Source organism: Hydrogenimonas urashimensis (assembly GCF_016593255.1).
GTDB lineage: Bacteria > Campylobacterota > Campylobacteria > Campylobacterales > Hydrogenimonadaceae > Hydrogenimonas > Hydrogenimonas urashimensis.
Window position 1 is genome coordinate 2,187,895 of the sequence record NZ_AP023212.1, and the last position, 57,671, is coordinate 2,245,565.

47 protein-coding genes and 5 tRNA genes (2 of these 52 only partly in view) are annotated in these 57,671 nt (G+C 53.6%); 40 read left to right on the plus strand and 12 right to left on the minus strand.

From position 1 onward, the window contains the following. The 5 genes in view from fbaA to JMG82_RS11170 are tightly spaced (at most 22 nt apart) and all read left to right on the plus strand, a layout consistent with a single transcriptional unit that may run on beyond the window. Window positions 1-971 carry the 3' portion of a class II fructose-bisphosphate aldolase gene (fbaA, locus tag JMG82_RS11150; protein ID WP_201352809.1) on the plus strand. It extends 100 nt beyond the left edge of the window, so 971 of the gene's 1,071 nt are visible here — the last part of the coding sequence; its start codon lies beyond the left edge, outside the window; the stop codon is at window positions 969-971. Between the two features lie 22 nt (window positions 972-993). Beyond that, complete coding sequence (locus tag JMG82_RS11155) at window positions 994-1,866, plus strand: pyridoxal-phosphate dependent enzyme (RefSeq protein WP_201352810.1); 873 nt, start codon at window positions 994-996, stop codon at window positions 1,864-1,866. After that, on the plus strand, window positions 1,859-2,605 hold the full coding sequence (locus JMG82_RS11160; RefSeq protein WP_201352811.1) for a (Fe-S)-binding protein: 747 nt from the start codon (window positions 1,859-1,861) through the stop codon (window positions 2,603-2,605). Before JMG82_RS11155 ends, JMG82_RS11160 begins: the two co-directional genes overlap by 8 nt. Continuing rightward, on the plus strand, window positions 2,605-3,972 hold the full coding sequence (locus JMG82_RS11165; protein ID WP_201352812.1) for a lactate utilization protein B: 1,368 nt from the start codon (window positions 2,605-2,607) through the stop codon (window positions 3,970-3,972). Before JMG82_RS11160 ends, JMG82_RS11165 begins: the two co-directional genes overlap by 1 nt. Then, window positions 3,957-4,505 (plus strand): LutC/YkgG family protein, encoded by a 549-nt coding sequence (locus tag JMG82_RS11170; RefSeq protein ID WP_201352813.1) that lies wholly within the window; start codon window positions 3,957-3,959, stop codon window positions 4,503-4,505. The genes JMG82_RS11165 and JMG82_RS11170 overlap by 16 nt, the downstream gene beginning before the upstream one ends. 1 nt (window position 4,506) lies before the next feature. On the opposite strand, the gene lhgO is transcribed toward JMG82_RS11170, so the two are convergent. After that, window positions 4,507-5,721 (minus strand): L-2-hydroxyglutarate oxidase, encoded by a 1,215-nt coding sequence (gene lhgO / locus JMG82_RS11175; protein ID WP_201352814.1) that lies wholly within the window; start codon window positions 5,719-5,721, stop codon window positions 4,507-4,509. Window positions 5,722-5,987: 266 nt separating this feature from the next. Between lhgO and JMG82_RS11180 the strand changes: the two genes are divergently transcribed. Next, window positions 5,988-6,203, plus strand: coding sequence for a dodecin family protein (locus JMG82_RS11180; protein ID WP_201352815.1), 216 nt, complete (start codon window positions 5,988-5,990; stop codon window positions 6,201-6,203). A gap of 345 nt (window positions 6,204-6,548) precedes the next feature. Here the strand turns inward: JMG82_RS11180 and JMG82_RS11185 are convergent, their stop codons facing one another. Then, a complete protein-coding gene (locus JMG82_RS11185; RefSeq protein ID WP_201352816.1) occupies window positions 6,549-7,850 on the minus strand; it encodes a malic enzyme-like NAD(P)-binding protein in 1,302 nt (433 codons plus the stop codon). A 202-nt stretch (window positions 7,851-8,052) separates the two neighbouring features. Between JMG82_RS11185 and JMG82_RS11190 the strand changes: the two genes are divergently transcribed. From JMG82_RS11190 to JMG82_RS11210, 5 genes are read left to right on the plus strand one after another with little or no spacing between them, the layout of a single operon-like run. Then, window positions 8,053-8,310, plus strand: coding sequence for an OadG family transporter subunit (locus JMG82_RS11190; RefSeq protein ID WP_201352817.1), 258 nt, complete (start codon window positions 8,053-8,055; stop codon window positions 8,308-8,310). A 17-nt stretch (window positions 8,311-8,327) separates the two neighbouring features. Continuing rightward, window positions 8,328-10,181 carry a biotin/lipoyl-containing protein gene (locus JMG82_RS11195; protein ID WP_201354428.1) on the plus strand — a complete coding sequence of 618 codons (1,854 nt, stop codon included), beginning with the start codon at window positions 8,328-8,330 and terminating at the stop codon, window positions 10,179-10,181. A 9-nt stretch (window positions 10,182-10,190) separates the two neighbouring features. Further along, window positions 10,191-11,525, plus strand: coding sequence for a sodium ion-translocating decarboxylase subunit beta (locus tag JMG82_RS11200; protein WP_236579139.1), 1,335 nt, complete (start codon window positions 10,191-10,193; stop codon window positions 11,523-11,525). A 33-nt stretch (window positions 11,526-11,558) separates the two neighbouring features. Then, window positions 11,559-12,590, plus strand: a complete 1,032-nt coding sequence (locus JMG82_RS11205) for an AI-2E family transporter (protein WP_201352818.1) — start codon at window positions 11,559-11,561, stop codon at window positions 12,588-12,590. Next, window positions 12,587-13,408 (plus strand): tetratricopeptide repeat protein, encoded by an 822-nt coding sequence (locus tag JMG82_RS11210; RefSeq protein ID WP_201352819.1) that lies wholly within the window; start codon window positions 12,587-12,589, stop codon window positions 13,406-13,408. The genes JMG82_RS11205 and JMG82_RS11210 overlap by 4 nt, the downstream gene beginning before the upstream one ends. 91 nt (window positions 13,409-13,499) lie before the next feature. Here JMG82_RS11210 and JMG82_RS11215 read toward each other — a convergent pair. Further along, a tRNA-Leu gene (locus JMG82_RS11215) sits at window positions 13,500-13,586 on the minus strand. An 86-nt stretch (window positions 13,587-13,672) separates the two neighbouring features. Between JMG82_RS11215 and hisD the strand changes: the two genes are divergently transcribed. Next, window positions 13,673-14,962 carry a histidinol dehydrogenase gene (gene hisD / locus JMG82_RS11220; RefSeq protein ID WP_201352820.1) on the plus strand — a complete coding sequence of 430 codons (1,290 nt, stop codon included), beginning with the start codon at window positions 13,673-13,675 and terminating at the stop codon, window positions 14,960-14,962. A 23-nt stretch (window positions 14,963-14,985) separates the two neighbouring features. On the opposite strand, the gene JMG82_RS11225 is transcribed toward hisD, so the two are convergent. After that, the gene (locus tag JMG82_RS11225) at window positions 14,986-15,936 is read right to left on the minus strand and encodes an A/G-specific adenine glycosylase (RefSeq protein ID WP_201352821.1); all 951 of its coding nucleotides are present in this window, start codon (window positions 15,934-15,936) and stop codon (window positions 14,986-14,988) included. A 53-nt stretch (window positions 15,937-15,989) separates the two neighbouring features. On the opposite strand from JMG82_RS11225, the gene JMG82_RS11230 reads away from it, so the two are divergent. Both JMG82_RS11230 and JMG82_RS11235 read left to right on the plus strand, forming a co-directional pair. After that, window positions 15,990-18,050, plus strand: coding sequence for an FIST N-terminal domain-containing protein (locus JMG82_RS11230; protein ID WP_201352822.1), 2,061 nt, complete (start codon window positions 15,990-15,992; stop codon window positions 18,048-18,050). Beyond that, the gene (locus tag JMG82_RS11235; RefSeq protein ID WP_201352823.1) at window positions 18,047-20,098 is read left to right on the plus strand and encodes an FIST N-terminal domain-containing protein; all 2,052 of its coding nucleotides are present in this window, start codon (window positions 18,047-18,049) and stop codon (window positions 20,096-20,098) included. Before JMG82_RS11230 ends, JMG82_RS11235 begins: the two co-directional genes overlap by 4 nt. Here the strand turns inward: JMG82_RS11235 and JMG82_RS11240 are convergent. The 6 genes from JMG82_RS11240 to JMG82_RS11265 form a co-directional block, all read right to left on the minus strand. Further along, complete coding sequence (locus JMG82_RS11240) at window positions 20,088-20,642, minus strand: response regulator (protein WP_201352824.1); 555 nt, start codon at window positions 20,640-20,642, stop codon at window positions 20,088-20,090. The genes JMG82_RS11235 and JMG82_RS11240 overlap by 11 nt on opposite strands. Before the next feature lie 238 nt (window positions 20,643-20,880). After that, window positions 20,881-20,957, minus strand: a tRNA-Asp gene (locus tag JMG82_RS11245). A gap of 28 nt (window positions 20,958-20,985) precedes the next feature. Continuing rightward, window positions 20,986-21,061, minus strand: a tRNA-Val gene (locus JMG82_RS11250). Between the two features lie 10 nt (window positions 21,062-21,071). Beyond that, window positions 21,072-21,147, minus strand: a tRNA-Glu gene (locus JMG82_RS11255). Between the two features lie 22 nt (window positions 21,148-21,169). Further along, window positions 21,170-21,245: transfer RNA gene (locus tag JMG82_RS11260), tRNA-Lys, on the minus strand. 75 nt (window positions 21,246-21,320) lie between these two features. Beyond that, a complete protein-coding gene (locus tag JMG82_RS11265) occupies window positions 21,321-22,412 on the minus strand; it encodes a CinA family protein (RefSeq protein ID WP_201352825.1) in 1,092 nt (363 codons plus the stop codon). A 108-nt stretch (window positions 22,413-22,520) separates the two neighbouring features. Here JMG82_RS11265 and ileS point away from each other — a divergent pair, with 108 nt between their 5' ends. The 9 genes from ileS (at window position 22,521) to JMG82_RS11310 (ending at window position 33,635) form a co-directional block, all read left to right on the plus strand. Beyond that, window positions 22,521-25,277, plus strand: coding sequence for an isoleucine--tRNA ligase (gene ileS / locus JMG82_RS11270; protein ID WP_201352826.1), 2,757 nt, complete (start codon window positions 22,521-22,523; stop codon window positions 25,275-25,277). Window positions 25,278-25,414: 137 nt separating this feature from the next. After that, window positions 25,415-26,779 carry an Asp-tRNA(Asn)/Glu-tRNA(Gln) amidotransferase subunit GatA gene (gene gatA / locus JMG82_RS11275; RefSeq protein WP_201352827.1) on the plus strand — a complete coding sequence of 455 codons (1,365 nt, stop codon included), beginning with the start codon at window positions 25,415-25,417 and terminating at the stop codon, window positions 26,777-26,779. Continuing rightward, window positions 26,779-28,224, plus strand: a complete 1,446-nt coding sequence (gene guaB, locus JMG82_RS11280; RefSeq protein WP_201352828.1) for an IMP dehydrogenase — start codon at window positions 26,779-26,781, stop codon at window positions 28,222-28,224. The genes gatA and guaB overlap by 1 nt, the downstream gene beginning before the upstream one ends. Window positions 28,225-28,369: 145 nt before the next feature. Further along, entirely contained in the window at window positions 28,370-29,632 is a 1,263-nt protein-coding gene (locus JMG82_RS11285; protein WP_201352829.1) for an O-acetylhomoserine aminocarboxypropyltransferase/cysteine synthase family protein, read from the plus strand. Window positions 29,633-29,694: 62 nt separating this feature from the next. Continuing rightward, window positions 29,695-30,801 (plus strand): homoserine O-acetyltransferase MetX, encoded by a 1,107-nt coding sequence (gene metX, locus JMG82_RS11290; RefSeq protein WP_201352830.1) that lies wholly within the window; start codon window positions 29,695-29,697, stop codon window positions 30,799-30,801. A 74-nt stretch (window positions 30,802-30,875) separates the two neighbouring features. Beyond that, on the plus strand, window positions 30,876-31,088 hold the full coding sequence (gene xseB / locus JMG82_RS11295) for an exodeoxyribonuclease VII small subunit (protein WP_201352831.1): 213 nt from the start codon (window positions 30,876-30,878) through the stop codon (window positions 31,086-31,088). Further along, window positions 31,085-31,894 carry a carbon-nitrogen hydrolase family protein gene (locus JMG82_RS11300; RefSeq protein WP_201352832.1) on the plus strand — a complete coding sequence of 270 codons (810 nt, stop codon included), beginning with the start codon at window positions 31,085-31,087 and terminating at the stop codon, window positions 31,892-31,894. Before xseB ends, JMG82_RS11300 begins: the two co-directional genes overlap by 4 nt. Beyond that, entirely contained in the window at window positions 31,894-32,568 is a 675-nt protein-coding gene (locus JMG82_RS11305; protein WP_201352833.1) for a HesA/MoeB/ThiF family protein, read from the plus strand. The genes JMG82_RS11300 and JMG82_RS11305 overlap by 1 nt, the downstream gene beginning before the upstream one ends. A gap of 32 nt (window positions 32,569-32,600) precedes the next feature. Continuing rightward, window positions 32,601-33,635, plus strand: coding sequence for a phosphagen kinase (locus tag JMG82_RS11310; RefSeq protein WP_201352834.1), 1,035 nt, complete (start codon window positions 32,601-32,603; stop codon window positions 33,633-33,635). A gap of 15 nt (window positions 33,636-33,650) precedes the next feature. Here JMG82_RS11310 and JMG82_RS11315 read toward each other — a convergent pair whose 3' ends face one another. Together JMG82_RS11315 and JMG82_RS11320 are read right to left on the minus strand one after the other, a co-directional pair. Next, entirely contained in the window at window positions 33,651-35,234 is a 1,584-nt protein-coding gene (locus tag JMG82_RS11315) for an inorganic phosphate transporter (RefSeq protein ID WP_201352835.1), read from the minus strand. Between the two features lie 82 nt (window positions 35,235-35,316). Continuing rightward, window positions 35,317-36,483, minus strand: coding sequence for a hypothetical protein (locus JMG82_RS11320; RefSeq protein WP_201352836.1), 1,167 nt, complete (start codon window positions 36,481-36,483; stop codon window positions 35,317-35,319). A gap of 119 nt (window positions 36,484-36,602) precedes the next feature. Between JMG82_RS11320 and JMG82_RS11325 the strand changes: the two genes are divergently transcribed. The 17 genes from JMG82_RS11325 to JMG82_RS11405 form a co-directional block, all read left to right on the plus strand. Next, window positions 36,603-37,271 carry a response regulator transcription factor gene (locus JMG82_RS11325; protein ID WP_346727041.1) on the plus strand — a complete coding sequence of 223 codons (669 nt, stop codon included), beginning with the start codon at window positions 36,603-36,605 and terminating at the stop codon, window positions 37,269-37,271. Continuing rightward, window positions 37,265-38,707 (plus strand): sensor histidine kinase, encoded by a 1,443-nt coding sequence (locus tag JMG82_RS11330; RefSeq protein ID WP_201352837.1) that lies wholly within the window; start codon window positions 37,265-37,267, stop codon window positions 38,705-38,707. The genes JMG82_RS11325 and JMG82_RS11330 overlap by 7 nt, the downstream gene beginning before the upstream one ends. Window positions 38,708-38,889: 182 nt before the next feature. Continuing rightward, on the plus strand, window positions 38,890-39,528 hold the full coding sequence (locus tag JMG82_RS11335) for a 4Fe-4S dicluster domain-containing protein (RefSeq protein WP_201352838.1): 639 nt from the start codon (window positions 38,890-38,892) through the stop codon (window positions 39,526-39,528). A 1-nt stretch (window position 39,529) separates the two neighbouring features. Further along, a complete protein-coding gene (nrfD, locus tag JMG82_RS11340) occupies window positions 39,530-40,429 on the plus strand; it encodes an NrfD/PsrC family molybdoenzyme membrane anchor subunit (RefSeq protein ID WP_201352839.1) in 900 nt (299 codons plus the stop codon). A 14-nt stretch (window positions 40,430-40,443) separates the two neighbouring features. Then, window positions 40,444-43,737, plus strand: coding sequence for a molybdopterin-dependent oxidoreductase (locus JMG82_RS11345; RefSeq protein ID WP_201352840.1), 3,294 nt, complete (start codon window positions 40,444-40,446; stop codon window positions 43,735-43,737). A 143-nt stretch (window positions 43,738-43,880) separates the two neighbouring features. Beyond that, entirely contained in the window at window positions 43,881-44,531 is a 651-nt protein-coding gene (locus JMG82_RS11350) for a TorD/DmsD family molecular chaperone (RefSeq protein WP_236579140.1), read from the plus strand. Beyond that, window positions 44,528-45,697: a 4Fe-4S binding protein gene (locus JMG82_RS11355; RefSeq protein WP_201352841.1), complete on the plus strand. Its 1,170-nt coding sequence runs from the start codon at window positions 44,528-44,530 to the stop codon at window positions 45,695-45,697. The genes JMG82_RS11350 and JMG82_RS11355 overlap by 4 nt, the downstream gene beginning before the upstream one ends. After that, a complete protein-coding gene (locus tag JMG82_RS11360; RefSeq protein WP_201352842.1) occupies window positions 45,694-46,527 on the plus strand; it encodes a hypothetical protein in 834 nt (277 codons plus the stop codon). The genes JMG82_RS11355 and JMG82_RS11360 overlap by 4 nt, the downstream gene beginning before the upstream one ends. 101 nt (window positions 46,528-46,628) lie before the next feature. Next, window positions 46,629-47,075 carry a hypothetical protein gene (locus JMG82_RS11365; RefSeq protein ID WP_201352843.1) on the plus strand — a complete coding sequence of 149 codons (447 nt, stop codon included), beginning with the start codon at window positions 46,629-46,631 and terminating at the stop codon, window positions 47,073-47,075. Between the two features lie 238 nt (window positions 47,076-47,313). Then, window positions 47,314-48,441, plus strand: a complete 1,128-nt coding sequence (locus JMG82_RS11370) for an efflux RND transporter periplasmic adaptor subunit (RefSeq protein WP_201352844.1) — start codon at window positions 47,314-47,316, stop codon at window positions 48,439-48,441. Window positions 48,442-48,444: 3 nt separating this feature from the next. Further along, the gene (locus tag JMG82_RS11375; RefSeq protein ID WP_201352845.1) at window positions 48,445-51,570 is read left to right on the plus strand and encodes an efflux RND transporter permease subunit; all 3,126 of its coding nucleotides are present in this window, start codon (window positions 48,445-48,447) and stop codon (window positions 51,568-51,570) included. Then, entirely contained in the window at window positions 51,567-52,859 is a 1,293-nt protein-coding gene (locus JMG82_RS11380) for a TolC family protein (RefSeq protein ID WP_201352846.1), read from the plus strand. Before JMG82_RS11375 ends, JMG82_RS11380 begins: the two co-directional genes overlap by 4 nt. A gap of 131 nt (window positions 52,860-52,990) precedes the next feature. Then, a complete protein-coding gene (locus JMG82_RS11385; protein WP_236579141.1) occupies window positions 52,991-53,848 on the plus strand; it encodes a VWA domain-containing protein in 858 nt (285 codons plus the stop codon). Next, window positions 53,845-55,437: a vWA domain-containing protein gene (locus JMG82_RS11390; RefSeq protein ID WP_201352847.1), complete on the plus strand. Its 1,593-nt coding sequence runs from the start codon at window positions 53,845-53,847 to the stop codon at window positions 55,435-55,437. The genes JMG82_RS11385 and JMG82_RS11390 overlap by 4 nt, the downstream gene beginning before the upstream one ends. Window positions 55,438-55,523: 86 nt before the next feature. Continuing rightward, window positions 55,524-56,645: a BatD family protein gene (locus JMG82_RS11395; protein ID WP_201352848.1), complete on the plus strand. Its 1,122-nt coding sequence runs from the start codon at window positions 55,524-55,526 to the stop codon at window positions 56,643-56,645. Next, a complete protein-coding gene (locus JMG82_RS11400; RefSeq protein WP_201352849.1) occupies window positions 56,642-57,613 on the plus strand; it encodes a BatD family protein in 972 nt (323 codons plus the stop codon). Before JMG82_RS11395 ends, JMG82_RS11400 begins: the two co-directional genes overlap by 4 nt. Next, on the plus strand, window positions 57,603-57,671 hold the 5' portion of the coding sequence (locus JMG82_RS11405; protein ID WP_201352850.1) for a c-type cytochrome. 294 nt of this gene lie beyond the right edge of the window; 69 of the gene's 363 nt are visible here — the first part of the coding sequence; the start codon lies at window positions 57,603-57,605; its stop codon lies beyond the right edge, outside the window. The genes JMG82_RS11400 and JMG82_RS11405 overlap by 11 nt, the downstream gene beginning before the upstream one ends.

Consider the following 57,671-nt stretch of genomic DNA (forward strand, 5'->3'; position numbering starts at 1 on the left):
CTGTCAATGTCGTCGGAAGCAATTCGATGAACGCGGCGCTGGAAGCGGCGAAGAGTGTCAACTCTCCCATCATCGTGCAGTTCAGCCACGGCGGCGCTTCGTTTCTGGGAGGCAAAGGTCTCGACAGTGACAAAGCGGCGGTTCTCGGTGCGATCAGCGGGGCTCAGCACATCCATACCGTCGCCGAAGCCTACGCCGTACCGGTGATTTTGCATACCGACCATGCAGCCCGCAAGCTTCTTCCGTGGATCGATGCGCTGCTGGAGGCGAGCGAACAGCATTTCGCCAAAACGGGTCGGCCGCTTTTTAGCTCCCACATGATCGATTTGAGCGAGGAGCCCCTCGAACAGAATATCGAGACGTGCAAGGTCTATCTCGAACGCATGGACAAGATGGGCATGACGCTGGAGATCGAGCTTGGCATCACCGGCGGGGAAGAGGACGGCGTCGACAACACCGATGTGGACAACAAACTCCTCTACACCCAGCCCGAAGAGGTCGCCTACGCCTACGAAGAGCTCAGCAAAATCAGCGACCGTTTCACGATCGCAGCCTCCTTCGGCAACGTCCACGGTGTCTACAAACCGGGCAACGTCGTGCTTCGACCGGAGATTCTCGACAACTCCCAGAAATATATCGAAGAGAAGTACAAAACCGGGAAAAAACCTGTCAGTTTCGTCTTCCACGGCGGCAGCGGTTCCGAGCTGAAGGATATCCGCGACGCCATCAGCTACGGGGTGGTCAAGATGAACATCGACACCGATACCCAGTGGGCCTTCTGGGACGGCGTCAGGCAGTATGTCGCGACGTATCACGACTATCTGCAGGGACAGATCGGCAACCCGGAAGGGGAAGAGAAGCCGAACAAGAAATACTACGATCCCCGCAAATGGCTGCGCGAAGGCGAAAAATCGATGGCTGCGCGCCTCAAAACAGCATTCGAAGATCTCAATTGCATTGACCGCTTCTAAAAGGGCCTATCCGCCCTCCCGGGTGGATAGATTGACAATCGACGGCCGGCTCTTTTATGTCAAGCGCGACGATCTGACCGATCCGCGCTACAGCGGAAACAAACTCCGAAAACTCTCCGCTTTGTTGACACTCTCCCCCAAACGCTACACCACCATCGTCAGTTACGGCGGCGCCCAGAGCAACGCCATGCTCTCGATCGCCTATCTGGCACAGGCGAAGGGCTGGGATTTCCATTATTACTGCAAGATGCTGCCATCCTGGCTGAGGTCCCGTCCCACCGGCAATCTGGCGGCGGCACTGGCCCTTGGTATGCAACTGCACGAAGTGCAGACACAGCGGTTTTACCCCCTCGTTTCGGATGTGGCGAGAGCCTGCGGCGAAGATGCGCTCTTCATCCCCCAGGGCGGCGCCGATCCGATCGCAGAAGAGGGGATCGCGACACTCGCCCGGGAGATACGGGCATGGAAGGATGAGACGAAACTGCCGCGGCTGACCGTGGCGACACCCAGCGGTACGGGAACGACGGCACTCTATCTGCGCAAAAACCTCCCTCCCGACATCGATGTGGTGACGGTTCCGGTGGTGGGGGATGCAGAGGTCCTTCGGGCGCAGTGGAGAGAGCTCGAACCGGATATGAGCGCCTATCCCTCCGTATTGGACAGGAGGGGCAAGTGGCCTTTCGCGAAGCCGAACAGAGCGTACTATGCGATATGGCAACGACTCGGCAAAGCGGGTGTGGAATTCGATCTGATCTATGCCCCGAAAACATGGCTCGAACTGCTTGATGCCTACGAAAACCTGACGCAGCCGATTCTCTATATCCACAGCGGAGGAGTCAGCGGCAATGTGAGCCAGCTCGAAAACTACCGGCACAAGGGGATGCTGGATGGGTAAGAGGGTCGGACTTTTCGTTCCATGCTATGTCAACGACTTCTATCCCGAGGCGGCGTTTTCGACGTTGGAGGTGCTGGAGTCGCTGGGGTTTGACGTGGTATATCCCGAAAACCAGAGCTGCTGCGGCCAGCCCTTTTTGAACAACGGCATGGTTTATGATGCCCGGAAACTGGCGGAGAGATTCGTCGATATTTTTGCCGACTTCGATTTTGTCGTCGCACCGAGCAGCAGCTGTATCGGAGCGGTCAAACATCGCTACGACGGGATCGTGAAAGATGCCCGCTACCCTCTTCTTAGGCAAAGGGTCTACGAGCTCTGCGAATTTCTCCACGACGTGGTCGGAATCGAAAATCTCCGGTTTCAAACCCCTTTTCGGGGGCGTGTGGGTCTGCACAACAGTTGCCACGCCCTTCGGGAGCTGGGTCTGGCCGCTCCGAGCGAACTGCATATTCCTCCCTTCAGCAAGGTCAGAGCGGTACTGTCGAAAATCGAGGGGCTGGAGGTGGTGGAGCCCTCCCGGGACGAGTGCTGCGGTTTCGGCGGAACGTTCAGTATCCAGGAGAGTGCGGTATCGGCGATGATGGGACGTGACCGCATTGCCGACCACCGGACCAACGGGGTCGATATCGTGGCAGGGGTCGATATGTCGTGCCTTATGCACATGGAGGGACTTGCGAAGCGGGACGGCATACCGGTGCGTTTTGTGCATGTGGCCCAACTCATGACCGGGAGGGTGTGATGGTCGATCATGCAAGAAACGCCGCCGCGTTCGTATCCGATATCGAAAGAACCCGCTGGCACGACCAAGCACTCTGGTTCGTCCGTCAAAAGCGTGATCGCGCCGCCCGTTCGGTGCCGGAATGGGAGAAGCTGAGGGAGAGTGCACAAAAGGTGAAATCCCACACGCTTGCCCATCTGGGTCATTATCTCGAGCGGTTCGAGGCCAACGCCCGGGCCAACGGTATCGACGTACGCTGGGCAGCAGACGGTGCGGCACTCCGCCGTATCGTGGCGGAGATTCTAAAAGAACACGGCGCGGTACGGGTGGTCAAAAGCAAGTCGATGTTGACGGAAGAGTGTGGTCTCAACCCCCATCTGCAGAGCCTGGGCATCGAAGTGACCGACACCGATCTGGGGGAACGGATCGTGCAGTTGGCCGGCGACCATCCCAGTCACATCGTCCTTCCGGCGATCCACATGAAAAAAGAGGATGTGGCCGCACTCTTTTCGAAGCATCTGCATACCGACCCCGGCAACGCCGATGCCCACTATCTCACACGCGCGGCACGCGAGCATCTGCGGCAGAAATTTCTGGAAGCCGACGCCGCGATCACGGGTGTCAATTTCGCCCTGGCGGAAGAGGGCGGTTTCGTCGTCTGTACCAATGAAGGCAATGCCGACCTCGGCACCGCGCTTCCTAATCTGCATATCGCCTGCATGGGACTGGAAAAAGTGATTCCTTCAGCCAAGCAACTGGGTGTTTTCACCCGTCTTCTCGCACGCAGTGCCACGGGGCAGGCGATCACCACCTATACCTCCCACTTCATGCGCCCCAAACCGGGCGGACGCCTTGTGGTAGTCATTGTCGACAACGGACGGAGTCGACTCTTAAAAGGCCGGCAGGCCGGGGCGCTTTCGTGCATCCGGTGCGGTGCCTGCATGAACACCTGTCCTGTTTACCGGCGCAGCGGTGGCCACAGCTACGGCACCGTGGTTCCCGGGCCCATCGGTTCGGTACTGGCGGGAGCGTCGGATGTGGAAAAATTTGCTTCGCTCCCCTTTGCCTGCTCGCTTTGCGCTTCCTGTGACAATGTCTGTCCCGTGCGCATCGATCTGCACGCCCGACTTTGTGACGAGAGAGAAGAGGCGATTGCGGTACCCGACTACGCCGGCAAAAGAGCGGGCCTGAAAATGGCGGCCTTCCTGCTTCGTCATCCGAAACTCTACGAGATGCTTATGGGGCTGGCAAGAGCGGTGCTTCCGAGACTTCCAAGAGGTCTGCTTTATAACCGCTTCAACCTCTGGGGAAGGGAGCGGGAGATGCCGATACCCGCCAAAAAGGCGTTCAGAGAACTCTACAGGGAGAGACGATGTCGGAGAAGATGAAAATTTTCGCGAATCTGAAAGATCGCTGCGACGAGCCCGAAGCCCCACCCGCTTTTGACTTTGCGGCAATGCGTTTTGACGACCCCATAGAGGCTTTCAAAAACGCGCTGAAAGCGGCCGGTGGTGATGCGACGGAAGTTCGTGGCGATTTGAAAGAGGCGATTTCAGCCGCTTTTGCCGATGCGACGATTGCAGTGGATACACGCCTCGATCCGGTGGTTGTTCCTGAAAAGCTCTCAACGGTCGGGCTCGCCATAGTGGAAGCTTCGTTTGGCGTGGCGGAAAACGGGGCGGTCTGGATCGATCCTCGGGACCGCTATCCCAGAGAGCTTCTGACGCTGGCTGAAAATCTGGCCGTCCTGCTTCCGGCCGAGCGCATCGTCGCCACGATGCACGAAGCCTATGAGCGGATCGATCTGAGCGAGACCGGATACGCTCTTTTTCTCTGCGGCCCCTCCAAAACCGCCGACATCGAACAGGCTCTTGTTATCGGCGCCCACGGCGCCATAGCGCTCAGGGTGTTTTTAACCTGAGTCAAAGACTCCTCGCCGCTTCTTTTTCTGCGACATACTTTTCAACGACCCATTCGGCGAAGGGAAGGCTGCAGGTAAAGGCGGGTGAGACGGCGTTGAGGATGTGGATGGAGTTTTCGTCTCCCTCCACGACGAAATCCTGAACCAGTTCCAGAGTTTCGGTATCGAGCAGCTGGGCACGAATGCCGGGGACACTCCATGTGTCGAATTTTTTCTCATCGATCGATTTGACCATGTCGCGGGCGAGGGCGGCGAGATGCTTTTTGGAGTATTTTTTGAACTCCTCGAACGCAAGGGAGCGGAAATTGAAGCGGTTGGTGACGAAAAGCTTCGTTTCGTACCACAGAATCTCCATCATCTCGTCGAAGCTGAAGCGGCTGAAGCCTTCGTAGTTTTCTCGCCAGAAGGCGGGGATGGCCGTGGGTCCTATTTTGATCGTGCCGTCGACGGTGACAGTGTAGTGCACGCCCAGAAAGGGGTTTTTCAGATTCGGGACGGGGTAGATATTGGTAACGATGGGAGTGTCGCCACCGCTGTATTTGAGGTAGATGCCTTTGAAGGGAACAATGGTGAATCTGTCGCCGAAACCGAACTGTTTGGCGATCCTGTCGGCATAGAGCCCGGCGCAATTGATGATGACGTCCGCTTCGAAAGCGCTCCGATCGGTTTTGATCCGGTTGAGCCCGGTGCGGTAGAGGTAGCGGGTATTGAGATGGAGTTTGGCCCCGTTTTCGATAACGACATCCCTCAGTTTTCTGACGACCGCTTTCGGATTGACGGTAGCGGTGGTAGGGCTGTAGAGGGCGTAACCGAATGTATTGGCGTTGGGATCGATCTTTTCGAGCTCTTTTTCGTCGATGATGCGTACGTCAACCCCGTTGGCGCGCCCCCGGTTTTCCAGCTCATGGAGCGTCTGTACCTCCGCTTCGTTCCGGGCGATCACCACTTTTTTGCAGGCGTTTATCGGCAGACCGTAATCTTGGCAGAAGGCTTTGAGGCGGGCATTGCCCTCGCGAGTGAAGCGCGCTTTGAGCGAATCGGCGGTGTAGTAGAAACCGGCGTGAAGTACACCGCTGTTGCGGCCGCTCGCATGCATTGCCACATCTCTTTCTTTCTCGATGATGCTGATCGATTTTGTGGGAAATCTCTCCTGCAGCGCCCTGGCGACACTCAATCCGACGATACCGGCACCGATAATGAGAAAATCCGTTTTCAAAGCAGACCCTCCGAGCGTTTGGGGTTTTCAATTATAACTAATATTACGCCGTCGTAACTCCCTATGTTCCAACCAGCACGCACATAATGCGAGGCGCAGCCAAAGCTACGCCGATGCCTTCGCAACGCAAAGACGGTACGGCGATGGTGCCTTGGATGATGGTGACTGCTGCGTTGCATTCGGTTATAACAAATGGGCAACGAGAGAATGGGCATGAAGCCGATATGCGGTATAATGACACATATTCCGTTTGAAAAGGAGAGAAAATGTCGAGTGTTGTCAAAGTGATCGAAGTGATCGCGCAGTCCAAAAAAAGCTGGGAAGACGCCGCCGCCAACGCGGTCAAAGAGGCTGCAAAAAGTGTCGAAAACATCAAATCCATCTATATCAAAGATATGAGTGCAAAAGTGGAGAAAGGCAAGATCGTTCTGTATCGGGTGAACGCCAACATTTCATTCGTAGTCGGCAAAAAGAAAAAATGATTTTTCAAAGCGTGCCTTCGCCTGTGTGGAAAGGCGCTTTATCTTTGCAGCGCGGTGGGAAAGAGAAGAGCAGGACTTTTTAATTTTGTGGAAACGACTGTTTTGCGGCTCTGTGCGAAAATTTCTACCGTGCGTGAATAGGTGACTTCTTCCTTTTACCCTTCCGAAGATCTTCACGTTCGCACCGCATCATAGATTCCAATGACTGTTTCATTGTTTTGAAAAACAAAAAGATCGTATCTTTTTTTTGAGGATTTTACCCGGTTGTAGGATGGGTTATGCAATGGCACAGAAGGGCGGGAAGAAACGGAAGCCGGGGCGCAAGGCCCCGAGTGGAAAGAGGTATCAGATCTTGCCGTCGAGGTGATCGGCAAGGCGCTGAAGTTTCGTTTTGTACTCTTCGACATTGAAGGAAGCCGGATCGATGCGTGCGACACCGTCTTCGATCGCGGCCTGAGCGACAGCGGAAGCGACCCATACGAGAACGCGGCGATCGAACGGAGAAGGAATGATGTATTCGGGCCCGAACTCCATGTTTTCTCGGCCATGCGCTTTTTTGACATGCTCGGGAACCGGCTCTTTCGCCAGGGCTGCGAGCGCTTTGGCTGCCGCCATTTTCATCCCTTCGGTGATTTTCGTGGCACGAACGTCGAGCGCTCCGCGGAAAATCTGCGGGAATCCCAGAACGTTGTTGACCTGGTTCGGGAAGTCGCTTCGGCCTGTACCCATGATGACGTCGGGGCGTGCCTCTTTCGCCACCGGCGGCATAATTTCGGGAATCGGGTTGGCACAGGCGAAGATGATGGGACTCTCCGCCATTGTCTTGACCTGTTCCGCGCTGATGAGGTCGGGGCCGCTGAGGCCAAGAACCATATCGGCACCCTTGATTGCGTCGTCAAGCGTTCTGTCCGGCGTATCGAAGGCGAATTCCTGCTTGTATTTGTTGAGGTCGGTGCGTCCGCTGTGGATGACACCTTTGGAGTCGAGCATCGTGATGTTTTTGACACCGAGCTGCTTGTACATTTTGGCACAGGCAATACCGGAGGCACCGGCACCGATAACGACGACTTTGAGATCCTCGACCGGCTTGCCTGTCATCTCCAGAACGTTGATGAGACCCGCCGTGGTGATGACCGCCGTACCGTGCTGGTCGTCGTGGAAGACAGGAACGTCACAGATCTCTTTGAGTTTTTCTTCGATTTCGAAACATTTGGGTGCTTTGATGTCTTCGAGGTTGATTCCGCCGAAAGTATCCGCGATCGCCGCAACCGTTTCGATGATTTTCTCCGGCTCTTTGACATTGAGCTCGATATCGACGGCATCGACGTTGGCGAAGGTTTTGAAAAGGACCGCTTTTCCCTCCATAACGGGCTTGCCGGCGAGGTGACCGATATCTCCGAGCCCCAGAACCGCCGTGCCGTCGCTGATGACAGCGACCAGATTGCCTTTGTTGGTGTAGTCGTAGGCGGTATTGATATCCTTCTCGATTTCGAGACAGGGGTATGCGACACCCGGGCTGTAGGCCATCGAAAGCTCTTTTTCCGTATCGCACGGTTTGGTGATGAGTGTTCCGATTTTACCATTGGTGTCGAATTCGTTGCGTGCTCTGTGGTACTGCAGTGACTCTTCTTTGAAATTGTCGCTCATGTTACTCTCCTGTAGGAATTAAAAGGTATTACCATTCTACACTCTTTTTGCTGTAAGGGTGGATGGTTCGCACGTTTTGCTATCTTTTGAAGAAACAAATGTAACATTTTTCTACATTTGGTAAGAAAAGAGCGATTTACACTTTCGGAAGTATTTTTAGGTTAAAATGGTTTCAAATTTAAACATTGCGGGGAAATGCCTTATGGAAGATATGGTCGCGGAGTCGACGAAATATACGGTTCTTGGAATGGGGATCGTCTTTTTGTTCCTCTATGTTCTTGTGCTCGTCTTAAGGCTGCAGAAAAATCTGATCACCCGCTACTTTATCGAAAACGAAAGCGCACCGGTGCCGCTTCGGCAGCCCGAAACGGTCCATGAGGATGAACGGGGGCGCAAACGAAAAGTGGCCGCGATGATTGCGGCCATTCACCACTACAAAAGAAGTAAGGAAACAACGTGAAAAAGTTTATCGACATTATGGATACGACCTTCAGGGACGGCTTCCAGTCGGTTTTCGGCGGCCGGGTACTGATGGAGGATTTTCTTCCCGCCGTCGAAGCGGCAAGGGAGGCGGGTATCAGCCATTTCGAATTCGGCGGCGGCGCCCGTTTCCAAAGTCTATTCTTCTATCTGAGAGAGAACGCTTTCGAGATGATGGACAGGTTTCGTGAAAAAGCGGGGCCCGATGCCAATCTCCAGACGCTTGCGCGTGGCATCAACACCGTCATGCTCGATACCGGCAGCCGCGAACTGATCGACCTTCATGCCAAACTCTTCAAAAAACACTCCACGACGACGATCCGCAACTTCGACGCTCTCAACGATGTGGACAATCTGGCCTTCAGCGCCAAATGCATCCACAATCACGGATTGCGCCACGAAGTGGTCATCACGATTATGGATCTTCCTCCAGGATGCACCGGCGCCCACGATGCCGATTTTTACGAAAAGGTGCTGCGAAAGATTCTCGATTCGGACCTTCCTTTCGACAGTCTCTGTTTCAAAGACGCCAGCGGTACCTCCAACCCCAACAAGGTCTACGAAACCATCAGCCGGGCCAGGAAGCTGCTTCCCGAACACACCCACATCCGCCTGCATACCCACGAGACGGCGGGGGTGAGTGTCGCCTGCTATCTCGCGGCCCTCGAAGCGGGTGTCGACGGCATCGACCTGGCGGTCGCGCCGGTGAGCGGCGGAACGAGCCAGCCCGACATTCTCACTCTTTTGCACGCGGTCAAAGGGGGCGAATACGATCTTGGCGGACTCGAACTCGAGAAGGTGCTGCAGTATGAGGAGGTTCTCAACGACTGCCTGAGCGACTATTTCATCCCGCCGGAAGCGACGCAGGTTTCGCCCCTGATTCCCTTCTCTCCGATGCCGGGCGGCGCTTTGACGGCAAACACGCAGATGATGCGGGACAATGGCATTCTCGACAAATACTCCCTCGTGATCCGTGCCATGCGCGAAGTGGTCGAAAAGGGTGGATACGGCACGTCGGTGACGCCGGTTTCGCAGTTTTATTGGCAGCAGGCTTTCAACAATGTGATGTTCGGTCCCTGGAAAAAGATCGCGCCGGGGTACGGCCGTATGGTGCTTGGCTACTTCGGCAAAACGCCGGTCGAGCCCGATCCGGAGATCGTCAAAATAGCGGCCGAGCAGCTGGAGCTCGAGCCGACGACGGAGAATCCGCTCGATATCGCCGACCGGGACGAAAAGAAATCGATCGCCTACTGGAGAGGGGTTCTGGAAAAAGAAGGGATCGAGGCGACGGAAGAGAATATCTTCATCGCCGCATCCTGCCAGGAGAAGGGAATCGCCTTCCTCAAGGGCGAAAGCCCCCTGATGGTCCGCAAAAAGAGCATGACGACAGAACACAAAGAGGAACCTGCCGTCGCCAGCGAGCCCCGAACGCCGACCCCGGCACCCGCTCAGTCGGAATCTGCAGGCGGAATCTACACCGTCGTTGTGGACGGAGAGAAGTTCAATGTCGAAGTCATCGAAGGAGAGGGCGAAATCTCCGTCAAACGAATCGAGAGCGCTGCATTGGCACCTGAAACTTCCAAGCCTCCGAGACCAGCACAGACAACGACACCGGGCCATGAGAAAGTCGACCACAATATGGTGGAAGTGATCGCGCAGATTCCGGGAACGGTCCTGCGGATTTTGAAAAAACCGGGGGAGAAGGTCCAGGAGGAGGAGGTCATCATGATCATTGAGGCGATGAAGATGGAGATCGAGATTCCGTCACCCAAAACCGGTGTTCTTGTCAAGGTCGATGTCCAGACGGGCGAGACGGTGAAGGAAGGGCAGGTGCTGGCGCATGTTCAGTAGAGGTGTCTCATGAAAAAGGCTTTCGGTGCGATTTTGTTTCTGATGCTGTTTCTCGCCGGTACCCTGACGGCATCGCAACATACGGATCCTGCATACGTGACCAAGGGTGCGGATGATACATCTCCTGTCACAACACACGACAAATCGATCATCGATCTTCTCAAGTCATTTTACGAAACTACCGGTATCTATGCGCTGACCACACCTAAAAAGGGTGTCAAAGAGGGCAACGGGGAGAAGATCGGCAGTTTTCACCAGACATGGGGACGCATCATCATGATCGGTGTGTCGATGATTCTGTTCTACCTTGCCATCGCCAAAGGGTTCGAACCGCTTCTTCTTCTGCCCATCGGTTTCGGGGGTCTGCTGGCGAATGTTCCGGTGGCCGACATGACAGGTCCCGACGGATTTTTGGGAATCATCTACAATGCCGGTATCGCCAACGAGTTTTTCCCGCTTCTCATTTTCATGGGCGTGGGGGCGATGACCGATTTCGGACCGCTGCTGGCCAATCCCAAGACAGCGCTGTTGGGCGGCGCGGCGCAGTTTGGCATTTTCGCGACACTGATCGGTGCGGCGGCGCTTTCGCAGTATACGCCGCTCTTTGGTTTTTCGCTGCAAGACTGTGCCGCCATCTCGATCATCGGGGGGGCCGACGGACCCACCTCCATTTTCATCGCCGCCAAGCTCGCACCCGACCTGCTGGGGGCGATCGCCGTGGCCGCCTACTCCTACATGGCGCTGGTTCCGGTTATACAGCCGCCGATCATGCGGGCATTGACGACGAAAGAGGAGCGGGCGATCGTCATGAAACAGCAGCGCAGAGTGCATCGTCTCGAAAAGCTTTTTCTGCCGCTGATCATCCTCGTTTTGAGTATTCTCATCCTACCCCAATCGACGCCGCTGATCGGGGCTTTCACCTTCGGAAACTTCGCCAAAGAGTCGGGCGTGGTCAACCGTCTAAGCGACACGATGCAAAACTCCCTGATCAATATCGTAACCATTCTTCTTGGCCTGGGTGTCGGCTCCAAGCTGGCGGCGGAGAAGTTTCTGGTTCCCGATACGCTGGGTATCCTCTTTCTCGGCCTGATCGCTTTCGCCATCGGTACGGCAGCCGGTGTACTGATGGGAAAACTGATGAACCTGATTTACAAAGAACCGATCAATCCGCTGATCGGTGCGGCCGGTGTTTCGGCCGTCCCGATGGCGGCGAGGGTCGTCAACAAAGTGGGACTTGAAGAGAATCACAGCAACATTCTAGTCATGCACGCAATGGGTCCGAACGTGGCGGGGGTTATCGGTTCGGCCGTGACGGCCGGTATACTTATCTCGATTTTTACATGACGGGGGCATGAGATTTTGGCCGATTCCTCACCAGTGAACCGCATCGTCGTGACACTGGCTGCGCTTGTTGTCATCATCGCCGGATTGAAGGCGGCGGCATCCTTGGTGGTCCCTTTCATTCTTTCGCTCTTCATCACGATGCTGCTCTCGCCGCTGCTGCAGTGGCTGATGCGTCAAGGTGTGCCGAAAGTTCTTGCGTTTATCCTGGTCATCTTTTTCGTTTTTGTGCTCTTCGTCTCTCTGACCGGTCTTGTCACCTCCCATGTGGCCGACCTTTTCACCCATGCGGAGGATTGGCAGGCGGCCATGACGGAAAATCTTCACCAGTGGATGCTCTACCTCGACAAGCGGGGATTCCACGTCGATCAGGAACTCTTCTTCTCCATGCTGCAGCCCCAGAAACTCTTTGTGTTCACTCTTTCGCTGGTAAAAAACACCTCCATGATGCTCTCCAACTCTCTGCTGATCTTTTTTACCGTCGTCTTCATGCTCATCGAGTCTTTCACGATCAAAAAGAAGATCCGCTATATCGAGACGTTCGGTGTGTCGGGGTTTTCGAAGAGGATCGATGCCTTTAGCGAACGGATCAACCACTATTTTACGCTTAAAGCACTGACCAGCGCGGTGACAGGGATTTGGATCGTCGCGGTGCTCTACTGGTTCGATATTCCCTATCCGCTTTTATGGGGCATCGGAGGTTTTATCCTGAACTTCATACCGGTCATCGGATCGATCATCGCGGCGATTCCACCTGTTTTGCTGGCGCTGGCGACCCACGGTTTTTCCGATGCTTTCTGGGTCGCGGGGTGGTTTCTTGTCATCAACATCGCCATCGGCAATCTGCTCGAGCCCCGCATCATGGGAAAAGGGCTCGAACTTTCGGAACTGGTCGTTTTTCTTTCGCTGGTCTTCTGGGGATGGGTTTTCGGAAAAGTGGGTATGCTGCTGGCCGTTCCGCTTACGATGGTGGTCAAATTCGCCCTTGAGACGAACGAATCGACACGATGGATCGCGATCATGCTCTCGGACACCGCGACAACTGCCGGTAAAAGGATGGTGAAATGAAAAAAATCCTTGGTATGGTTTTGGTATGTGCAGTGCTCCTGGCCTCGAATCTGCGGGAGGGGATTGAACGGTTCGAAAAAGGAGATTTCGCCCAAGCCCAGAAGATTTTCATTCCGTTGGCGAAAGCGGGCGATACCGAAGCGGCGTTTTACGTGGGGATGCTCTATTTTACCGGCGAAGGGGGAGAAAAGAACCTGCAAGAGGCCGGCAACTGGTTCGAACGTGTCATGAGAGAGCGCGATCCCAATGTGAAAGAGAAGGTTTTCAAAGGCATCAGCAAAGAGTATGACAGGGCGCTCTACTGGTTCAGGAAAATTGCCCAAAGCGGCCATGTCAAGGCGCAATTCTACCTTGGCGTCATGTACGCGGCGGGACGGGATATCGATGTGGATTACAAAGAGTCGGCCCACTGGTTCAAAAAAGCGGCCCTGCAGGGGGACGAACTGGCACAGCTCAATATCGCAATGGACTACATCAACGGCCTAGGTGTCGGCAAAGATGTGAAAAAAGGGATGGCCTGGCTCGAAAAAGCGGCAAGGCAGGGGAATGTCAAAGCCCAGAACTATCTGGGGTATCTTTTTGCAAGCGGTGAATCGGTGTCCCAGAATTACGAAAAAGCGCGATACTGGTATCTGAAAGCGGCCAAACAGAACTATGCGACCGCCCAGTACAACCTCGCTCTGATGTACTGTCTTGCCAAAGGTGTCCAGAGAGATCTGAAGCAGTGTGCCTACTGGACGAAGCAAGCCTATGAAAACGGGTTAAAAAAAGAGTCATCGCTGCTTTGGGAGAAATATCGGCTCTGGAAGTACCAATAGGGCGGATTCTTTTTGTATCAGCGTCGATGCCGGTTGAGGGAGAAAACAGGTAGCAGATAACGTGTAGATGATGAATCGAAGCCTGAGAGAATGGTGCGGCTGAGAGGACTTGAACCTCCACGGGCTAATGCCCACTAGAACCTGAATCTAGCGCGTCTACCAATTCCGCCACAGCCGCGTCGAATTGGAATGCAAGTATACAAAAGCATACTTAAATAAAAGTTTAAATAAAATAATCACATTGAATATCTGCAAGGAATGAGCATGCTTTTGATTCGTACAACCGATAAAAATTTTGACGAGAAATTCGAAGAACTGCTGGGCAGGGGAGCGATGGATATGGAGCATGTTGCCTCCATCGTCTCCGGCATCATCCGAGAGATTCGTACCGAAGGCAATGAAGCCCTGAAGCGGCACATTGAAAAATTCGACCGCTGGCAAGTGAAAAAAGAATCCGATCTGATGGTCGACCCGCTGGCGATGAAAAAGGCTTACGAAGCTCTGGATGACGAACTTCGCGATGCTCTTCATCTGGCTTTTGAGCGTATCAGAAGCTATCATGAGAAGCAGATGCCCAAAAGTTGGATCGATTTCGACGAGGCGGGCAACACCCTGGGGCAGAAGGTGACACCGGTGGATAGGGCGGGACTATATATTCCCGGCGGCAAAGCGGCGTATCCGAGTTCGCTTTTGATGAATGCCATTCCCGCCATCGTGGCGGGAGTCGGAGAGATTGTCGTGGCGACACCGACACCGGAGAATGAGATCAACCACCTGGTTCTGGCCGCCGCCCATCTGTGCGGTATAAAGAAGATGTTCAAAATGGGCGGGGCGAGTGCGATCGCGGCGATGGCCTACGGAACCGAAACCGTTCCGAAAGTCGATGTCATCACGGGCCCCGGCAACATATTCGTCGCGACGGCGAAGAAGCTGGTGTACGGGGATGTCAACATCGATATGATTGCCGGACCCAGCGAAATCGGCATTCTTGCCGACGGCACGGCGATTCCCGAGTATCTGGCGATCGATCTGCTCTCCCAGGCGGAGCACGACGAAATGGCCAGTTCCATTCTCGTTACCCCCGATGCCGAGCTGGCCGAAACGGTTAGAGAAACCCTCTATCTGGAACTGGGAAAACTGGAACGGGAGCTTATCGCCAGAAAATCGATCGAGGAGCGGGGTGCCATCATCGTAACCGAAACGATGGAAGAGGCGATCGGGCTGATGAACCGCATCGCCCCCGAACATCTGGAGGTGATGACGGCCAACCCGTTCGACATTCTGCCGAAAATAAGACATGCGGGTGCCATCTTCATGGGACATTTTACGCCCGAACCGATCGGAGACTACATCGCAGGTCCCAACCATACCCTGCCCACCGGCGGCACCGCGAAATTCTACTCGCCACTCAATGTCGAGAATTTCCTGAAAAAATCCTCGATCATCGCCATGAGCGAGGAGGGAATCAACGCCATTGGCGAAGCGTGCGCACTGCTGGCCCGAACCGAAGGACTCACGGCCCATGAGAAATCGGTTCTTGTGCGCTTGAAGTAGAAAACGGTCAACGAGACTGAGTGCTACTGTTTGAGTTTTTTGAAGATTTTTCTTTCAAGGCTCGAAATGGCGATGTTCTCCAGTTCGCCGTAATCGAGCCATTCTCCTTCGATCTGTTCCGTGTCTGCCGATATGTAAATCTCCGCGATGCGGCGAAAATGGGAGTAGTCGTGCACAATTTCCGCTATTTTTTCACTTTTGGGTGGTGGGGATTCGACGGAAGGAAGTTCCCACAGGCCGCCTAGCATATCCCCTTCGCGTTTTCGCATCAGTATCTTTCCCTCTTTTTCTATCCAGAGATAGGCCTGATGGTGCAAAGGTCTCGTTTTTTTTCTTGCCGGTTGCGGGTAATGGAGGGGCTTTTCCCTGCCCAGGCATCGGGAAGCCAGTGGGCAGAGGTCGCATCGGGGAGCTTTGGGGAGGCAGACCGTGGCGCCGATATCCATCATCGCCTGATTGTAAATGTAAGGGTTTTCGCAATCGAGCAGCTTTTCGGCAAGCGTCCACAGCCTCTTCTCTTTTCGCTCTTTTTCGGCGAAAAAACGGTGCAGAACACGCTTGACATTGGCATCGAGAACGGCGACGGGGAGGTGGGTGCTGAAGGCAGCGATGGCATGGGCCGTGCTTTTGCCGATACCCGGAAGTTTCACGAGCTCAGCAGGATCGGTGGGCAATCGGGGAGCCGAGACCTGCGCCGTCTGATGAATGTAGCGTGCGCGCCGGTAGTACCCCAGTCCCTGCCAGGCAAGAAGAAGATCGTCGACAGAGGCTTCCTTGATGCTCTGCAGCGTGGGAAAACGCTCAATAAAAGGGAAGAAAAAACGCTTCAAAACCGTTTTGACCTGCGTCTGCTGAAGCATCATTTCACTGATATAGATGAGATAGGGATCGTCGGTCTGCCGCCATGGAAGATCGTGTCGGCCGTGGATGCCGTACCATTTTCCTATTGCGGCGTGAATATCGCTATAATTCATGAAGCGATTATACCATCCGAATCGATTATCGGTCGCAGGAAAGGAACGGTTGTTTGAAACAGTGGAATTACAGATACACAGACAGAGAGTCGTTTGAGGCCTACATCAAAGAAAAAGGAGTTGAAAAAAGCGATTCTTTGCTGATTCAAATCACCACGGGAGAAGCGGATGCCGAACGCGTCGATACGATTCGCGACGAGATCCTGCGGGTGCTCCCCTTTGCGGTTATCATCGGCATGGGAAGCGCATTGCAGCTATGCGAGGGCGATTTTTCCCTCAAAGAAACGGTGCTGACGCTGACTCTGTTTGAAAAGAGCCATCTGTCCGAATGGAGTTTTGTGCTCCCTCCCGATGAAGAGTGTGATGCCGACAGAGTGGCACAATTGCTCGCTTCGCATGTCACCGATGATACGAAGGGGATTCTTCTTTTTACCAACGCGGTCTCTGCGGATATCGAAAGCCTTTTCATCGCGTGCCGCTCCTATATCTCCATACCTGTTTTCGGCGGTCTCGCCAGCTCCTTTGATCCGGACAACCCCTCCCCGTTCGTCATCTCCACGGAGAAGGTCTTTTGTGAAGATGCGGCGGTTGCCGTTCTTTTGAAAGGGGAGGCACTTTCTATCCATTTCAGTCGACTCTTCGCATGGGAGTCCATTGGAAAAGAGTTTACGGTGACACGGGCAGAAGGGCGCAGACTCTACGAACTTGATGGCAAGAACATCATGGATGTCTATTCGAAATATTTCGGCCCTCTGACGAGAGAGAGGCTTCTGTATCTCTCTTTGGCCCACCCCTTTATCCGCCATTCGAAGGAGTTCGGCGAAGTTTCCAGGGTTTTGCTCCAGTATGACGGTGAGTGCGGCATCTATACGGGCAGGTTCGAAGAGGGGGAGAAGGTTCAAATCGGTTTTGGCAACTACAAAAAGATGGTCGACTGCACGGATCGAAGCCGGGAGCTTTTCAGCCAGATACCCATGGAAGCTTTCTGGGGATTTGCCTGTATCTCCTATATGCGGGGTTATACCGATCTTCTGAAAAAATCTCTGCTTCCCTACCGAAAAAATTTCCCGTCGATCCACTTTGCCATCACTTTCGGGGAGTTTGGATGGATCGATGGGATCAATTCGTTCATGAACAATACCATCGTCAGGGTCTCACTCAGCGAAGATCCCGAAGCACGCTTCGTCATTGAGGATGTGGATATTGACCTGGATGAAAAGGACAGGCTGCTTGAGACGCTCTCTACGCTGGTGACATCGAGCAGCCGTGAAATCATCGAATTGAACCGCTATCTGGAAGAGGAGGTAAAAAAACGGACACAGGAACTGGCGGATCTCAACGCTTCGCTGGCTAGGCGCATTGAACAGGAGGTTCAGCGAAACCGTGAGAAGGACAAGATGCTCTATCACCAGTCCAAACTGGCGGCGATGGGGGAGATGATCAACAATATCGCCCACCAGTGGCGCCAGCCTCTCAATATCATCGCGCTGGTGATGCAGGATCTTTCACTCAAATCGAAGTTGGGAAATCTCACGCCGGAGATGGTTGTACTGGCGGAAAAAAAGATCAACGACACACTCAAGTATCTCTCCGATACGATTGACGATTTTCGAAGTTTCGCTTCGGAAAGAGAAGAGTCCTCGCGACCGGGACGGTTTGAAGCGGGAAAGATGATAAAAGATGCCATACGGCTTATTTCGGTCGTTTTGGAGGATGTCCATATCCGGCTCAGGTTGGAACTTCCCGAAATCGATTGCGAAGTGAACGGTCGGGCAAACGATCTCAAGCAGGTGATTTTGAATCTTGTCTACAACGCCATCGATATTCTAAAAGAGAGAGAAATCGAAAATCCGGAAATCACCATCGGCATGCGGTGTGACGGAAAAGTGATCCTTTATGTCCATGACAACGGGGGAGGCATCGAAAAAGAGTTGCTCGACAAGATTTTCGAACCCTATTTCACGACGAAATACCAATCAAGAGGGAGCGGACTGGGTCTTTATATGTCCAAAATGATCGTCGAAAAACGCTTTAAAGGAGAGATCGAAGTGAAAAACTGTCCTGAAGGCGCCTGTTTCGAGATCAAAATACCGGTAGCGGCGGTCGTCGCATGAAACAGTGGGCCCACGATTATGTCGACAAAGCGGGATTGGCGAAATTTGTCGCCGAGGAGGGCATCGGTTCTTACGATGTTCTGCTCGTGCAGGTCAACACGAGCGCGGTCGATCCCCAGCACATTGAAGAGGTCCGTTCTGCCATTACCCAGGTTCTGCCCAATGCCGTGATCGCCGGGGCGAGCAGCATGCTGCAGTTTGCCAGATCGAAACTGATGAAGCATCATATCGTTCTGGGTATCACGGCGTTTGAAAAAAGCAGACTGACACTTTTTGAATATATTTTCCCCACCCGGAAAGAGTGTGACTACACGGCTGTTGTTAGGAATCTGGAGGGGCTGCTGCAGGAGGATACCAAAGGGATACTGCTGCTGACCAATACCATCCATTTCGATATCGAAGCGCTGATAAAAGAGAGCAACAGATTTTTTCCGCACATTCCCATATTCGGGGGGATCTCATCAAGCGATGAACCCTTCGACAATTTCATCATTTTCACACAGAACCGGATTTTTTCGGAAGAGGGGATTGTTGCCGTTTTGATGCACGGAAGCGCCCTTGATGTCTCGTGCAACTATTTTTTCGACTGGGAACCGATTGGACGGGAGTTTACGGTTACCCGTGCGGATGGACGGTATCTTTATGAACTGGACGGAGAGCGCATCATCGATGTCTATGAAAAATATTTCGGTCCGTTGGATACGAAAAAGCTCCTCAAGCTCGCTTTGGCCCATCCTCTTATCAAATACTCCAAAGAGTTCGGTCCCGTAGCCAGGGCACTTCTGGAAATCGACAACGAAAAAGGTCTCTTTACGGGCAAGTTTGTCGAAGGCGAAAAGGTTCAGATAGGCTTTGGCCATTACAAACGGATGATGAGCCGGTACGAAATCATTCCGGAAGTCTATCGGGATGTTCCTTCCCAGGCGCTCTGGTTTTATATATGCATCTCCTATCAGTACGGATATCTCGGGATTTTGAATGCATCCTCAACGTTCTACAAAGAGTGGGAAAAGATCTATGCGCTTTTGACTTTCGGGGAGTTCAGCCACAAAGCGGAACGGAACCGTTTTCTCAATTTCACGCTGACTAGAGTGGCATTGAGCGAGGAGAGCGACGCGAGAATCAAACTCAATCTGACGGAGGTCAAACACGATCCGAGGGATGAACTTCTAGCGACACTCTCGACACTGGTCGCTTCGAGCAGCAGTGAGATCATGGATCTCAACAGACATCTGGAAAAGGAGGTGGAAAAGCGGACAAAGGAGCTGGCCGAACTCAACGCCTCTTTGGAGAAGCGCATCGAACAGGAGGTTCAGCGAAACCGCGAGAAGGACAAGATGCTCTATCACCAGTCCAAACTGGCGGCGATGGGAGAGATGATCAACAATATCGCCCACCAGTGGCGCCAGCCTCTCAATATCATCGCGCTGGTGATGCAGGATCTCTCCCTGAAGGCGCACATCGGCCATCTCTCCCCGTCGGCAATTGCCGTCGCCGAAAAGAAGATCAACGACACACTCAAATATCTCTCCGATACGATCGACGATTTTCGAAGTTTCGCTTCCGGCGGAGAGGCCTATACCCACCCGGGGACACTGGAGGTGTGCAAAACGGTGCGCGAAACCGTGCGACTGGTTTCGATCGTTCTCGAGGATGAAAAGATCGGTCTCAAACTCTCCCTGCAGGAAAAAGAGGTTGTCGTGAAGGGAAACCCCAACGATCTGAAACAGGTGCTTTTGAATCTCGTCTACAATGCCATCGACGTTCTCAAAGAACGACAGATAGAGGAGCCGGTCATCAAAATCGAGGTGAAAACCATCAAAAACAGGGTGGCGATCGTCGTGCGTGACAATGGCGGGGGGATCGATCCCCGGATCATCGACAAGATTTTCGAACCCTATTTCACGACAAAATACAAAGCTCGGGGCACGGGACTGGGGCTTTACATGTCAAAAATGATCGTTGAAAAACGTCTGGGAGGAAAAATCAGCGCCCGCAACACACGAAGCGGGGCTGCATTCTGGATGGAGTTGCCGATCAGGGCTTGATGTTGTAGAACGATTTCAGCGCGCGGATGATCATCGCGTTTTTGGAGATGCGCTCGGTTTTCGCATCGCTGTGGACGCGATCGTAAAGGTCCATCGGAAGCGTGATCGAGAAGGTCTTCGTTTCGATCTTTTTGCGTTTGGCGATTGTTTGGTTGATGTTTTTAAGCAGATCGATGATCTTGTTGGAGTCGATCGGCTTTTGTATGAAACTGTCGACGCCGATCTTGATCGCTTCGGAGATCTTGCTCATATCGTTGCTGGCCGAAATGATCACGATGATCTGATCCGGATTGATTTCACGGATTTTCCTCGCAAGTTCCAACCCGTCCATGCCAGGCAGTATAATGTCGATGAAAATGACGTCGGGTTTTTTCTTTTTGTAAATTTCCAGAGCCTCTTCCGCGTTCATTGCGGAATCGACCGAATTGAAGAAATTTCCGAAGGTTGAAACCATCAATTCGTTCGCCTCTTTCTCGTCTTCTACCACCAATGCATTCAGTTTTTTGGTTTCGTTGGCGATTTTGATAATGTCGTTGTCGATCATGTTGTTTCTCCTTGTGGTTGTTTTTTTGGAAGTATAACAGCAAAGAACAAAAAGAAAATTTAACATCATGAATTATGTTTGTCACAGAAATGTCACAGAAAATCAATGAATGAAGTTTGAAATGTAAAGTGCTGTATCCTGGGTTTTGGATGGAGGGGCGTGAAAAAAACGCCAACGTCGGGCGAAGCGGGTGGATATTTTTGATATGGAAATTTAGGGAAATTGTGTTTCGCAGTTATGGCGCGGTGGACGGGACTCGAACCCGCGACCTCCGCCGTGACAGGGCGGCATTCTAACCAACTGAACTACCACCGCACCGATAATATAAAATAAGGAAGAAAAGTGGTGGTCGCTAGTGGACTCGAACCACTGGCATCCACCTTGTAAGGGTGGCGCTCTACCAACTGAGCTAAGCGACCGTGAAATGTATGGCGACCCCTAGAGGATTTGAACCTCTGTGTCCACCTTGAAAAGATGGCATCCTTGGCCACTAGATGAAGGGGTCTTTTCGACCCTTACAACACAAGTGGTGACCCGTGTTGGATTCGAACCAACGGCCCATTCCTTAAAAGGGAATTGCTCTACCAGCTGAGCTAACGGGTCATTTTCGCTGCATTCAGATGCAAACGTGAGCGAAATTATAGAGAAAAAGATTGCCGATGTCAAGAGAAAAAGGCGCTATCTCTCAAAAAGATCCTCCGAGGCGACCTGTATAAGCAATTTGTAGGCATAGAGCATACTCTGTTTCTGGATATAGTTGCGGTCGCCGTCGAAGAGGAGCTTTTCCACCACGGTATGGGAGTCGCTTTTAGCCCCGATGTAGACGGTTCCCACCGGTTTTTGGGGCGTTCCACCGCCCGGCCCCGCGATACCGCTGACGGCCAGTGCGTAGTCGGCGTGAGCGATCTCTTTTGCACCTGCTAGCATCTGTTCCACGCACTGCTCGCTGACGGCGCCGTAGGTTTCAAGTGCCTCCTTTTCGACTCCGAGCCATCCTGCTTTGAGTGTATTGGAGTAGGTGACGAGCGACCCTCTGAATATGGTGGAAGAACCCGGTTCGCTCGTCAGCTGCGCCGCGATCAGACCGCCCGTGCAGCTCTCGGCGAACGTCACCGTTTTGCCACGCTGGGAGAGCCGGTGGATGAGGTAGGCGAATATGTTTGTCGTCTCGATGACCCTGCCTTTGAGAAGCTGGTTGACGCTTTTGAGAAAATTTCCAAGCTGGCCATATCTTTTGCTGGTGCATTCGACCTGCTGCCATCCCGGTGTCAGTGTTGTCACCACGATATCGATCTCCTGGGTTCTGGCGAGAGGTTCAATAAGGACGGTGGCGCTCTCTTCATCCATGTTGAAGATATGGAGGGTTCCCTCCTTTTCACGGTGCTCCACAAGAAACATCGGCAGTGCCTCACCGGGTTCTGCCATCGTGACGTTGATGGTGCATCCGCCGTATTGGACCAGAAAACTGTTGTCGTCGTAGATTTCGCTTTTGGAAGGAATCAGCATACTCTCTTTGAGTATGAGTGTGTCGTCGATCATTGTGGCGAGCAGCTTGCTGACGGGTGTGAAAGCGTTTTTGTTGGTAATAAGGATCAGGTTTCCGCCTCTATCGATCTGCTGCTGCAGAAGCGTGACGATATCGCTGCTCGTTTCGGGTATTTTCGTGATCTGCTCCAGAAAGCCAAGATGTTCCAGATCTCGTTCGATGTATTCCATGAAAGGGGGATTGAGATAGAGGTTCTGTCCGATGATGACGACACGGTTTTTCATAGGGTCCGATCTCTCCTTCTGCCTGCCTGTTTGGCTCTATTATATCGAAATCAGCACATTTTAATTCCCTATTCAATATAATAATCCAATTTTTATCCGGAGCGATGAATGGACTACAAGTCGACGTTGAATCTTCCCAAGACAGATTTTCCGATGCGGGGAAATCTTCCCCAGAACGAACCCAAACGCTACAGCCGCTGGTTTGCGCAGAAGGTCTATGACCGTATGAAAGCCAATCGGGAGGGGGCGGAGCTCTTTACCCTGCACGACGGCCCTCCCTACGCCAACGGTAAAATCCATATCGGCCATGCCCTGAACAAGATACTTAAGGATATCATCGTCAAGGACAACTACTTCCAGGGACGGGCGGTCCGTTTCACGCCCGGTTGGGACTGTCACGGACTCCCGATCGAACAGCAGGTCGAAAAGAAATTGGGAAAAGCAAAAAAAGAGCAGCTTCCAAAGACGAAAATCCGCCAGCTTTGCCGTGAGCACGCCGCGAAATTCGTGGAGGTGCAGAAAGAGGGGTTCAAGGCGCTCGGTGTTATCGCCGACTGGGAGAGACCCTACATCACGATGGATTACCGCTTCGAAGCCAACATCTACCGGACCCTATGCCATGTGGCGGCCAAAGGGCTTCTTGTGGAGCGCAACAAACCGGTCTACTGGAGCTGGGCGGAGCGGACCGCCCTGGCGGAAGCGGAAGTGGAGTACGAAGAGAAAGAGGACTACTCCATCTACGTGGCCTTCGAACTGGGCGACAAAGCCAAGCAGAAGCTCGGTCATCCGGAGGCGGCGGCGCTGGTCATCTGGACCACCACACCGTGGACACTCCCTGCCAATGTCGGCATCAGCCTCCATCCGGAGGAGATGTACGTATTGACGAAAGACGGCTACATCGTCGCCGAAAAACTTTTCGACAATCTGGCCGAAAGCGGTGTCGTCGAAGGACCTGTCGAAATGCGCATTCCGGCACGTGACCTCGAAGGGATGATCGCCATCAACCCGCTCAACGGACGCCCTTCCCGTATCGTGCTGGGAGAGCATGTTCTGATGGACAACGGTACCGGTGCGGTACACACGGCACCGGGGCATGGTGAGGAGGATTATCGTGTCGGTCTGGTAAGCGATCTGGATGTTGTCATGCCGGTTGATGAAGAGGGAAAATATGACGAGACTGTCGTGCGTCTTGGTCTGCTGCCTGAGCCCGAAAAGTTCGTGGGGATGCACATTTTCGAAGCCAACGAAGCGATCATCGGACTGCTGGGAAAAGCGGTGCTGAAAGTCGAAAAATTCACCCACAGCTATCCCCACTGCTGGCGCAGCCACACGCCTCTCATTTTCCGTGCCACAAAGCAGTGGTTCATCAGTGTTGACGGGACACCCGAAGGTGCCGAAAAGAGTCTGCGCGAAATCGCCCTCGAAGAGATAGGGCGCACATCCTTCTACCCGGAGTGGGGGCGCAACCGCCTGACCTCCATGGTGGAAGGGCGGCCAGACTGGTGTATCAGCCGTCAGCGCGACTGGGGCGTACCCATCGCCTTTTTCCGCAACAAGAAGACGGGTGAAGTGATCCTGGACGAAAAAGTCCTCAATTTCGTCGCGATGATTTTCGAAATGAAGGGGTGCGACGCCTGGTATGAGATGCCGATCGAAGAGCTGCTCTATCCCGGCAGCGGTTACGACCCGAAAGATCTTGAAAAGGTGATGGATATTCTCGATGTCTGGTTCGACAGCGGCTCCACCTGGTACGCCGTCCTCAAATCGCGCAACTACGACGCCGGAAAATTCCCGGCCGATCTCTACCTCGAGGGAAGCGACCAGCACAGAGGATGGTTCCAGAGCTCTTTGTTGCTAGGATGCGCCGTCGAGCACAGAGCTCCTTATAAAGCGATACTCACCCACGGTTTCACCGTCGACGAGAAGGGCGAAAAGATGTCCAAATCCAAGGGCAATGTCGTCGCTCCCGACGAAGTGGCGAAAAAGTACGGCAGCGAGATCCTGCGTCTTTGGGTCGCCATGAGCGAATACAAGAGCGATTTGAAGATAAGCGACGCGATATTGAAACAGGTGGCGGAGAATTATCGAAAGATCCGCAACACTTTCCGCTTCCTTCTTGCCAATGTCAATGATCTCGAAAAGCTGGTACGGCCCGAGGAGATGGGGGAACTCGACCGCTGGATCGTCAAAAAGGCGGGCGAAGTTTTCGACGCGATGCGCCAGTCGTTCGATGAGTACGACTTTTCCAAGGGCTTTCACCAGCTCAACAACTTCCTGACCAACGAATTGAGCGGTATCTACCTCGACATCACGAAAGACCGGCTCTACTGCGACGGAAAAGATGATATCACCCGCCGAAGCAGCCAGACGGCGATGGCGATGATCGCCAGAACGCTTCTGCCGCTGGTGGCGCCAGTCATCACCTACACGGCGGATGAACTCCTGGAGTATGCGCCCGATGTCATCAAAAAAGAAGCCAAAGACGTATTCGATCTTGTTTACGAACCTCTTCCAAGGGTGGAGAGCGAGATCGACGAAGAGTACATGATCGCGGCCCGTGAAGCCTTTTTCGAGATCGTCGATCGTCTCAAGAAAGAGGGGTCCATTAAGCAGACGCTGGAGCTGGGACTCGTGAGCGGAAGTAACATGCTGGATCTTCTCGATGTGAAAGATGCACAGGACTGGTTCGTCGTGAGCGAAATCACGAAGCAGAGCCAAAGCGAAACGCTGGGGGAATTCGAAGTGAACGGCGATACGTTCCTCATCGTAAGGGCGGGCGGTCACAAATGCCCCCGTTGCTGGCGTTTCGCGGCACCCGAAGAGGGGGCACTCTGTGAACGCTGTGCGAAGGTGCTGAATGTTTGACACGACCCAGCCTGTAAGCTGGCAGGTGATCGTTGCCACCATCGGCGTCATCGCCGCTGTGACAGCCGCAGGCATCTATTTCGTCAAGCGGTGCGAAAAGAGACAATGAAAAGAGAGTATTTTTTTAAGGAGCTGGTGTGATCACATTGAAAGAGGCCCTGGCCCTGCCCAAGGAGGAGATGAGCGCCTTCCGGCAGGATCTGAAGAAGAGAATCGAAGAGAAAAGAGAGCTCAACGCCTATATCGCTCTGGACGAAGTGGGGGAGGGCGTGCCGCTGCTGATCAAGGACAATATCCAGGTCAAGGGTTGGAACGTCACGGCGGCCAGCAAAATTTTGCAGGGCTATGTGGCGCCCTACGACGCGACGGTGATCGAAAAGATCAAAGGGGCGGGGCTGGCGCCCTTCGGTCGGGCCAACATGGACGAATTCGCCATGGGAAGCTCCACGGAGACGAGTTGTTACGGCAAGACCCTCAATCCGCACGACCCGCAGCGGGTTCCAGGCGGCTCGTCGGGCGGTTCCGCGGCGGCGGTGGGTGCCGGTATCGCGATCGCGGCATTGGGAAGCGATACGGGCGGATCGATCCGTCAGCCCGCCGCTTTCTGCGGCATTGTCGGAATGAAACCGACATACGGCCGTGTCAGCCGATGGGGGCTTGGCGCCTACAGTTCCAGTCTCGACCAGATCGGACCGATGACGCAGAACGTGGAAGATGCGGTGATTCTCTACGACATCATCAGTGGTCACGATACCCGGGACAGTACCAGTGCCGACATCGACTACACTCCTGTCGCACCCAACCTGAATCCAAACAGAAAGCTGAAAATCGCCGTAGTCGACAATTACATCAAAGATGCGAGCCCGGAGGTCCAGGCTGCCTACGAAACGGCGGTCAAAGCGCTCGAGGAAGAAGGCCATACAATTTTGCACAAAGAGATGATGGGAGCCAAATACGATATTGCAGCCTACTATATCATCGCGACAGCCGAAGCGAGTGCCAACCTGAGCCGGTACGACGGTATACGCTACGGCAACCGCGCCGACAACCCGAAAGACCTGAAGGATCTCTATCTCAGAACCCGCAGCGAAGGGTTTGGCGAAGAGGTGAAACGTCGGATTCTGCTGGGAAGCTTCGTCCTCTCCTCGGGGTATTATGACGCCTACTACCTCAAAGCGCAGAAGGTTCGCCATCTCATCAAAGACGAGTTCGAAGAGATTTTCAAAAAGGCGGATCTGATTCTAAGCCCTGTCGCCCCGACACCGGCTTTCAAATTTGGTGAGATGGCCGATCCGCTCCAGATGTACCTGAGCGACGCCTACACGATCGGCATCAATCTCGCGGGACTGCCGGCTCTCAGCCTGCCGGTCCAAAAGACGTCGGAGGGATTGCCGGTGGGGCTTCAGCTCATCGGCAGACATTTCGACGAACAGACCCTCTTTGACGGTGCCATGAGCCTGGAAAGAGCCGTAGCCTACGAGAAACAACAAGGAGAGAAGTGATGAGAATTAGAAAACGCGCCCTGACATTCGAAGATGTCCTGCTGGTCCCCAAACACTCTACGATCCTGCCCAAAGAGGTCGACCTTTCCACGCAGCTGACACGAAACATCCGTCTTAACATTCCCATCGTCTCGGCGGCGATGGATACCGTTACGGAGTTTCGCGCGGCGATCGCGATGGCGAGACTCGGCGGCATCGGGATCATCCACAAAAACATGGACACCGAAACCCAGGTGAAACAGATCAAGAAAGTGAAGAAGAGCGAATCGGGCATTATCATCGATCCTGTCTATATAGGTCCCGACCAGAAGATCGGAGAGGCGGAGACGATCATGCGGGAATATCGGATCTCCGGTGTTCCTGTCGTCGATGAAAACATGAAACTTCTCGGTATTTTGACCAACCGTGATATGCGCTTCGAAACCGACATGAACAGGCTGGTCAGGGATGTGATGACCAAAATGCCTCTCATTACGGCACGCAAGGGCATCTCTCTTGATGAAGCGGCGGACATCATGCACAAGAACAAAATAGAGAAGCTGCCATTGATCGACGAAAACGGCACGCTGCAGGGGCTCGTGACGATCAAGGATATCAAGAAACGCAAAGAGTATCCCAATGCCTGCAAGGACGAATTCGGCCGGTTGCGTGTGGGTGCGGCGATCGGCGTGGGACAGTTGGACCGGGCGCGCGCGCTGGCGGAAGCGGGAGCGGACGTTCTCGTGCTCGATTCGGCCCACGGCCACTCCCAGGGGATCATCGACACGTTGGTCACACTCAAAAAAGAGCTTGAAATCGATATCATCGCAGGCAACATCGCAACCAGCGAAGCGGCGGAAGACCTGATCAAAGCGGGTGCGGATGCGATCAAGGTCGGGATCGGTCCCGGGTCGATCTGTACGACCCGTATCGTCGCCGGTGTCGGCGTTCCCCAGATCAGCGCCATCGACGAATGCGCGCAGGTGGGCCACAGACACGGCGTACCTGTCATCGCCGACGGCGGTATCAAATATTCCGGGGATGTGGCCAAGGCTCTGGCGGTGGGTGCTAGCACGATCATGGCCGGCTCCATCCTCGCCGGCACCGAAGAGAGCCCGGGCGAAACCATCATGTACCAGGGACGCCAGTACAAAAGCTACCGGGGCATGGGAAGCATCGGCGCCATGACCAAAGGAAGTACCGACCGCTACTTCCAGGAAGGCACCGCGGCGGACAAACTGGTGCCTGAAGGGATCGAAGGGCGGGTCCCCTACCGCGGACGCATCGCCGACGTGATCCATCAGCTCACCGGCGGCCTGCGCTCTTCGATGGGATACTGCGGCAGCAAGGACATTCCGACCTTCTGGGAGAGAGCGGAATTTGTCGAGATCACTTCCGCTGGGCTGAAGGAGAGCCATGTGCATGATGTGATGATCACCAAAGAGGCGCCCAATTATCACATTTGACCGAAATAGTGAAAAGTGAAAAGATGGGGTTTTCCGCGCAAAGCGCGGACAAATATTGAAAAAAAAGCGAAGCGGTTTTCCTCAACTTTTAGTTTTTAACTTTATAACTTTTCACTAAAGGGCGCCTCTAAAAAAAGGATCGACGATGAAACAGCAGACCAATGCACTGCATGCGGGGTATGAAAAGGATTCTCAGGGCACGATGGTCGTGCCAATCTACCAGACCACGGCCTATGAGTTTCGTGACGTGGAGCATGCGGCCGACCTCTTCGCCCTCAAAGAGCTGGGCAATATCTATACCCGGCTCAACAATCCGACGACCGATGTTTTCGAAAAACGTTTCGCGGCGTTGGAGGAGGGCGAGGCGGCGCTGGCGACATCCAGCGGCATGGCGGCGATCTTCTATGCCATCGCCAATGCAGCCGAAGCGGGAGACAATATCGTTTGCGCCACCCAGCTCTATGGCGGCACTCTGACACAGGCGGCTCATACGCTCAAACGTTTCGGAATCGAAGCCCGATTCTTCAACGTCCACATGCCCGAGCAGATCGAATCGCTCATCGATGGCCGCACCAAGGTGATCTTTTTCGAAACATTGACCAATCCGAGCATCGATGTGGCCGATATCGAGGCGATCGTGGAGATCGCCGACAGGCATGGCATACTCACAGTCGTGGACAATACGGTCGCGACACCGGTCATCTGTCAGCCTTTGAAGCACGGCGTTGACGTCGTGGTCCACAGCGCGAGCAAGTACACGACGGGTCAGGGGCTCGCCATAGGCGGTATCCTGGTGGAGAGGAGAGGATTGGTCGAAAAGATCAAAAGCAATCCCCGCTATCCGCAGTTCAACGAACCCGATGCCAGTTACCATGGCCTGGTCTACGTGGATGTGCCGCTGCCTCTTTACACACTGCGTGCGAGACTGAGCCTTCTTCGCGATCTTGGCGCCGTCGTTTCGCCTTTCAACAGCTGGCTTTTTATTCAGGGACTCGAGACCCTGCCCGTGCGGATGCCGGTCCATTCGGCCAATGCGCAGAAGGTGGCGGAATTTCTTGTGGCCCATCCACGGGTGGAGCATGTGAATTACCCGGGCCTTGAGAGCGATCCGAACCATGCCATGGCGATGAAATATTTCAAAAACGGCATGTGCAGCGGACTCCTGAGTTTCGATGTGGGAGATTTTGAGAGGGCCAAAGAAGTGGTGGACAAAACGGAGATCTTTTCCCTCGTCGTCAACATCGGCGACAGCAAAAGCATCATCACCCATCCGGCGAGTACGACCCACCAGCAGCTCAGTTTCGCCGAAATGGAAGCGTGCGGCGTGAAGCCGGGACTTATCCGGCTGAGTATCGGCCTTGAAGACGCAGAGGATCTTATCGAGGATCTGAAAAAAGCGCTGGGATGAGAGTTGCGTATTTACTTTGCGAACCGTCGGCGGGGCAGTGGAAAATTGATGAAGGTTGACGTTTGAAAATCGAGACGAAAAAAGAGCTTTTTACCAATGCGCTCTATCTGGAGAGCGGGCGGATTCTCGAGCCGTACGAACTGGTGTATGAAACCTACGGTGAACTGGACGAAGAGAAGAGCAACGCCATCCTCGTCACCCACGCGCTGAGCGGAAGCCACCATGCGGCGGGACTTTATGAAGGAGACAGAAAGCCGGGATGGTGGGACGGTCTCATCGGTGACGGCAAAGCGATCGATACGACGAAATTTTTCGTCATCTGTGTCAACGTGATCGGAAGCTGCTACGGTTCGACCGGTCCGATGTCGCAGATGTATCCCCATGAAGAGCGCTATCGGCTCCGGTTTCCCGTCGTGACTGTCAAAGACATGGTCAAAGCCCAACGGATACTGCTGGACCGCCTCGGTATTGACAGACTCCATGCCATCGTCGGTGGATCGATGGGGGGTATGCAGGCACTCCGCTTTGCCGTGGAATATCCGGGATTGACGAAACATACCATCGCCATGGCCGCCACCTACGCCACCCGTCCCTGGGTCATCGCCTTCAACAAAGTCGTTCAAGAGGCGATTGTCAAAGATCCCAAATTCAAAAACGGCAACTACGATCCGAAAGATTTTGCAGAAGAGGGATTCACGGGGCTCGCCGTGGGAAGAATGGCGGGGCACATCAGTTACCTGAGTCCCGAATCGATGGACAGGAAATTCGGCCGCAGCTACGTAGAGACCGACGGTCTTTTCGAACTTTTCGGAAAGTTCCAGATCGAGCGCTATCTGGAGTACAACGGATACGGCTTCAGCAAATGGTTCGACCCCCTCAGTTATCTCTACATTACCAAGGCGATCAACATTTTCGACATCTCCCGGGGCTACGATACCCTCGCCGATGCGCTGAAACGTATCAGAACGGATCTGCACCTGATCGCCTTCAAACGGGACCTCCTTTTCATGCCCGGCGAGATGCAGGAGATTCAGACCGTGATGAATGCCCAGGGACAGGCAGGCCTGGTGAACTACTACGAAGTGGACAGCGATTACGGCCACGACGCTTTTTTGGTGGAACTGGACAAATTTTCCGATTACGTCGCGGACGTCATCGGCAAGCAGTGAACAGTGAAGGAAAATAGAAAAAACGACTATCTCTCTGTTTGCCGTTCACCACTGACAATCCAAAAAGGAAGAAGATGGAAAAGACACAGGATTTCGAAGCCAAAATCGAGGCGGCGAAGAAGATTATGGAGCAGTTGATGGATCCGGAGATTCCGCTGGAGACGAGTGTCAAACTCTACAAAGAGGGGATGGCTCTGTTGAAAGAGGCGGGTGAGATTTTGGAAAACGCCAAGATCGAGGTGGAGACGATCGAAAAAGAGCAAAGCGACGAAGAGGTTCCGCTATGATCAATGTAGCAGCTTTGCAAATGCCCACCCAGGGAATGGATCCAAAAGCGTTGGAACAGTACTTCAAAACGGCGAAAACAAAGGAGGCGACACTCATACTTCTGGGTGAATATGTGCTCAACCACTTCTTCAAAGAGCTGGAAACGATGCCTGTGAATATGATCAAAGATCAGAGCGATCACCATCTGGCAATGATCAAGGAGCTGAGCAGAAAATACGGAATGGTCGTGGTGGCACCGCTGGTGCTGGTAAAAAACAGAAAATGCTACAAGACGATCGTCAAAGTCACACCCAAAAGCACCCATACCTATCATCAGCAGATACTCATCGAGTATGGGCACTGGAATGAAGCGAAATTCTTCGCCAACGAAGTGAAACCACTTGAAGACCCTCTGGTCTTTAACCACGAAGGAGTTCGTTTCGGGGTCATCGGCGGTTTCGAACTCCATTTCAACTGGTTCTTCGACCGTCTGGGCGCACGGGACGTGGATGTTCTGCTGTTGCCTACCGCCGCCACTTTCGAATCGCACAACCGATGGCGGGAGATTCTAAAGACTCGCGCTTTTTTGCACAATATCTACATTCTGCGTGCCAACCGTGTCGGAGAGTATCTGGACAAAGATATCAAATGGAAATTCTACGGCGATTCGATGCTGGTCACTCCAATGGGGGAAGTGGAAAACGTGCTGGAAGACAAAGAGTCTCTGATGGTCATAACGGTCGATCGCAAAGAGGTGCGCGAAGCCAAGCGGCTCTGGGGATTCGAAAAACAGCTGAAAAAAAGGGAAAAGTCGGGAAATTCGTGATGGAAGGATATGTACGATATTTCAATCGCCAGGTACTGCTATGGGGTGAGGAGACGCAGCGCTCCTTGCAGAAAAAAAAGATCGTTATCGTCGGCGCCGGCGGATTGGGAAGTTCACTTGCCATCGCACTGGGTGCGAGCGGTATCGGGGAGATCGACCTGGTCGATTTCGACGAGGTTTCCGAACACAATATCCATCGTCAGATCGCCTTCAAACTGGGAGATGAAGGAAAATACAAAGCGCAGGCCGCGGCGGAACTGGTAGAGAGCCGTTGCCCCTACGTAAAGGTACGGCCATTTGTCATGCATTTCGAAGAGTTCGCAAAACGGAAGCCGGCGTGTGATCTGATTCTCGATGCCACCGACAACCTTCCAAGCCGGGCCGAGATCGATGCCTATGCCAAATCGATTGGCGTGCCATGGGTCTACGGATCGGTCGAGGCATTCAACGGACAGGTCTGCTTCATCGACAAAAGCTCATTCGACGCTTTCAAAATCATGGATCGCGAACCGGCCGGCATCGCCGCCCCCATCGTCATGCATATCGCCTCTTTGCAGGCCAATCTGGCGCTGCGCTATCTGGCAAAAGAGAGCGTGAAAAAAGATCTCCTCTACTACCTTTACTTCAACGACGAAGGGGAACTGATTACCCAGAAATTCAAAATGCCTGTATAATGATTCCAACATAAATCCCGAAGGATACGTCCATGGCATTTCCCCGATTCCCCTCCGATTGCCATTCCCTGTTGTGCAAGTATCTGACACCGGAACTTTACAAAAGGCTCAAAGACAAAAAGAGCCGCTACGGCTTCACCCTCGAGCATCTCATCCGCTCCGGGGTCGCGAACCCTGACAGCAGCATAGGGGTATACGTTGGGGACGAAGAGAGTTACGACCTTTTCGCGCCGCTGCTTTATCCCATCATCCGGGAATACCACGGTGTCGACCTCCACGCCCCACACAGGAGCGATATGGACCCGGTCCATCTGGATATCGACAATCCCGACCCCCAGGGGCGCTTCATTCTCTCCACCCGCATTCGGGTGGGGCGCAACCTTCACTGCTTTCCTTTGGGACCAGCCATCGCCCAAAGAGAGAGGCTGATCGTGGAGTGTCTGGCTGTCGATGCCCTGAAAACTCTTAAAGGGGATCTGGCGGGAGCCTATTATCCGCTTTCGGGCATGGACGAGAAGACGAAACAGCGGCTCATCGAAGACCATTTCCTATTCAAAGAGGGGGACCGTTTTCTCGAGGCCGCCGGGCTCAACCGGGACTGGCCCGAAGGTCGTGGCATCTTCCACAACGAAGAGAAAACTTTTCTAGCCTGGATCAACGAGGAGGATCAGTTCCGGATCATCTCCATGCAAAAGGGCGGGGATATTCAGATGGTCTTCGAGCGCCTCTCCCGCGCCGTGAGAAGTTTGCAGCAGCGCCTTACCTTCGCCTACAGCGATCGACTGGGTTACATTACCAGCTGCCCGACCAATCTGGGAACCGCCATGCGGTCCAGCGTCCATATCAGGCTTCCAGAACTCGGCCGTGACCGAAAAACTTTCGAATCGATCGCTAAAAAGTTTCATCTGCAAATACGCGGCATACATGGCGAGCACAGCGAAAGCGAAGGCGGTGTCTACGACATCAGCAACCGTCGGCGCCTTGGTGTCACGGAAGTCGAAGCGGTCAAAGAGATGGCCAAAGGGGTGAAGGCGCTGATTGAAGAGGAGACGCGAAGAGGCGCATAGAAAAATGCGCCCCGATTAGACCATCATGCCTTTGATGATATAGAAGATGACCGCTGCGACCACGGCAGCGGCGGGAACGGTGATGAGCCATGCCGCGACGATTTTCTGAACGGCCGCACGCTGGACGTATTTGGTTTTGTAGACATTCTTGAGCGCTTTGCTCTCTTTCTTGACCCGTTTTTCGTATTCGCCGATAAGTTCGAAAAGCTGGACGATGCGTTCGTAATCTTGCTGCGACTTTGTCTCTTTCGCCTCCAGGTTTTCGAGCTCTTTTTTGAACGCTTCGAGTTTGCTTTTGAGTTCTTCAAGCTTCTGTTTTTCCTCTTTGATGCGGTATTCGAGACGCTGGGTGCGGTCGAGCCATTCGCGCAGGAAACCGACGCCGAAGACGCCGCCCAGGGCGATGTGGGTGGAACTGACGGGAAGGCCGAGCTGCGAGGCGATGATGACGGTAATGGCCGCCGCCAGCGCGATGGAGAAAGCGCGAATCTGGTCCAGTTCGGTGATTTCGCTTCCGACGGTTTTGATCAGTTTCGGCCCATAAAGCGCAAGGCCCAGGGAGATGCCGATGGCGCCGATGACCATAACCCACAAAGGAATCGCCGCTTTGGTGGAGATGGTGGCATGCGCCAGAGCGTCGTAGATGCCCGCCAGGGGGCCGACGGCGTTGGCGACGTCGTTGGCGCCGTGGGCGAAACTGAGCAGTGCCGCTGCGAAGATGAGAGGAATGGTGAAGAGCCGGTTGACACTCTCCCGTTCGTTCGTGACGGTGTGCTCATATTTTTTTATGGCACCTTTGACCAGCAGGAAAATGACGGCGGCGCCGATCAGGCCGAAGCCGGCTGCGGCGGGAAAGCCGACCTTGATCATGTGTTTGAGGCCTTTTAAGACGACATAGGTGATAAAAGCCCAGCCCATGACCGCCACGTAGAGTGGCACCAGTTTCATGGCCGCCTCTTTGGTCTGTTCTTTGTATATGATGGTCTTTTTGATGGCGTAGAGGAAAGCGGCGGCGATGAGCCCGCCCAGAATAGGCGAGATGACCCAGCTCGCTGCGATTTTGCCCATGGTGCCCCAGTGCACGATGGCAAAGGTTCCGCCGGCGGCGATGCCACCCCCCATGACGCCTCCGACAATGGAGTGGGTCGTGGAGACCGGAGCTTTAAGCCAGGTGGCCAGGTTGAGCCAAAGCGCTGCTGCAAGGAGTGCCGCTGTCATGGCCCAGACGAAATATTCCGGGTGCGTGAATGCCGCCGGATCGATGATGCCTTTTTTTATGGTTCCGGTGACATCGGCCCCGGCGATAAGCGCCCCGGCCGATTCGAAAACCGCCGCGATGATGATGGCACCCATCATTGTCAGCGCTTTGGAACCGACAGCCGGCCCGACGTTGTTGGCGACATCGTTGGCACCGATATTCATCGCCATGTACGCGCCAAAGACCGCCGCCACGGCCAGAAACGGGTTGCCGGGAATCTTGTTCCATGTGGCGATCAGGACGATCGCCATGAAAATGAGTGAGAGACCCAGGCGCAAAAAATCGCCCCGACTTTTCTTTTCCGCCTTTTTCTGCATTTTTGCGAAAGTTTTTATTTCCATAACGTCGCCTTATTCGGAAGTTTTAAATGGTAACAAAGTGATCATTAAATTACTCATAGACGATGCAGTGCATTGAGTGCAATTACCAATGCACTTCGGTCGTCAACATATATTTGGTCCGATCGACTTTTTTGGGTGCATCATTGTCCGTATCATCGATATCGAAGACGTTGACGATAAACTTGACATTTTTGTTGTAGGTATAGGCCGCTCCGGCGATGATCTGGTTACGGGTGAGATCTTTTTCGCTGTATTCGAAATCGTCATAGCGTGCGAAGATGGACCACTTTTCCGCAGGCCGGAACTCTCCGTTGATCGTCCAACCGTTATGGGTGTCGTCATCGTCGTAGTTTTTATAATTGACAAACATCCCGGCGACCAGGAACATGGGTTGGTTGTAAACCGCGTGCAGTGCGTACCAGTCATACCGCTTCTGATTGTTGATCTGTCCGGTAAAGGAGACGTCGAAGTATTCGTCTTCCGTGGCGTGGACATGTTTCTTGCCCGTACCGAGAAGATTGGCGGTCAGGCGCCATTCGTAGGACATGTCGGTATCGGTGTGAGGATGGTGGTATCCGGCGCCGTTGAAAACGCCGAGTTCGGAACTGAAGTAGTCCATTTTCGTTTTGAAATTGATCCCCAGGTCTGCCGAATCAGTCAGATGGGCGCCTTCGCCCTCTTCGATGAAAGTTTTGGCGACGGAGCGGTAGAGCCAGCCGTGGTGCTCTTCCCAGTCGATCCAGGGGCGATGCACCTGGCCGAATTCCACACCGGTGGCGGGGATGTACTCTTTGAGATTTAGATAGATGTAGGCGTATTTCAGGCGTACCAGCCAGCTTCCGTCGCTGTCTTGAAACGTATCGAGCGTGGTGCGCATGTAATCGGTGTCGTTCCAGTAGGCTTTGACCTGGAAGTAGTTGCGGCGGGTTTCGAATTTGCCCGTGTCCTTGTCGGCGCCGGTATGGTCATCGGTATAGGTATACCCCAGATAATGGGTGCCGCTGAATTTGAGCGTCGGTACACCCGATTTCACTTTGACGCCGAGAGATTTTTTGACGGCCTGTTCGATCACTTTGTCATTTTGTTTTTTCAGTTCCTCCTCACTGACAAAGTTGCCGAGCTTGATGCGGTTTGGGCCCGGTTTGGTGTAGATGGCGCCCGTTTGGGTGTCCTGATAGAGTGTGATGGAAGCGCTGAGCGCAGTAGCGAGAGCAGATGCCGTGGCCAATGAAAAAAGCGTCTTCTTCATTCGATCGATCCTTCTATATGTTTATACAGTGTGTATTGTATGACATTTTGGATACAATTTGGATACAAAATCAATAACCGGTATTACGCAGAATATGGAAGGGAACAAAGGATCTGTTTTTGGCGCTGATAGTCGTCATCGAAAATGAACGGGATCTGCTCGAACTTCTCGAGTATCATCTGATGAAGGAAGGGTATGATGTCTTCGCTTCCATTTCGACACAGGCGGTCGAAAGACTTCTTAAAGAGGAGATGCCCGATCTGATGATCGTGGACAGAAACCTTTCCGGCGAAGAGGGAAGTGAATTTGTTGCGAAATTGCGCAGTGAAGGGATCGACGTGCCGGTTGTTTTCCTGACTGCCAAAGCTTCGCAACGCGATATCGAAGAGGGATTCGAGCGGGGAGCCGACGACTATGTGACAAAGCCGTTCAATTTCAGGGAGCTGATGCATCGCATCCGGGCGATTTTAAGACGCAGCAGACCGGAAGAGAGCGAAACGATCCGTTACCGTGACATCACAATCAAGCCCACACGGCATGAAGTTGCCATAGAAAACAGGAAGATCGATTTGACCCGACTCGAGTACAACCTGCTTATGGAACTGATCAAAAACAAGAGCAGGGTAATGAGCCGCGAAGAGCTGTTCGATCGTGTCTGGGGAGGGGAAGGGGCCTACAAGGGCAAGACGGTCAATGTGGCGATCAATCGCCTCAAAGAGAAGATCGACCCCGACAAGAGCAAACACTACATCCGATCGGTTCGGGGCGTGGGGTACCAGATGTGCTGAACCGTTATCTCAAACTCTCCCAGATATTTTTCATCAATTTCATTCTGCTTTTAGGCGGGGTGATGAGCGTCGCGACGTTTGTGATCTACTACTCCATCCAGCAGATCGAAATCGAACAGTACACCAATCAGCTCAAAAGTGAAATCGCCTATGTGAGTCTGCAGCAGGACAAAGGAAAAACCCTGGAGCAGGCCGCAAAAGAGATGAGTGAGATTATGGGGCGCCCGCTTCGTGTCACGCTGATTGCCATGGACGGAACACCGCTTTTTGATAACGAAGCCGATACGAAAAAGATGGCAAACCATGCGAATCGTCCAGAAGTGAAAGAGGCAAAAAGAGAAGGATTCGGTATAGCGGTGCGCTACTCCGAAACTATCGGAAACGACCGTATCTATGCCGCCAAAGTCATAAAGTGGCACGGCAAGCCTGCTATTTTACGCCTTTCGGTGGCGCTCGATACCGTTATGAGCGATTTTGGAACGCTGTGGGTTCGCATCGCGTTCGTTTTTTTCGTGGCGCTGATGGCCGGATTGTACATGAGCTGGATGATACGGTGGCGTATCGATGAGGAACTGGAAAAAATCACCGATTATCTGCAGCATCTGGCGGACAAAAAGTATGGTGCGAGGTTTCTGCCCGGCTTTACGGCGGAGTTTCGCACCATCGGAAAACTGCTCAAAAAGCTTTCCAAACGGCTGGAAAAGAATGAAAGGAAACGCCGAAAATATACGGCCAAACTCCGCTTGATCGGCAAACAGCGCAGCGATATCATTTCGGCCATCGGACATGAATTCAAGAATCCGGTGGCGGCGATTATGGGATACACCGAGACGCTTCTGGGAGATCCCGATCTCTCTTTGCAGATGCGCAAAAAATTTCTTGAACGGATTGAACAAAACAGCCGGAGAATCATCGAAATGATTGACCGTCTCGCTTTCGTGACCCGTCTTGAAAACAGTGAAATCGAACCCAGGATGAGCAGATTCGATTTCGAAGAACTGGTCAAGGATGTCGCCGCCGCGCTGGAGCAGAAATATGCCGGCAGACATATCCGCATCAAAAGCGCTCCCGTCACGGTGTTTGCCGACAGGACGATGATGGAGATGGCTGTTAGCAACCTGATGGACAACGCCCTAAAATACTCCCAAGACGATATCGTCGTCGATGTAAACGAAAAGGAGTTCTGCATCGCCGACAGGGGCCAAGGCATAGCAAAGAAGGAGATTGCGGAAATAACAAAGAAGTTTTATCGTGTGGACAAAAACAGCTGGGACAACTCCATGGGATTGGGGCTGGCCATCGTCACCTATATTCTCAGGCTGCACCACAGCTTTTTGAGGATCGAGTCCGATCCCGGTGTGGGAACACACATCTGTTTCGATATTCCCTCGATCTGCGACATCAAAAAAAATGAACGCTCTCGCAAATTTGTTTGAAACAATGGAAAACTATCGATCCAAAAGTCTCTGATATAAGAAAAATTTCTACAAAAAACTCCTTTTTTAAGTTTCCGTTAATTCTATAACTATAAACTGAAGTTGTAAACAATTGGCTGTTGTATCGGTGAATTTGATTCTGTTATCAGGTTCATTAGGGCGGCTAATACCAAGGAGGAGTCATGAAGCTCGGATTTCTGGTAGATCTCTCTCTTTGCATGGGATGCAAAGGGTGCGAGGTCTCTTGTAAAGTGGAAAATGAAGTGCCCATCGGAATGTGGCGCCTACGGGTCAAGTACGTGGATGTGGGAACGTTTCCCGAAGCGAAGCGGACCTTCACGCCGCTGCGCTGCAACCATTGTGAAAGCGCTCCCTGTGAGCGTATCTGTCCCGTCAGCGCGCTGCACTATCTTGAAAACGGCATCGTCAATGTCGACAAAGAGCGCTGCATCGGCTGTGCCGGCTGTGTCATGGCCTGTCCCTACGGTGCCATCTACATCGATCCGGAAACCAATTCGGCCGACAAGTGCACCTACTGCGCGCACCGAGTTGCTGGCGGCATGATGCCCGCCTGTGTCGTCGCCTGTCCTGTGGAAGCGAACATCTTCGGCGACCTGGACGACCCGACCAGCAACATCAGCAAGTACATCATGGAGCATCAGGGCGATGTGAAGGTGCGCAAACCCGAAAAGAACACGCATCCGAAACATTTCTACGTCGGCGGCGGCGAGGTCAACCTCAATCCGCTGGCCAGCGAGCGTATCGAAGGGTACAACCTCTTCAACAAAATTACGCACCTGAAACACATAGGAGGTCACTAAGATGGTTGAACATGCACATGCCGCAACCCAGGCGGTGGTGACACTGGACGTCGCACTTCCCGGCATCGTATGGGGATGGATGATTACACTCAATATGTGGGCCAAGAGTATCGGTACCGGCGTCATTCTTGTCGGGGTCTATCTTCTGAAAAAGTATGGAGACCGGGTAGCCAGCGTCAAAACGTCCATGCCGGTTGTTTCGTTTATCTTTTTGAACATCTTCCTGCTTTTTACACTGCTCGATCTGCACCATCCGTTCAGGATGCTCAACATTTTCCTGCATCCGCACTGGACATCGGCCATTACCGTGGGTGCCTGGCTGGCGACCATCCTGACCGGTATCATCTTCGTGATGGCAGCCGGAAGACTCCTGCACAAACTGGATGACGAACCGTTCAACAGACTGATGTGGGCCGCCTTCATTTTCGCCATTCCGGTTACCCTCTATACAGCAACTATCTTGGGTGAAGCAGCGGCACGCGAACTGTGGCAGACACCCACCGAACTTTTTCAGATGGCGATGGCCGCGTTTATCGGCGGCTCTGCAACCTATCTGATTCTCGGTGTCGGCGACCAGAATGTCAAGCGTGATCTCGGTATCGTTCTGGCTGTGAGTGCGTCTTTGTCTCTAATCGTCTATCTTGGTGAATACTATTTCGGTGCCATGAAAGCGGAAGAGGTTGCCGCGACGATTGCATTCGTCAAAGAGGGTGGTGCCTACCATACAATGTTCTGGGTCGGCCAGACACTCGGCTATATTCTTCCGATTGTACTGGTCATTTTCGGGCTCAGGACCAAAAGCAGCAGTCTTCTTGCGTTGGCGTCGGTTCTGGCCTTGGCGGGGCTCTGGATCGCCAAACATGTATGGCTGGTCATTCCGCAGCTGATGAATCTTAGCTAAGACAGGAGAAAAAGATGATAAACGAAAGCAGACGAACATTTTTAAAGGGTGCGGCATTCACTGTGGCCGGAGCTTCTCTGGCGACAGGTGTATTCGAAAGCGTCGTGGAAGCGGCAGAAGAGAGCAGTGCCGAATTTACCAATACACCCGACCATCTCGATTTCTATCCGCCGCTGGAGAAATGGGACAGCTTCCGCGAACTCGACGGCGACGACTGGAAACGGGGCGGTATCAACCGTCACGGTGTCCGCAGCGAAAAGAATCCCGACGGTATCGAAGTACACGATTACACCATCGTTCCGTGTGTCTGCTCCAACTGTGAAGCGGGCTGCGGTCTGACGGCGTGGGTCGACAAGAAGACAATGACGGTCCGCAAATACATGGGCAACCCGCTGCACAGCGGAAGCCGGGGACGAAACTGTGCCAAAGGGTATGCCGCCGAAAGTCAGATGTACGATCCCGACCGCATTCCCTTTCCGATCAAACGCGCGCCCGGTTCCAAGCGCGGGGAAGGCAAATGGGTCCGCATATCATGGGACGATGCGCTCAAAGAGATCGGCAAGAAGATGCACGAGACTCTCAAAGCGGGAGACGAGATGAGTAAAAAGCTCATCATGTACCATGTTGGCCGACCAAACGAAAACGGATTCAGCGGACGTGTGCCCCATACGATGGGTCTCGACGGGTTCGACTCACACACCAACATCTGTTCCGCCGGCGCGCGGGAAGGTTCCATTCAATGGGCCAACGACGACCGTAACTCACCCGACTGGGCCAACGCGGAGCTCATTTTCCTGCAAAGCTCCCACGCGGCGGATGCGGGTCACTATTTTCAGCAGAGTGCCGGCCTCATCGCCGATGCGAGAAAGAAAGGGGCGAAGATGGTCGTTATGGATCCCCGCCTCTCCAACTCCGCCGGTATCGCCGACCTTTGGATTCCGGTATGGCCCGGAACCGAAACGGCCCTCTATCTCTACCTTGCCAACCGCGTCCTGAACGAAAAAGACAAAAACGGCGACGATTACGTCGATCATGAATTCGTCAGAAACTGGATCAATTGGGACCGCCTGATGGCGAACAAAGAGTATCTGAAGTTCATGGTCACCAAAGGGTACATCTCCAAAATGCCCGAAGATGAGAGCTACGAAAGCTTCATCGAAATCATGAAAGAGCTCTATGCACCCTATACCAAAGAGTATGTGGTCAAAGAGTGCCGTATGGAGGGCTTTGAGTACAAACTCGACGAACTTTTTGAAATGTTCATCGATGCCGGCCCGCGTGTCGCCACCTATCTCTGGCGTGCCGGCCCAATCGCCCACCGCGGTGGATGGATGATCACACGCTCCGGCTTCCTGCCGCTGGCACTTCGCGGTGCCCTGCGCGGCGATATCGGCGGCGTAAGCTGGCACCACTGGCACGAAATCTCCGTCGGAGGCAAAGGGGACAAAGCGACGGTGGCTGGCAAAAAACCGCCGAAAGTCGATGTCTGGAACGAACTGGCGTGGCCGCCGGAGTATCCGCTCAGCACGTATGAGATGAGCATGCTTCTGCCTCACCTCCTGATGGATGAAGAGTGGCAGAACAAATGGCGTGCCAAGGGGCTCAACGTCCCGACCAAACTGGCGGTATGGATTCCGCGGATGTACAACCCGGTATGGATCAACCCGGACGGTTTCCGTTGGATCGAAGCGCTCAAGGATGAGAGTAAATTCGAGATGACCTTCAACCTCTCTCCGACCTGGAGCGAAACCAACTGGTACTGCGACTATGTTCTGCCCGTCGGTCTGGCGGGTGAACGTCACGACCAGCAGTCCGCGCCCACCAAGCCCGAGCGCTGGACCGCCTTCCGCCAGCCGGTTCTGCGTGTCGCGATGGAGAAGATGGGATGGAAGCCGAAAGTTCCCTACCGTGGAACCTTGGAAGCCCATATGAAAGCGGGCCTGGGCGAAGTGTGGGAAGAGAACGAATTCTTTGCCGAACTGCTCTGCCTGCATGTCGATCCGGATGGCAGTCTGGGTGTTCGCCAGTACTGGGAGAGCGCCAAGCATCCCGGTCAACCCGTCACCGTCAAAGAGTATTACAACGCGGCGTTCGAACTGCTGCCCAAACTCCGTAAGGCGGCCCATGCGGCGTATCCGAACAGCGAATATCCGTGCTATGAATTCATGCGCGATCGCGGTGCCTGGACCGAGACGACCAATGTTTACAAACCGCAGGAAGAGGAGCTTCATTTCGACGGCACCTACTATCACGCCCATGGCCACAAGTATCATGAAGCGGATGTGGAGAAAGACCAGTTCGGCGTCCTCTGGATCACGGATCATGAAGGTCGCAAGCGCTCCATCGGTGTCGAAGTGGATGGCAAGCTCTACCACGGTTTCCACACGCCCGACAAGAAACTCGACCTCTTCTGTGAGTGGCTGATCGACTGGAAATGGCCCGAATATGCCCTGCCGATCTATCCCCGTAACGAGCGTGAGTACGACAAGATGATCCACATCATCTCTCAGGTACACCATCGATACATGAAGGCAGATAATGAATTCGCTCTGAACACGGTTTACCGTTTGCCGTACAACATTCATACCCGTTCGGTCAACTCCAAACACCTGATGGAGATCAGCCAGAACCACAACCCGGTCTGGATCAATACCAAAGATGCCGAGCGTCTGGGAATCAAACGGGGCGACGCCATCAAAGTCCGCATTGTCGATACGGTAAGCAACCTCGAGAGTGGTTACTTTATCGCTATGGCGGTACCGACCGAAGGCACGATGCCCGGCGTGCTTGCGTGCAGCCATCATGCTGGCCGCTGGAAACTGAAAAATGCTGTCGAGATTCCTGGCTTCAAACATGCCTTGGGGGTCATGGGCGTCGGTGCGCCACTGTATGAAATGACAATGGATGGCAAAGTCGGAACGCTCAAACCCAAAGAAGGGATCGACAAAGGACTTAATGAGCGTAGGAAGACATGGCGCTTCAAAGAGTTCAACAAAGACCTCGACAACATCTGGTGGGACGGCCTCAGCGGTTCCTGGCAGAATGCCGTCGCGCCGGTCCATCCCGACCCGATCGCGGGCAACCATGCATGGCATCAGAAGGTCATCATCGAAAAAGCGGGCAAAGACGACAAGATCGGCGATATCTGGGTCAATTACGAAAACAACTTTAAGACCTACAAGGCTTGGAGAGACGAACTGACCCGTCCGCTCGATGAAAATGACAAAGAGCGACGGCCCTTCTGGATCAAGCGCCCGGTCGTGCCTCTGAGCAAAAAAGCCTACACCGTCAACATCAAGAAGATGTAACCCTCACCGCAAAGCGGGGCGTAAGCCCCGTGCGGTATAATTTCCTAATAGTGGGAAGTGAGAAGTGGGAAGTTCTTTGTCTCCCCACTTCTCACTCCTCACTTTGAACTTTCCTAAATTCCCACAAGATAAAAAGGTATTTGATGAACGACGTTTTGACCAAACAATTGGCGCGTATCAATCTCTATGCATTGATCTCCAGAATTCTGATGAAAGAGGTCGACGAAGATTTTCTGGAGAAATTCGAAGGCGATGAGATGATTCTCTCTTTTTTCCCCAACTATCAGACGTGGGAGAAGAGAAAGGAGATTGATCATAAGCGACTGCTGGAGCAGTTTTTGAATGTCGATTTCACCAATCTGTTCGTCCTGCATATGATCCCCTACGAATCCTTCTACCGACGGGACGACCAGATGTTGGAGACCGGAGGGAGCAACCCGGTGCTGCAGTTTTATAACGAATACGACTTCCGTGCCCAGCTCGACGTCGCCCGTGCCGTCAGCCCAGATCATATCGGCATCGAACTGGAATTCATGTACATGCTCGCCTCTTCGGAGTATAAAGCACTCGAAAACGAAGATGTCAAAGCGGCCTGTGAAATCGCGAAAATCGAAAGAGATTTTCTCAAAGAGCATCTGCTGGAGTGGGCACCGATGTTTTTGATGAACATGAAAGCGGAAGCCGGCACGCCTTTTTACTTCGATGCCGCTTCCCTGGCCCTGGAGTTCATGCTCAGCGATTACGAATACCTGAACGAACTGATCGGCGAAGAGGGATGTAACTACCGGGCATGAGTACACTGATTTTCGATACGGCACGCTGCGTCAGGAGTGTCACCAAATTTTCCGAATGTACCAAGTGCGCCGACATCTGCCCTGTCGAGACGATGACGATCGCCGAGAACAACCTCCCCGCCTTCGTCCCCTCCGCCTGCGTTGACTGCGGCGGTTGTCTGGGGGTCTGCCCAACGGAGAGTTTCACGCTCAAAGATTTCGACCCCACCGAATTCTTCTTCGAATTCGCCGCCGAACCCTCACCTCTCATCTCCTGCCGCATCAACGTCCCTTGTATCATGGCACTCTCCACCGAGCACCTGATCTCCCTGGCACTGGTGAAAGAAAAACCTCTTATTCTCGATATCGGCCATTGCCACACCTGCCCCTACAAAGAGCCCCTGTACGCCAACATTTTAAAAAGCGTGGAAGAGGCCAACTATCTGCTGGAAGCCATAGAGAGCGGCAAGAAGATCGAAGTGGAGGCCATCGCCGCGCAGGAGCAGGGGATGGACGAAAACGTGGACCAGAGCGACCGGCGCGCTTTTTTGGAGAGGCTCTCGCTCAAAGGGGCGATCCAGTCGAAAGTACAGTTCGAGGAGCTGGTGGAGGGGGCCAGCGACGAGATGCGCGAACACGCTTTAGGGTTGGCCGAAATCGCCCGGATTAGGCAAAAAGAGCTTCCCGACAAACGGAAGATTCTCTTTACGGCACTCAAACGCGCCCCCAAGCCGCAGCAGTACCATACGATCGCCGAAGAGGATATCTCTTTCGCTTCCCAGAAATTTATCGATATGCAGACTTGCACCAACTGCCAGATGTGCTACCGCATCTGTCCCACCGGGGCGCTCAGCTCCGACGCGAAGAACAGCAAAATCTTTTTCGACGCGATGATGTGCGTCAAATGCCGGGCCTGCCATGACACCTGCGAACCCGACAGCCTGAAGCTGCAGCCCACCTTCGAACTGAAAGAGTTTTTCGAACCGACCCAGCGCCTTTTGGCGGCCTTCAAACTGGTTCGTTGCGACGAGTGCGGTGTTCATTTCACTTCGGTCCGGGGCGAACGGGTCTGTCCCCGATGCGCGGTGGAAGAGGAAGAGGCCATGGAACTCTGGGGGCTGGAAGAAAAACCCGACGGAAGCATCTGGTTTGTCGAAGAGGATAAGACATCGGAGGATAAAATATGATTGACGAAGGCATCCTTTCCAAAGAGAGTCGGCTGATCGCGCTTTATGGGGTCAATGCCCAATCCTCCTCCTTCCTGCAAGTTTTGAACCGGACTTTCAAAAACCTGGGACTCAACGATTTCGCCATCGGCCTCAACATCAAACCGGACGATTTCGCCTATATGGTCAAGGGCATGCCCAACTCCAAAGTGACGATGGCCCTCTACGAGCCGGAGTACCAGGAGGAGGTAGAGCCCCTGCTGGACCTGCGGGATAGCTGTACGCAAAGAAGCGGTCTTTGCGACGGGGCGCAGGCGGTTGACGGCAAACTGGCGGGTGTCTGCTTCTACCCCGAAAGTTTCGAACGGATGGCGGCGTGCGAGGGGGTCGATTTTCGGGGCAAGCGGCTGCTGCTCCTGGGGGGCGGTGCGGTGACCCGTGCGCTTTTGCCCCTCTTAGGAACGCTTGGCGTGGCATTTATCGAAGTGGCCGACGAGACGGTGGAGCGGGCTGCGGAGGCTCTGGAGGGCGCGAAAGAGGCGCTTTTTGGCGTGGAGACCGACATCGCCCGTTTTCAGCGGGGGATGGCGGTCGAGGCCGGCCGCTACGACATCGTCGTCAATGCGGTGGACAGATACGCCCATGAGGGGGTGAAACTGCTGGAAATGGAAGGCGAGGGTGCGCACCTGACCCTCATCGATTTGGTCCGGGGCAAAAGCGCCTTTGACACCCTGGCCGCTAAACTTAAATGCCGGAAAATTGGCGGCGAGCAGTTCATGCACGCCCAGGCGCTGAGTGTCGCGAAAAAGTGGCTGGGCGCCGAGATTTCATGTGACGACTACAACAACTAAAAACTAAAAACTAAATGTTGTGGATGGTCGCTTCGCTCCCTTTTACTTTAATAATTGGCCGCGAAGCGGCATACCGAAGTTTTTAGTTGAAAAGGAATAAAATGGAAGATTTGAGGAAAGAGTTCGAAAACTATCTTCAGGATCGCTGCGTTACTAGCGAGTGTGAAACGGAGGAGGACAATTACGACTATCCCGACTATGTGGAGGCGATCAACGCCGAACTGATGCCCCCTTCCAAAAGCGGAGTCTACATCAGCCGGTGGGATTTGAAAATGGTGGGAGATGCCATCGACGCCTCCATCGCCATGGATGCCAGGGCGCGGATGTTCAAAATGCTGATGCGCTCGGTGCACGATCGTGAGACGATGGGGCAGTTGTTGGGAGCCTTCAGCTCCCTGATCGACGCCAAGATCGAACCTTACCGGGAGATGATGGAAAACTATCCCGCTTCGAAAGAGATTTTTCAGGAGATGGTCGATAAAGCGGAGCATACCAAAGCTTATCTGGAAACGATTATCGAGACCTATTTCCCGCAAGAGCATGCTTAAGTAGTAAAGCACCACCCATGAAAGCTCAACGGGCTGCTAAAACGTCGGAATCCGATAGTCACGGATTTCATTGGAAAACTGCCCGTTCTTAACATCCATCTAAACTCCGAAATCAAAGATTTCAGAATGGAGTATATAAAAAATCTGTTACAATAGATACGTCCAATAACCCATGTCCACCATGGCTTGGCATGGGGTGTTGGATGCGCCCATAATTTAATGCTGGCAAAGGGAATGTATGCTTTGGAACAGATTGGTTATAGGGGGACTGGGAGTGCTTTTGCTTTTGGGCGGATGCGGCAAGGTTGAAACCAAAGAGGAGAGCGTGAAAACTTCTCCTATCAAGGTACGAGTCCATACCCTCAAAGCCGGGAGCTATCCGATATGGACCTATTTCACCGGCAAGACCGAAGCGGTTGACGCCGTCGATGTCGTGGCACGTGTGGGGGGCGAGCTGAGAGAAGTCCACTATACGCCCGGACATACCGTAAAGCGTGGCGAGAGCCTCTTTCAAATCGATCCCAGCGAATATAAAGCGAAATACGACCGTCTGCTGGCGGTACTTGAGAAAGATGAAGCCTCTTACAGGCTGGCCAAAGTGACATTCGAGAGGTATCGTCCGCTGGTTGAAGATCAGCTGGCACCCCAGGCCAAACTTGACGAACTCAACGCGTCACTTCATCAGTATCTATCTTTGCTCAAAGCCGATAAGGCCGTACTTGAAAATGCGGCGATTGAGCTGGGTTACTGCAATGTCGTAGCTCCCATCGATGGGGTGGCCGGACAGCCGGAAATAGTTGTGGGCAATTTCGTCAAACCCGGTACAGTGTTGACTCGAATCGTCAAAGACGGGCGTTTGTATGTACATTTCAATCCCTCGTTCGAAGAGGTCGCACTCATTAGACGTTACAGTGAGTCGCCCCTTCCGCCGGTTCGTATTTCGCTGCGTGGCATGATCGATCTTAACGCGACACTGAATGGGCGTGTCGATTTTATCGACAGTGAAACCGATCCAGAAACGGGAACCGTGGCGATGCGTGCCATTGTCGACAATCCCAAACGCCTCGTCTCTCCCGGTGCTTTTGTGAAAGTGGCGCTTTTTTTGGGACGCAAACCGTCGCTTATTGCCGTGCATCCCGACCAGATCTTTCATGATCAGAAGGGACAACATGTCTATGTCGTAGATGGCAGCAATCGTGTGCATGTACGTTATGTCCACCCCATTTTTGCCAACAGTGAGCTGGTTGTCGTCGGAAAAAAGGAGCTCAGGCCCGGGGAACGGGTCGTCGTGGATATCCCGATGGCGCTTACCGATGGTCTGATTGTAACGCCTGTAGAAACACCCAATCCGGTTCAGGTGAAGTAGGCGATGTTTTCTCTCTTTTTCATCCGTCGGCCGGTTGTGGCGAAAGTGATCTCCATACTGATCGTCCTGGTGGGTCTGATTGCCCTCAAAAATCTTCCCATCGCCCAATTTCCGCAGATCGTTCCACCGACAATCCAGGTACAGGCCCGCTATCCCGGAGGCAGTGCGGATGCGGTAGAAAAGCTTGTGACAACACCGATCGAAGAGCGTCTCAATGGTGCGGAAGGACTGGTTTACACGACTTCTACATCTGCTTCCGACGGCACCGCAACCATTAAGGCCTATTTCAAACTTGGAACCGATCTCGATACGGCGGCAGTCGACGTACAAAACCGTGTCGCACTGGCGATGCCTACATTGCCCGAAGAGGTCAAACGCCAGGGTGTCGTGACCAAAAAGCTCTCCTCTTCTGTGTTGGAGATCCTGGCGGTACGCTCCGATGATCCACTGCATGATGCGCTTTTTCTCTCCAACTTCGCCGCGCTCAACATTGTCGAAGAGCTCAAGCGTATCGACGGCGTGTCGGATGTGGTTATTTTCGGTGAACACAGGTACGCGATGCGAATCTGGCTCGATCCTGACAGGATGGCGGCACTGGGTGTGAGTGTCGACGAGGTCATCAACTCGATTCGGTCACAGAATCTTGAAGTATCACTGGGCAGTATCGGTGATATGGCCGCAAGCGACAAGAGCCGCTACCGTTATACACTGGTGGCAAAAACCCGCCTGGAAACTCCCAAAATGTTCGGGCGCATCATCATACGTCAAAATACCAATGGTACGAAAATACGCCTTCGGGACATTGCGCGCATAGAACTTGGGTCGGAAACCTACAGCTCTTCGGCTTATTTGAACAACAGACCCAGCGCCCAGCTGGGTATATTTCTGCTACCGGATGCCAATGCACTGAACGCGGCCGAAAAGATCGCGGAGACGATCAAACATCTTTCGGTACGCTTTCCGAAAGGTGTTCATGTCGAACCTACGTACGATACGACCAAATTTGTCAAAGCCTCGATCGAAGAGGTAGTGCAAACACTTTTCGAAGCACTGGTGTTGGTGCTTTTGGTCGTGTTCCTCTTTCTTCAGTCCCTGCGTGCGACAATCATCCCTGCCGTGGCGATCCCCGTATCGCTCGTCGGTACCTTCGCGGCGATGTATCTGACGGGATTTAGCATCAATACGCTGACGCTTTTTGGTTTGATCCTCGCCATTGGCATCGTCGTCGACGATGCGATTTTGGTGGTCGAAAACGTCGAGGCCAATCTTCAAAAGGATCCTTCATTAAGTATCAAAGACGCCACCGCCCGGGCGATGAAGGAGATATTCGCACCTGTGATCTCCACAACACTTGTCTTGCTGGCCGTTTTTGTCCCGGTCGCTCTCATTCCCGGTATATCCGGTGCGCTCTACCGGCAATTCGCGATGACGATCGCCTTTTCTGTGCTCATTTCGGCGATTGTCGCACTCACACTCTCGCCGGCACTTGCGGCGACGATTCTCAAACGTTCAACCGGAGAGAAAAACCGTTTTTTCCTTCTTTTTGATCGGGCATTGGAAGGATTGAAAAAAGGCTATCGCACGCTGCTGGGTTTCCTGATCCAACGCAAAGGTTGGGTGCTCGGTTTTTATGTTCTATTGCTGGCGGCGACGTGGTGGATTTTCAAGTCGGTACCTACGGGTTTTCTACCCGAAGAGGATCAGGGAGCGATCATCGCGGCAGTTTCCATGCAGCCGGGAACAACGCTTCAACGTTTGGAAAAGACAACAGCCAGGCTGGTCGAGAAGATCGAAAAGGTACCTGGAGTCAAAGAGGTGTCATCTATCAACGGCTACAGTACGGTTACAGGGGTGGGCGATTCGTCGGTAGGGACATTCTACATCATACTGGATGACTGGCAAAACCGTACAACATCGGAAACATCGATCGGCGCACTGATAAAAAAGATCGAAAAAATCGCCAAAGCAACCGTCCCCGAAGCCCAGGTGAAGCTCTTTTCTCCCCCTTCCATTCCGGGACTCTCCGCTGTCGGAGGCTTTGAAGTGAACTTGGAAAACAGCGGCGCTGTGCCGCTTGATCATTTTGAAAAAGAGGTGCGCGCATATATCGAGGCCCTAAACGCCGATGCGCGTATCGCTTCGGCCTATACGATGTTCAATGCCGACTATCCGCAGATCGAGGTCGATGTCGACCGCGACAAGACATATGCGTTAGGGATCGCTCTGAACGATCTGTTCGCGGTACTGCAGACCTATCTTAGTGCATACTACGTCAATGATTTCAACAAATTCGGAAAAACCTACCGTGTGCTTCTTCAGGCCGATCCGGCCTATCGCAACATCCAGAACGATATATCCGCCTTTTTCGTACGCAACCGCTATGGCAGGATGATACCACTCAGTACCGTCGTGGCACTGAATCGTTCCATCGGACCCAATGCCGTGACCCATTTCAACGGCTATCAGTCGATCGCCGTCAACGGTGTGCACAATGTGCCAAAAGGTTACAGTTCCGGCGACGCGCTGGCTGCCATTGAAGAGACGGCACAAAAGGTACTACCCAAAAACGTGGCGCTCGGATACGGCGGCATGACGCTTCAGGAAAAAGAGGCCGGCAACGCCGCAGCACCTATTTTCGCGCTATCGCTTTTCATTGTCTTTTTGGTGCTTTCGGCACAGTACGAAAGCTGGCTGACACCGCTGATGATCATGCTGCCAATTCCCGCGGTGATGTTCGGTGCGCTGGGGACAAATGTAATGGCGGGACTGATCAACGATATCTACACACAGATCGGGTTGGTGCTGCTGATCGGCATGGCAAGCAAGAACGCGATTTTGATCGTAGAGTTCGCCAAAGAGATGCACGAGGGGGGAATGGAGATTGTCGAGGCTGCCATTGAGGCTTCGATACTTCGGATGCGTGCGATTTTGATGACGGCATTCGCCTTTTTGCTGGGAATTTTGCCGCTGGTTTTCGCCTCCGGTGCGGGAGCGGCATCGAGGCGTTCCCTTGGTACGGCTGTGTTTGGAGGCATGGCAATGTCCACCTTGCTTACCTTTTTGCTTACCCCGGTGCTCTTTGTGGTACTGCAGAGTCTCAAAACACGCTTCTTGAAGGAGCGGGGATGAAATCTATCTATCGATTGTTCACCGGACTATTCACGGTGACTCTGTTGCATGCGGGAGTACACGTGGTCGATGTGGATGATCTCATAGAACTTGCACTCACCCACAGCCCGGACATCGACAGCAGCCGTTTCGATTTCGAAGCGGCAAAGGCGCGTGCGAAATATGCCGAAGGCTTCTATCTGCCGCGGATCGATCTGAGTGCCGAAGCGGGCGAACAAGAGAGCAAAATGATTGAGCACTCGACACAGAATGTCGATCTGTTTACCGGTACGATAGCCGCCTCCCAGCTTCTTTACGATTTTGGAAAAACTTCGGGAATTGTGGGAAGGAGTCGGGAAGAGACCCTGGCATTAAAAGCAAAGATGCAGCAAACCGTTTCGGACAAAATCTTCAAAATCAAAAAACTCTATTACGAAATTCTCAAAAGTCGACGCATCATCGAGGTGCAAAAGAAAAGTGTCGCGCTTCAGCGGCAGCAGCTCTATCGTGCGCAACGCTACCTCAAAGCGGGGATCAGGACCATTATTGATGTGACCGATGCCAAGGTCAGGCTTGCACAGGCACAACTGGATCTGAAAAATGCACGATACGCGCTGCAGACAAGACGAGCCGAGCTCGAAGAGGAGATTGGAGTCATTCCCCACGACGGCCACTATCGCCTTTATACGCCACAACTCCCGTTGCCGCACATAAGTGACAATCTTCCAAAATTGCAACATCCCCTCGAATGGTATGAAAGATTCGCCTATACACACAGATATCTTCTCGTGAGTTTGAAGCGGTACACAGAAAGTGCGAAGTTCGCTGTCGAAAGTGTGGAGGGTGAATATTATCCTACGCTTTCCCTTGAAGGCATCTATACGAAGCAGCATGTGGATGAAGATGTTAGAGAGATTACTCCTACCGATCAGGGGACGCTGGCCCTTCAGATGCGGTGGAATATTTTTGGTGGCTATCAGACCGCCGCAAAAATGGAAGAGGCGAAAGTCGGTGTGCTTAAGGCCGCGTCTCAGACAAAACGAATCAAGCTGGCGATCACACGGGAGGTAACTGAAAGCTACATCGCCATTCGCCGTGCCGAAGAGAGTATCAAGCTCTCGGAACGTATCTCGATATCCAGTAAAAAAAAGCTCGAGCAGGCGCAGAGGCGGTACGAGAACGACCTGGGCGACTATATTCAATTGCAAGAGGCACAGCAGGGTTACATCCAGGCTCTTTCAAATCTCGTCAACGACTATTACGACTATTTTATTGCACTTGCCCAGCTCGATCATGCCGCAGGCCGATAGAATCCATTCCGGGAAGAGCGCCAATATGCTATAATTAAACATGATTAACCGATCTCTTTTTGATAAAAAATACTGAAGGAATTCATCTGCATTTTACATTTGAGTATGCCTGGATATTTTCACTATTGCTTTTGATTCCCTGCTTCTGGCGCTGTCCCGCCGGCGTCATGAAGCTCTATTTTCCCAAAATCTCCTATGTCCGACTCTCCCGCTTCTCCTTTTCCAAAGAGCCGCTGCTGTTTGCGGCGGTCTACGCACTGGCGGTCGCGGCGCTGGCGTCGCCGGTGACCTACGACCGCCTGGCCGCCAGCGAACGGCATGGGCGTGACCTCGTTCTGGCCCTGGATACCAGCGGTTCCATGGCCGAATCGGGGTTCGACGAAGCGCATCCGATGCGCCGGAAGTTCGATGCAATCATCGATCTGGTCAAAGGTTTCCTGACGACCCGGCATGACGACAATATCGGCCTGGTGCTCTTCGGCTCCTTCGCTTTTGCCGCCTCACCTGTGACCTACGACCTGGCGGCACTGCAGATGATCGTCGACACGGCCGACGTGGGTATCGCCGGGCAGAGTACCGCCATCGGGGAGGGGATCGACCAGGCGCTTCGGGCCCTCTCTTTCTCCCACGCCAAGAAGAAGGTGATCGTCCTGATGACCGACGGATACCAGAACGCCGGGTCGGTCTCCATCAAAGAGGCGGTGGCGAAAGCGAAAAAACGGGGCGTGAAAATCTATACCATCGGTATCGGAAAACCGGGGGACTACGATGCCAAACTGCTGGAAAGAATCGCGAAGGAGACGGGGGGCAAAAGCTTTTCGGCACGAAACGCCGAAGATCTGAAAGCGGTCTTCGAAGAGATTGAGAGCCTGGAACCCAGCCCCATCCGTTCCCGCACGATGATCAACCGCCGCCCCCTCTACCAATGGCCTTTGATCGGGGCGATGATTCTGCTGATCGGGTATCTTTCCTTTAGGAGAGTGGCATGAGCTTCCTCCATCCCTTCTTCCTCTGGTTGTTGTTGCCGCTGGGCCTTTTTACATGGCTGCGTTTCAGGCAGGAGCGGCGAAACAGCCTTCCCCTGCACCCCAGGGTGATTTTGGAGAACCGCCGGACGCTTCTGGTGCGCCTGGCCCCTTTTTTGGCGCTGGGATGGATGGTGGTGGCGCTTGCCAGGCCCGTGACGAAAGAGGCTATCACCATTACGGCACCCACCGGCGGGACACTCTGCCTGGCCATCGATGCTTCCCGGTCGATGATGGCCACAGACCGCAAACCGAATCGGTTCGCATTCGCCAAAGCGGCCACCTTGAATCTGGTGAACCGCGACAGCCGCCACAAATATGCCCTCATCGCCTTCACCACCAACGCCCTGATCCTTTCGCCTCCCACCGAAGACAAAGCGTTGATTCACGCGGCACTGGAAGCTTTTCGTCCCGACTACATTCTCACCCACGGCACCTCCATCGAAGCGCTGCTTCGCTATGTCGGCCGCTTGGGTGGGGAAAACAAGGACCTCGTCATTTTCAGTGACGGTGGTGACGAAGAGGATCTGGCCAAACTGGCGGAGGTGGCCAGGAAGAACCATATCCGAATTTTCGGTGTGGCGTGCGGATCGCGTCGCGGCAGCACGATTCCCTCGGAAAGCGGATGGCTCAGGGATAAAAACGGACGGTTGGTCGTTTCGACGCAGAATCCCATTCTCGAAAACCTGGCGGAGGCGACGGGGGGCGCTTTCATCGACGAATCGACGCCCGATGCGGCGGCGGATGCGATTTTGGAGCAGGTGGACGACCAGCTGAAACGCCAGAGTGCCCGGCGTACCGCCTACAGAGAGTGGTTTTGGCTGCCGCTGCTTCTTGGGATCGGCTTTTTCCTTGCGGGAACCCTCTCGACAGCCGGCCTTATGCGGCGCCTGTGGCCGCTGCTGGCACTCCTGGGCATTCATGCCCAAGCGGGGCTGCTGGATTACTACCATCTTTCCAAAGGGATCGAGCTTTACCATAAGGGGGCGTACGAAAAGGCGGCGAAAGCCTTCGCCAAAGTGGACCCGCCACTGCTGGAGAGCCGTTACGGCCTGGGGGCGTCGCTCTACAAGATGGGAGCCTACAAAAAAGCGGGCCGGGTATTCGCGTCGATCAAAAGCAGCGATCCGGCCGTCAAAGCGGCCATCTTCTACAACCTGGGCAACTGCGCCGTCAAAATCGGCCGTTTCAAGAGTGCACGCGACTATTACGTCAAAGCGCTCCAACTCACCTTAGACCCCGACGCGAAAGCCAACCTGCAGAAGGTCCTTTTCCTGCTGGAAAAGCGGCGGTCGAAGGTGCAACCCAAAGCCAACCGCCACGTCAAAGCCGCAACTGATGGCGGATCGAGCGCCGAGCGAAAAGAGAAGGGGGCGAAAAAGAGCGATTCGCAACATCGCATGGGGCAGGGCAGCGGCGCCCAGTCGGCGACCAAATCGATGCGCATTGGCATTCAGAAAGGCGCCAGCCAGACGACCCCGCGCCATCCACTCTCCTCCAAGGTTTACGAGATGATCAACAAAGGGTATGTGCATGAAGAGAGGCCGTGGTGATGGTGTGGGGTGAGAAGGTGAGCGGTCGTTGGTCGTTGGTCGTTGGTATTCGCAAGTCTTTGACCGGTTTTCTACCCTTTCTTCTCTTGATTTTTGCTTTTCTGCCGGCGATGGGGGCCGAGGATTACCGCTATACCCTCACGCTCGACAAATCGCGGGCGATGGTCAAAACGCCGATGATACTGACGGTAGATATCGAGCAGACGGACCCTTCCAAAGTCCTCTTTTTCGATTTCGAACCCTCCGGGAACGGCCGTTTCCTCTTTCATCGGCTCGACAAGAAAGTCAATGACGACATGCACCACCGCAGGGAGCGGTTCGACTATCTGGTCTACGGTTTGCAAAGCGGCGAATGGTCCATCGGTGGCAGGATACGGGTGCAGCGCACCAACGAAGAGCGTATCGTCGACAGTACCATCGTGGACCAGTTCAACGCCCGGACCCTGCAGAGCGAAGAGAGTCTGGAGCCGGTGACGCCGGTGAAAGTGACGATCGACCCTCTGCCCGTCCCGGCCGATCTGGTCGGGGATTTCCACCTGGAAAGCTCGCTGGACCGCCGGCAGACGGAAGCGTTTCGGCCCATCCACCTCTCTTTGCATCTAAAAGGCGTCGGTTTTCCGCCGCCCGGGAATCTCTTTGGCTGGAATATTCCCGGCGTGCAGGTGTTCGCCGACAAGCCGGCGATCCGTCTGCACTACACGTCACGGGGGGTAGAAGTCGATGCCACCTACACCTTCGCTTTCAGCAGCGACCACGATTTTACGATTCCTCTCCGCATGGTGCGCCTCTACTCTCCTACCCGGCACCAAAGCGAACGCATTGGTTTTCCGGGGGCAACGATATGCGTGGTGACGCCGCCATCCCTGCGCAAAGCGCTGCTCGATCCTAAAAACGACCCGCCCAGCATCTACGACCGTATCGCCACATGGAAAGCTTTCGGCATCGATACGCTGGTGGTTCTGCTTGGGTTTATAAGCGCATTTTTCGTCGAGTGGCTGAAAAGCCGGTTGAAAAGGTTTTTCGCCAAAGACCCATTCGTCGAGAAGGTACGTGCCGCCAAAGACCCACGCGCTTTGCTGATGCTGCTCATCCGCGCCGATGCCAAAAGGTGTGCCCCCTGGATCGACCGGATCGAAGCGGCGCTGCACGAAAAGCGGAAGATCGACCTGAAAAAGATAAAGCGGGAGATTGTGAGGGGGTGTCGATGAGATTGGGTATAGGCCTTTGGCTTCTGGTCATCGGGATGATGCTTCCCGTGGCGGGTATGGGGGCGGATTTTCGCTATTCGCTATCGCTGGATCGGCATGAAGCGTGGGTCAAAGCGCCGATCGTGCTCCGTTTCAGTGTGGAGCAGACCGATGCGTCGAAAGTGATGTTTTTCGATTTCAAACCCCTTGGAAAGGGGAGCTTAAAGGCGATTCGTCTCGACAAGAAGATCGACAACGCCCCCCACCACCGGAAGGTGGATTTTACCTACCTCCTTTTCGGTCTGAAACCGGGAACCGCAACGCTGATGTTCGACCTGCTGGTGCGGCGGACCAACGAGGAGACCATCGCCCAGAGCACCACCGGCGGGCGCTACAATGTCAAAGATGTGGAGACGCAGGATACCCACGAACCGATTCCGCCCGAAACGATCCGCCTCAAGCCCCTGCCGGCACCGGTGGAGCTGGTGGGCGATTTCACCCTTACCGGCCGTGTCAGCGCCAAAGAGACCCGTGCCGGGGAGCCCATTTATCTGACCGTGCGGCTCAAAGGGGTCGGCTACCCACCACCGAAACGGTTGATCCACTTAAGGCTGCCGGGGGTCGACATTTTCGAAGATGCCCCGAAAGTGTCGCTTCGCTACGCTTCCAATGGAGCCCGTTACGACGCCACCTACACCTACGCCCTCAAAGCGGACCACGATTTTTCCATTCCATCTTTTGTGCTGAAAGCCTTTTCGCCAACTTCGGGAGAGCTCTATCGTTTGAAAACAAAGAAGATTGACATCCATGTGCTGCCTGTGAAAAAAACCGAAACCCCTGTGCGGAACGAAATGATCGAAAAGGAGAAAACCGCCACCGATGGGTGGGAAACCTTGAAAGAGGTGCTTTTTTACGGGGCGCTTTTTTTGATAGGATACATCAGCGGACACCTATGGATCAAAATATCAAGGATACGAAATGAAAAATAGCTTTCTCTGGATGATCGGATTGGCCCTGGTGCCGCTCTTCGGTGCCCAGAACGGGGAG

Bases quoted from the DNA above. Each gene is read 5' to 3' on its own strand.
- JMG82_RS11225 (WP_201352821.1), bottom strand. From the start codon at position 15,936: ATGAATTATAGCGATATTCACGCCGCAATAGGAAAATGGTACGGCATC.
- JMG82_RS11195 (WP_201354428.1), top strand. From the start codon at position 8,328: ATGGATACGACCTTCAGGGACGGCTTCCAGTCGGTTTTCGGCGGCCGG.
- JMG82_RS11320 (WP_201352836.1), bottom strand. From the start codon at position 36,483: ATGAAGAAGACGCTTTTTTCATTGGCCACGGCATCTGCTCTCGCTACT.
- JMG82_RS11400 (WP_201352849.1), top strand. From the start codon at position 56,642: ATGAGATTGGGTATAGGCCTTTGGCTTCTGGTCATCGGGATGATGCTT.
- JMG82_RS11200 (WP_236579139.1), top strand. From the start codon at position 10,191: ATGAAAAAGGCTTTCGGTGCGATTTTGTTTCTGATGCTGTTTCTCGCC.
- JMG82_RS11365 (WP_201352843.1), top strand. From the start codon at position 46,629: ATGGAAGATTTGAGGAAAGAGTTCGAAAACTATCTTCAGGATCGCTGC.
- JMG82_RS11315 (WP_201352835.1), bottom strand. From the start codon at position 35,234: ATGGAAATAAAAACTTTCGCAAAAATGCAGAAAAAGGCGGAAAAGAAA.
- hisD (WP_201352820.1), top strand. From the start codon at position 13,673: ATGCTTTTGATTCGTACAACCGATAAAAATTTTGACGAGAAATTCGAA.
- JMG82_RS11345 (WP_201352840.1), top strand. From the start codon at position 40,444: ATGATAAACGAAAGCAGACGAACATTTTTAAAGGGTGCGGCATTCACT.
- JMG82_RS11335 (WP_201352838.1), top strand. From the start codon at position 38,890: ATGAAGCTCGGATTTCTGGTAGATCTCTCTCTTTGCATGGGATGCAAA.
- nrfD (WP_201352839.1), top strand. From the start codon at position 39,530: ATGGTTGAACATGCACATGCCGCAACCCAGGCGGTGGTGACACTGGAC.
- JMG82_RS11350 (WP_236579140.1), top strand. From the start codon at position 43,881: ATGAACGACGTTTTGACCAAACAATTGGCGCGTATCAATCTCTATGCA.
- JMG82_RS11240 (WP_201352824.1), bottom strand. From the start codon at position 20,642: ATGATCGACAACGACATTATCAAAATCGCCAACGAAACCAAAAAACTG.
- xseB (WP_201352831.1), top strand. From the start codon at position 30,876: ATGGAAAAGACACAGGATTTCGAAGCCAAAATCGAGGCGGCGAAGAAG.
- JMG82_RS11285 (WP_201352829.1), top strand. From the start codon at position 28,370: ATGAAACAGCAGACCAATGCACTGCATGCGGGGTATGAAAAGGATTCT.
- ileS (WP_201352826.1), top strand. From the start codon at position 22,521: ATGGACTACAAGTCGACGTTGAATCTTCCCAAGACAGATTTTCCGATG.
- JMG82_RS11310 (WP_201352834.1), top strand. From the start codon at position 32,601: ATGGCATTTCCCCGATTCCCCTCCGATTGCCATTCCCTGTTGTGCAAG.
- JMG82_RS11165 (WP_201352812.1), top strand. From the start codon at position 2,605: ATGGTCGATCATGCAAGAAACGCCGCCGCGTTCGTATCCGATATCGAA.
- JMG82_RS11300 (WP_201352832.1), top strand. From the start codon at position 31,085: ATGATCAATGTAGCAGCTTTGCAAATGCCCACCCAGGGAATGGATCCA.
- JMG82_RS11190 (WP_201352817.1), top strand. From the start codon at position 8,053: ATGGAAGATATGGTCGCGGAGTCGACGAAATATACGGTTCTTGGAATG.
- JMG82_RS11370 (WP_201352844.1), top strand. From the start codon at position 47,314: ATGCTTTGGAACAGATTGGTTATAGGGGGACTGGGAGTGCTTTTGCTT.
- JMG82_RS11360 (WP_201352842.1), top strand. From the start codon at position 45,694: ATGATTGACGAAGGCATCCTTTCCAAAGAGAGTCGGCTGATCGCGCTT.
- JMG82_RS11380 (WP_201352846.1), top strand. From the start codon at position 51,567: ATGAAATCTATCTATCGATTGTTCACCGGACTATTCACGGTGACTCTG.
- JMG82_RS11160 (WP_201352811.1), top strand. From the start codon at position 1,859: ATGGGTAAGAGGGTCGGACTTTTCGTTCCATGCTATGTCAACGACTTC.
- JMG82_RS11265 (WP_201352825.1), bottom strand. From the start codon at position 22,412: ATGAAAAACCGTGTCGTCATCATCGGACAGAACCTCTATCTCAATCCC.
- JMG82_RS11375 (WP_201352845.1), top strand. From the start codon at position 48,445: ATGTTTTCTCTCTTTTTCATCCGTCGGCCGGTTGTGGCGAAAGTGATC.
- JMG82_RS11390 (WP_201352847.1), top strand. From the start codon at position 53,845: ATGAGCTTCCTCCATCCCTTCTTCCTCTGGTTGTTGTTGCCGCTGGGC.
- JMG82_RS11185 (WP_201352816.1), bottom strand. From the start codon at position 7,850: ATGAGCGACAATTTCAAAGAAGAGTCACTGCAGTACCACAGAGCACGC.
- JMG82_RS11210 (WP_201352819.1), top strand. From the start codon at position 12,587: ATGAAAAAAATCCTTGGTATGGTTTTGGTATGTGCAGTGCTCCTGGCC.
- JMG82_RS11235 (WP_201352823.1), top strand. From the start codon at position 18,047: ATGAAACAGTGGGCCCACGATTATGTCGACAAAGCGGGATTGGCGAAA.
- JMG82_RS11305 (WP_201352833.1), top strand. From the start codon at position 31,894: ATGGAAGGATATGTACGATATTTCAATCGCCAGGTACTGCTATGGGGT.
- JMG82_RS11170 (WP_201352813.1), top strand. From the start codon at position 3,957: ATGTCGGAGAAGATGAAAATTTTCGCGAATCTGAAAGATCGCTGCGAC.
- JMG82_RS11180 (WP_201352815.1), top strand. From the start codon at position 5,988: ATGTCGAGTGTTGTCAAAGTGATCGAAGTGATCGCGCAGTCCAAAAAA.
- guaB (WP_201352828.1), top strand. From the start codon at position 26,779: ATGAGAATTAGAAAACGCGCCCTGACATTCGAAGATGTCCTGCTGGTC.
- JMG82_RS11355 (WP_201352841.1), top strand. From the start codon at position 44,528: ATGAGTACACTGATTTTCGATACGGCACGCTGCGTCAGGAGTGTCACC.